The sequence below is a fragment of the Streptomyces sp. NPDC002076 genome (assembly GCF_053593835.1).
Genome location: NZ_JBSFDI010000003.1, coordinates 348,496 through 403,499, shown reverse-complemented (window position 1 = coordinate 403,499; position 55,004 = coordinate 348,496). Strand labels below are relative to the sequence as shown.

Annotated in this window: 33 protein-coding genes, 1 tRNA gene and 5 pseudogenes; 13 read left to right on the top strand and 26 right to left on the bottom strand. The window is 69.2% G+C overall.

What is annotated here, in order from left to right; all coding sequences use genetic code 11:
* From ACWCQS_RS09010 to ACWCQS_RS09000, 3 genes are all read left to right on the top strand, one after another.
* Positions 1 to 2,262, top strand: a 2,262-nt coding sequence (locus tag ACWCQS_RS09010; RefSeq protein WP_451003817.1) for an ABC transporter permease, incomplete at its 5' end; no start/stop codon positions are given.
* Entirely contained in the window at positions 2,255 to 4,996 is a 2,742-nt protein-coding gene (locus ACWCQS_RS09005; protein WP_451003816.1) for an FtsX-like permease family protein, read from the top strand. The genes ACWCQS_RS09010 and ACWCQS_RS09005, both read left to right, overlap by 8 nt.
* Positions 4,997 to 5,192: 196 nt before the next feature.
* The gene (locus ACWCQS_RS09000; protein ID WP_451003815.1) at positions 5,193 to 6,155 is read left to right on the top strand and encodes an ABC transporter ATP-binding protein; all 963 of its coding nucleotides are present in this window, start codon (positions 5,193 to 5,195) and stop codon (positions 6,153 to 6,155) included.
* 21 nt (positions 6,156 to 6,176) lie between these two features.
* Here the strand turns inward: ACWCQS_RS09000 and ACWCQS_RS08995 are convergent, their stop codons facing one another.
* The 7 genes and pseudogenes from ACWCQS_RS08995 to ACWCQS_RS08965 form a co-directional block, all read right to left on the bottom strand.
* On the bottom strand, positions 6,177 to 6,854 hold the full coding sequence (locus tag ACWCQS_RS08995) for a hypothetical protein (protein WP_451003814.1): 678 nt from the start codon (positions 6,852 to 6,854) through the stop codon (positions 6,177 to 6,179).
* On the bottom strand, positions 6,851 to 7,273 hold the full coding sequence (locus ACWCQS_RS08990; protein WP_451003813.1) for an acyl-CoA thioesterase: 423 nt from the start codon (positions 7,271 to 7,273) through the stop codon (positions 6,851 to 6,853). The genes ACWCQS_RS08995 and ACWCQS_RS08990 overlap by 4 nt, the downstream gene beginning before the upstream one ends.
* Before the next feature lie 6 nt (positions 7,274 to 7,279).
* Positions 7,280 to 8,944: an energy-dependent translational throttle protein EttA gene (gene ettA / locus ACWCQS_RS08985; RefSeq protein WP_388634742.1), complete on the bottom strand. Its 1,665-nt coding sequence runs from the start codon at positions 8,942 to 8,944 to the stop codon at positions 7,280 to 7,282.
* 299 nt (positions 8,945 to 9,243) lie between these two features.
* Positions 9,244 to 9,892: pseudogene (locus tag ACWCQS_RS08980) on the bottom strand (transposase family protein); the annotation flags it as partial.
* 40 nt (positions 9,893 to 9,932) lie between these two features.
* Complete coding sequence (locus ACWCQS_RS08975) at positions 9,933 to 10,592, bottom strand: SUKH-4 family immunity protein (RefSeq protein ID WP_451003812.1); 660 nt, start codon at positions 10,590 to 10,592, stop codon at positions 9,933 to 9,935.
* A 405-nt stretch (positions 10,593 to 10,997) separates the two neighbouring features.
* Positions 10,998 to 11,378, bottom strand: coding sequence for a hypothetical protein (locus ACWCQS_RS08970; protein WP_451003811.1), 381 nt, complete (start codon positions 11,376 to 11,378; stop codon positions 10,998 to 11,000).
* A 1-nt stretch (position 11,379) separates the two neighbouring features.
* On the bottom strand, positions 11,380 to 11,703 hold the full coding sequence (locus ACWCQS_RS08965; RefSeq protein WP_451003810.1) for a hypothetical protein: 324 nt from the start codon (positions 11,701 to 11,703) through the stop codon (positions 11,380 to 11,382).
* 566 nt (positions 11,704 to 12,269) lie between these two features.
* Here ACWCQS_RS08965 and ACWCQS_RS08960 point away from each other — a divergent pair.
* Both ACWCQS_RS08960 and ACWCQS_RS08955 read left to right on the top strand, forming a co-directional pair.
* Positions 12,270 to 12,419, top strand: coding sequence for a hypothetical protein (locus ACWCQS_RS08960; protein WP_451003809.1), 150 nt, complete (start codon positions 12,270 to 12,272; stop codon positions 12,417 to 12,419).
* Positions 12,420 to 13,282: 863 nt separating this feature from the next.
* Positions 13,283 to 14,151, top strand: a pseudogene (locus tag ACWCQS_RS08955) (IS5 family transposase).
* On the opposite strand, the gene ACWCQS_RS08950 reads toward ACWCQS_RS08955, so the two are convergent.
* Together ACWCQS_RS08950 and ACWCQS_RS08945 are read right to left on the bottom strand one after the other, a co-directional pair.
* Positions 14,130 to 14,300 (bottom strand): hypothetical protein, encoded by a 171-nt coding sequence (locus ACWCQS_RS08950; RefSeq protein ID WP_451003808.1) that lies wholly within the window; start codon positions 14,298 to 14,300, stop codon positions 14,130 to 14,132. The pseudogene ACWCQS_RS08955 and the gene ACWCQS_RS08950 sit on opposite strands and share 22 nt — an antisense overlap.
* Before the next feature lie 702 nt (positions 14,301 to 15,002).
* Positions 15,003 to 15,854, bottom strand: a complete 852-nt coding sequence (locus tag ACWCQS_RS08945) for a hypothetical protein (RefSeq protein ID WP_451003807.1) — start codon at positions 15,852 to 15,854, stop codon at positions 15,003 to 15,005.
* A 20-nt stretch (positions 15,855 to 15,874) separates the two neighbouring features.
* On the opposite strand from ACWCQS_RS08945, the pseudogene ACWCQS_RS08940 reads away from it, so the two are divergent.
* A pseudogene (locus ACWCQS_RS08940) lies at positions 15,875 to 16,350 on the top strand (tyrosine-type recombinase/integrase); the annotation flags it as partial.
* Positions 16,351 to 16,454: 104 nt separating this feature from the next.
* On the opposite strand, the gene ACWCQS_RS08935 reads toward ACWCQS_RS08940, so the two are convergent.
* Together ACWCQS_RS08935 and ACWCQS_RS08930 are read right to left on the bottom strand one after the other, a co-directional pair.
* On the bottom strand, positions 16,455 to 16,970 hold the full coding sequence (locus ACWCQS_RS08935) for an SUKH-4 family immunity protein (protein ID WP_451003806.1): 516 nt from the start codon (positions 16,968 to 16,970) through the stop codon (positions 16,455 to 16,457).
* An 11-nt stretch (positions 16,971 to 16,981) separates the two neighbouring features.
* Positions 16,982 to 25,540: a ricin-type beta-trefoil lectin domain protein gene (locus ACWCQS_RS08930; protein WP_451003805.1), complete on the bottom strand. Its 8,559-nt coding sequence runs from the start codon at positions 25,538 to 25,540 to the stop codon at positions 16,982 to 16,984.
* Between the two features lie 495 nt (positions 25,541 to 26,035).
* On the opposite strand from ACWCQS_RS08930, the gene ACWCQS_RS08925 reads away from it, so the two are divergent.
* Together ACWCQS_RS08925 and ACWCQS_RS08920 are read left to right on the top strand one after the other, a co-directional pair.
* Positions 26,036 to 30,298, top strand: a complete 4,263-nt coding sequence (locus ACWCQS_RS08925; protein ID WP_451003804.1) for a LamG-like jellyroll fold domain-containing protein — start codon at positions 26,036 to 26,038, stop codon at positions 30,296 to 30,298.
* 515 nt (positions 30,299 to 30,813) lie between these two features.
* Positions 30,814 to 31,008 (top strand): hypothetical protein, encoded by a 195-nt coding sequence (locus tag ACWCQS_RS08920; protein ID WP_451003803.1) that lies wholly within the window; start codon positions 30,814 to 30,816, stop codon positions 31,006 to 31,008.
* 263 nt (positions 31,009 to 31,271) lie between these two features.
* Here the strand turns inward: ACWCQS_RS08920 and ACWCQS_RS08915 are convergent, their stop codons facing one another.
* The 4 genes from ACWCQS_RS08915 to ACWCQS_RS08900 form a co-directional block, all read right to left on the bottom strand.
* A complete protein-coding gene (locus ACWCQS_RS08915) occupies positions 31,272 to 32,684 on the bottom strand; it encodes a Cys-Gln thioester bond-forming surface protein (RefSeq protein ID WP_451003802.1) in 1,413 nt (470 codons plus the stop codon).
* Between the two features lie 263 nt (positions 32,685 to 32,947).
* The gene (locus tag ACWCQS_RS08910; protein ID WP_451003801.1) at positions 32,948 to 33,436 is read right to left on the bottom strand and encodes a single-stranded DNA-binding protein; all 489 of its coding nucleotides are present in this window, start codon (positions 33,434 to 33,436) and stop codon (positions 32,948 to 32,950) included.
* 585 nt (positions 33,437 to 34,021) lie between these two features.
* Entirely contained in the window at positions 34,022 to 36,043 is a 2,022-nt protein-coding gene (locus tag ACWCQS_RS08905; RefSeq protein WP_451003924.1) for a GTPase, read from the bottom strand.
* 771 nt (positions 36,044 to 36,814) lie between these two features.
* On the bottom strand, positions 36,815 to 38,422 hold the full coding sequence (locus ACWCQS_RS08900) for a dynamin family protein (RefSeq protein WP_451003800.1): 1,608 nt from the start codon (positions 38,420 to 38,422) through the stop codon (positions 36,815 to 36,817).
* Positions 38,423 to 38,695: 273 nt separating this feature from the next.
* On the opposite strand from ACWCQS_RS08900, the gene ACWCQS_RS08895 reads away from it, so the two are divergent.
* Positions 38,696 to 38,768: transfer RNA gene (locus ACWCQS_RS08895), tRNA-Arg, on the top strand.
* A 181-nt stretch (positions 38,769 to 38,949) separates the two neighbouring features.
* Here ACWCQS_RS08895 and ACWCQS_RS08890 read toward each other — a convergent pair.
* On the bottom strand, positions 38,950 to 39,153 hold the full coding sequence (locus ACWCQS_RS08890) for a hypothetical protein (protein WP_451003799.1): 204 nt from the start codon (positions 39,151 to 39,153) through the stop codon (positions 38,950 to 38,952).
* A gap of 1,405 nt (positions 39,154 to 40,558) precedes the next feature.
* Between ACWCQS_RS08890 and ACWCQS_RS08885 the strand changes: the two genes are divergently transcribed.
* On the top strand, positions 40,559 to 40,879 hold the full coding sequence (locus ACWCQS_RS08885) for a GYD domain-containing protein (protein ID WP_451003798.1): 321 nt from the start codon (positions 40,559 to 40,561) through the stop codon (positions 40,877 to 40,879).
* Positions 40,880 to 41,037: 158 nt separating this feature from the next.
* On the opposite strand, the gene ACWCQS_RS08880 is transcribed toward ACWCQS_RS08885, so the two are convergent.
* Positions 41,038 to 41,586 (bottom strand): carbonic anhydrase, encoded by a 549-nt coding sequence (locus ACWCQS_RS08880; protein ID WP_451003797.1) that lies wholly within the window; start codon positions 41,584 to 41,586, stop codon positions 41,038 to 41,040.
* Positions 41,587 to 42,137: 551 nt separating this feature from the next.
* Positions 42,138 to 42,434 (bottom strand): GYD domain-containing protein, encoded by a 297-nt coding sequence (locus ACWCQS_RS08875; protein WP_451003796.1) that lies wholly within the window; start codon positions 42,432 to 42,434, stop codon positions 42,138 to 42,140.
* Between the two features lie 252 nt (positions 42,435 to 42,686).
* Between ACWCQS_RS08875 and ACWCQS_RS08870 the strand changes: the two genes are divergently transcribed.
* Positions 42,687 to 43,052: a hypothetical protein gene (locus tag ACWCQS_RS08870; protein ID WP_451003795.1), complete on the top strand. Its 366-nt coding sequence runs from the start codon at positions 42,687 to 42,689 to the stop codon at positions 43,050 to 43,052.
* A gap of 192 nt (positions 43,053 to 43,244) precedes the next feature.
* Complete coding sequence (locus ACWCQS_RS08865) at positions 43,245 to 47,609, top strand: HEAT repeat domain-containing protein (protein WP_451003794.1); 4,365 nt, start codon at positions 43,245 to 43,247, stop codon at positions 47,607 to 47,609.
* A 567-nt stretch (positions 47,610 to 48,176) separates the two neighbouring features.
* Here the strand turns inward: ACWCQS_RS08865 and ACWCQS_RS08860 are convergent.
* Positions 48,177 to 48,509, bottom strand: coding sequence for a hypothetical protein (locus ACWCQS_RS08860; protein ID WP_451003793.1), 333 nt, complete (start codon positions 48,507 to 48,509; stop codon positions 48,177 to 48,179).
* A gap of 191 nt (positions 48,510 to 48,700) precedes the next feature.
* Here ACWCQS_RS08860 and ACWCQS_RS08855 point away from each other — a divergent pair, with 191 nt between their 5' ends.
* Positions 48,701 to 49,660 (top strand): D-2-hydroxyacid dehydrogenase family protein, encoded by a 960-nt coding sequence (locus ACWCQS_RS08855; protein WP_451003792.1) that lies wholly within the window; start codon positions 48,701 to 48,703, stop codon positions 49,658 to 49,660.
* 151 nt (positions 49,661 to 49,811) lie between these two features.
* On the opposite strand, the pseudogene ACWCQS_RS08850 reads toward ACWCQS_RS08855, so the two are convergent.
* From ACWCQS_RS08850 to ACWCQS_RS08820, 7 genes and pseudogenes are all read right to left on the bottom strand, one after another.
* Positions 49,812 to 50,251: pseudogene (locus ACWCQS_RS08850) on the bottom strand (hypothetical protein).
* On the bottom strand, positions 50,235 to 50,819 hold the full coding sequence (locus ACWCQS_RS08845) for a vitamin K epoxide reductase family protein (protein ID WP_451003791.1): 585 nt from the start codon (positions 50,817 to 50,819) through the stop codon (positions 50,235 to 50,237). The pseudogene ACWCQS_RS08850 and the gene ACWCQS_RS08845 overlap by 17 nt, the downstream one beginning before the upstream one ends.
* Positions 50,819 to 51,316, bottom strand: a complete 498-nt coding sequence (locus tag ACWCQS_RS08840) for a DUF5949 family protein (RefSeq protein WP_451003790.1) — start codon at positions 51,314 to 51,316, stop codon at positions 50,819 to 50,821. Before ACWCQS_RS08840 ends, ACWCQS_RS08845 begins: the two co-directional genes overlap by 1 nt.
* 368 nt (positions 51,317 to 51,684) lie before the next feature.
* A complete protein-coding gene (locus ACWCQS_RS08835; RefSeq protein WP_451003789.1) occupies positions 51,685 to 52,671 on the bottom strand; it encodes a S53 family peptidase in 987 nt (328 codons plus the stop codon).
* A 962-nt stretch (positions 52,672 to 53,633) separates the two neighbouring features.
* Positions 53,634 to 53,873 (bottom strand): chaplin, encoded by a 240-nt coding sequence (locus tag ACWCQS_RS08830; protein WP_451003788.1) that lies wholly within the window; start codon positions 53,871 to 53,873, stop codon positions 53,634 to 53,636.
* A gap of 306 nt (positions 53,874 to 54,179) precedes the next feature.
* Positions 54,180 to 54,329 carry a hypothetical protein gene (locus tag ACWCQS_RS08825; protein WP_451003933.1) on the bottom strand — a complete coding sequence of 50 codons (150 nt, stop codon included), beginning with the start codon at positions 54,327 to 54,329 and terminating at the stop codon, positions 54,180 to 54,182.
* A gap of 354 nt (positions 54,330 to 54,683) precedes the next feature.
* A pseudogene (locus tag ACWCQS_RS08820) lies at positions 54,684 to 54,911 on the bottom strand (chaplin family protein); the annotation flags it as partial.
* Positions 54,912 to 55,004: the final 93 nt, after the last annotated feature.

Genomic DNA, 55,004 nt, shown 5'->3' with positions numbered 1-55,004 from the left:
CACGCCCGACACCCAACACAACCCGGCCCGACACCAACCGACCAGGACGCCCGACACCCAACACAACCCGGCCCGACACCAACCGACCAGGACGGACGGCACTCGACACCATCCGACGCGGACACCCGACGCACGACACCGCCCGACTCCAGCACGCGGCACTCGGCGCAGTCCCGCTGGGGCGCCCGGCACACGACGTCGCCCGGCTCGGGTGCGCGGCAGCATCCGGCCCGGCCCCTCCCGCTGTCGCGCCGCCGCCCCGGTGTCCCGCGCCCCGCCGCCCGTCCCGCCTCCGCCGGAACCCTCCGCGCCGGTGCCGATCTCGGGCTGCTCGCGGTCGCCGGGGTGGCCTACTGGCAGTTGGGGCGGCAGGGGTCGGGCGGGGTGGCCGCCGACCGGTCCGGGACGCTCGGTGTCGATCCGCTGCTGGTGGCCGCGCCCGCGCTGGCGCTGCTCGCCGGGACCGTGCTCACGCTGCGGCTGCTGCCGCCCGTGGCACGGTTCGCCGAGCGGTGGGCGGCGGGCGGCCGCGGGCTGCCGGTGGCGCTGGCCGGCTGGCAGTTCAGCCGGCGCAGCGCGCGCGCCGCGGGCCCGGTGCTGCTGCTGGTCCTCGCCGTCGCGCTCGGCATGCTCGCGATCGGGCAGGCCGCGTCCTGGGGCCGCTCGCAGGACGACCAGGCCGACTTCCGCGCCGGGGTGCCGGTGCGGGTGGTGTCCGCCGGGGAGGGCGGGCTCGGCCGTACCGACCTGTACGCCCGGCTGCCGCACGTGCGCGAGGCGGCGCCGGCCGTCCGTTTCTCCCAGGCGCTGTCCGGCGACCGTACGGCGACCGTGCTGGCACTGGACACCGGGCACGCGGCGGACGCGGTACTGATGCGCCCGGACCTGGCCGACGTGCCGGTACGGCCGCTGCTCGCCGGGCTGGCGCCGCGCGGCTCCCTGGCCGGGACCCGGGTGCCCGCGGGCACCGCCCGGCTCGGGCTGACGGCGAGCCTGCGCAGCTCGGCCGGGCCGGGGCTGGTCACCGATGTGACGGTGACGCTGGCGGACCGGTACGGGGTGCCGTACCAGCTGCCGTTCGGACAGCTCCCCGCCGACGGACACCCGCACCCGCTGAGCCTCGACGTGAGCACCGCGCCCGGACCGCTGACCCTCACCGGGCTGCACCTGGACCTGCCCCAGCCCGGCAGGAAGGCCGAACATCAGCTCGTACTGGGTGAGTTGACGGCGACCGACGCCGACGGCCGGGCGCACCGGCTCGCGCTGCCCGCCCGTTGGAAGACCGCAGCGGAGGCCACGGGAGACGCCGTGGCGGGCCCGGCCACCAGCCCCACCCGCCCCAGGGTCACCGGTACCCGCACCTTCACCTACAGCACCGGCTACCTCCCGGACGCCGACGCATGGCGGGTCGCCTTCGTCACGATCCGGCTCGACGTGCCGCAGCGCGCGCCGGCCACGGTGCCGGCCGTGGCCGGCGACCGCTATCTGGCGTCGGCCGGCGCCCGGGTGGGGCAGCGCGTCGGCCTGACGATCGGCGACCACACGCTGCCGGTGCGGATCGTCCGTTCGGTGCGCGGGCTGCCCGCCACCGCCGACCCGACGGCCACCGGCGCCCGCGACGGCGGCGCCGTCCTGGTCGACCTGCGCGCCGTGAACCAGGTGCTGCAGGCCCGGTACGGCGCCGGCGTCACGCCCGCCGAGTGGTGGCTGGCCACCGGGCGGCCGGGCGACGCGGCCGGGGTGGCCGCCGCCGTACGGGCCCTGCCGGACGTGGACCCGGGGCAGGTCGTGGTGCGCGACGAGATCGCCGCCGAGCTGCGCGACGACCCGTTCGGGGCGGGCCCGGCGGCCGCGTTCGCGGCGGCGGCCGTGGTGGCGGCGGCGCTCGCCGCGGTCGGGTTCGCGGTCGGCGCGGTGGCCGCGCAGCGGGCCCGGGGCAGGGAGTTCGCCGTGCTGCGCGCGCTCGGTGTACCGCGCCGCCGGCTGGCCCGCACGGTCGCCGCCGAGCAGGCCGTGCTGGTGGGCCTGGCGCTCGCGGTGGGCCTGGGCCTCGGCACCGTACTGGCCCGCGCGGTCCTGCCGCTGATCGTCCTGACCGGCGAGGCCGCCCGCCCGGTACCGGGCCTCCTGGTCCAACTCCCGCCCGGGCGAGTGGCGTTGCTGCTCTGCGCGGTCGCGGTGGTCCCCCTCACGGTGGCGGCCCTGCCGACCCTGCACCGCACGGACCCGGCTCGGGCGCTGCGTGAGCAGGGGGGTGAGTGAGGTGGGTGAGGAGAGTCGTCCGGCGTCGCATGTCGTCGCGCCCTGGGTGCGGACCCGGCTGCGGGTCGCGCCCGGTGCCGCCGGCGCGCTCGCGCTGCTGGTCGCGCTGGCCGCGTGCCTGGCGGGCGCCTTCCCGCGCGCGGTCGACCGGTACGAGGACGCCGGCCTGCGGCACGCGTTCGCACAGGCTGGTCCCGACCACACCACCGTGTTCGTGCAGGCGCCCGCGCCCGACCCCGGACTGTCGGCCGGACAGCGGGCCACGGCCGTACGCCCCGCCGCACTGGAAGTTCAGTACCGGCAGATCCTCCCCACGGTCCGCGGCCCGCTGACCGTCGACCGCGCCCAGTCGGAGTACGGCGTCGCCGGCACCGTGAGCCCGGAGGTGGCGGACGCGTTCCTGCCCCGCCCCAGCGGACTGCCCGCCCGTGTCGCGCTGTTCGCGCCGAGCGGCCTCGCCGGGCACGCGCGCCTGCGCGCCGGGCGGATGCCGCGCGCCGACCGCCCGGTGGACGCGAGCACGCCCGAGGTGGAGGCCGCCGTGACCGTCGCCACCGCCCGGTCACTGTGCATCAAGGTCGGTTCGGTCATCCATGTCCCCGGGGCCGGCCGCCCCCCGCTCGCGGTCCGGGTCACCGGTCTCCTCGCCCCGCGCGACTCGGACGGCGCCTACTGGTCGGCGGTGCCGCGCATGCGCACTCCGTTCCTGGTGGCGATTCCCAGCTCCAGCGGGGACCCGCCGAAGTACTGGCTCGGCTCGCTGCTGCTCCCCCAGGAGGCGGCGCCCGCACTGCTGGGCACGACCGTGAACCCGTACCGCTACTGGTTCCTCGCCCCCGACCCGCACGCCCTGCACGCCCGCGACCTGGACCGGTTGAAGTCGTCCGTGGCCGCCCTGGAGTCCGGCCCGGCGCTGCAGCGCGCCCGCGCCGTCACCGACGACAACACCGGCATCGGCACCGACCTGGACGACGCCCTCGGCTCCTTCGCCAAGCTGCGCTCCGGCATCGCCCCGCTGGTGTCCGTCGCCGCCGCGGGCACCGGCACGGTCGTCGCGGTCGTCCTGCTCATGACGGGCGGCCTGGCCGCCGACCGACGCTGCGCCGAACTCGCCCTGCTGCGCGCCCGCGGCGCCTCCCTGGCCGGGCTCGCCGGCCGGCTGCTGGCCGAGACCGCCGTGGTCGCCGTGCCGGCCGGCGCGCTCGGCCTGGCCACGGCCCTGCTCACGGTCCCGGTCGGCCGCGCCGCGTACGCCGTGGCCGCCTCGGCCGCCCTTACCGTCACCGCCTGCGCCGCCCTGCCGCTGCGCGCCGCCCTGGCGCACCGCGCGGTGCGGACGACGGCCGACCGCGCGGACATGGCGACCGTACGGCCCTCCGGGCGCCGTACGGTCGCCGAGCTGACCCTGCTGGTGCTGGCGGCCGCTGCGGTCGAGGCGCTGCGGCGGAGCGGCACGGCCGGCGGCCAACTGGTCGCACTGGCGCCGGTGCTGGTCGGCGTCATCGCCGCGCTGCTGCTGCTCCGCCTCTACCCGCCGCTGCTGCGCCGCCTCACCGGACCGGCGGCCCGCCTGCGCGGGGCGACCGGCCATCTCTCGCTGGCCCGCGCGGGCCGCGCCCAGACCTCCGCGGTGCTGCCGCTGGTGGCCCTGCTGACCGCGCTGACCACGGCGGCGTTCGGCGGCTCGGTGCTGGCGGGCGTGGCCGACGCCCGGAACCGGGCGGCACTGCTGACCGTCGGCGCCGACGCCCGGCTCGACTCCGATGCCCCGCTCCCGGCCGCCGTCCCGGCCCGGGTGCGCGCCGTGGACGGGGTGCGGGAGGTGGCGCCGGTGAGCATCGACTACCACGCCAAGCCGGCGGCCGGCCAGGGCTCGACAGTGCTGGTGGGCGCGGACCCGTCGTCGTACGGCGCGTTGACGGCCCGTACCGGCCTGGGCGCCTTCCGCCCCGCCGAGTTGGCATCGCGCCATGGCCCCCTGCCGGCCGTGGCCTCCCCGTCCGTCGCCGCCGAGTACGGCACCCGGCGCCCCTTCCCGGTCCTGCTGTCGGACGGCAGCACGGTCACCGTGCGCATCGCACTGGTCCGCGACACCACTGCGGCGGTGTCCGGCGACAGCTTCCTCGTCGTGAACCGGGCCGGCCTGCCCTCCCCCGCCGACCGCCCGACGGCGCTGCTGCTGACCGGCGACCGCCTGGACGCCGGTGCGCTGCGGCACGCGGCCGGCGGCTCCGTCGGCGTCCAGCTCCTGGCCGCCGAGCGCGCCCGGTACGCCGACTCCCCCCTCCAGTCCGGGGCCGAGCACGTCTACGCGGCGGCGGTGGCCGCGGGCGCCGGCTTCGCGGTACTGGCCCTCCTCCTGGCCCTCCTCCGCGCGGCCCCGGAACGCGCCGCCCTGCTGGCCCGCCTGCGCACGATGGGGCTCACCCGCGCGGAGGGCCGCCGCCTGCTGATCCTGGAGTCCCTCCCGCAGGCCCTCCTGGCCGCCCTCGGCTCCGCCCTGACCGGCTGGTCCACCATCCGTCTCCTCTCCCCCGGCGTCGACCTGATGACCATCGCCCTGTCCTCGACCCAATCCCCGCTGTCCGAAGCCGAGTTGAGCCCGGACGCCTGGTCCCTGACGGTGCCGGCGGTCATGGTCGTGGTGGTGACGGTGGGGATCGCGACGGCACAGGCGTGGTGGACGGGACGGAAGGGGTCTGTCACGGAGCTCAGGGCGGGGGATGGCCGGTGAGCGTGCTCATCCGCGGGCCCGTCGTGGCTGGTCGCGCAGTTCCCCGCGCCCCTTCGGGGCGCCGTCCCACCGCAGCCTGCGGGCAGAACAGCACCGGCAACCAGCACAGCCGTACCGACAGCACCGGGCACCCGAACAGCACCGGCCCCCACACCGCCGCACGCGCAGCCCAGGGCACCGTCCCGCAGGAGACCCCATGACCACCAACCCCAGCCTCACCGACCTGGCGGACCGTGTCGCGGAAACCCGGAACCAACCCGCCTACGGCCATGACGCCCTGATCACCTGCGACCGCCTGGTCCGCATCTTCTCCACGGACGGCATCGAGGTCCAAGCCCTCCAGGGCCTGGACCTCCTCGTCCGCGAAGGCGAGCTGATGGCCCTCGTCGGCGCCTCGGGCAGCGGCAAGTCCACGCTCATGAACATCCTCGCCGGCCTGGACACCCCCACCGCCGGCGCCGCCCGCGTCGCCGGCCACGACCTGCTCACCATGACCGCCCGGGACCGCCTGGCCTACCGCCGCGAAACCGTCGGCTTCGTCTGGCAGCAGACCTCCCGCAACCTCCTGCCCTACCTCACCGCCGCCCAGAACGTCGCCCTGCCCCTCCAGCTCTCCGGCCCCCGCCCCCACACCCGCCGCGCCCGCCGAGCCCGCGCCGAACGCGCCCTGGAACTCCTGGAGTTGCTGCAGGTGGCCGACTGCCGTGACCGGCGCCCGTACGAGCTGTCCGGCGGCCAGCAGCAGCGCGTCGCGATCGCCGTGGCCCTGGCGAACGACCCGGCGGTGCTGCTCGCCGACGAACCCACCGGCGAACTCGACTCCCGGACCGCCGCACAGATCTTCGACGCGTTCCGCACGGCCAACGAGACCCTCGGCACCACGATCGTCATCGTGACCCACGACCAGGCCGTGGCGGGCGAGGTCCGTCGCACGGTGGCCATCCGCGACGGCCGTACCTCCACGGAGGTGCTGCGGCGCAGCGAGATCGACGCCACGACCGGCCACGAGACGGTCGTGGCCCGCGAGTACGCCATGCTCGACCGCGCCGGCCGCCTCCAGCTCCCCGCCGACTACCTCCGCGCCCTGGACATGCGCGACCGCGTGGCCCTGGAACTGGAGGCCGACCACATCGGGGTGTGGCCGGACGACACGGAGTGAGCGGCGCGCCGCTACGAAGGCTCAGCGGACGCTGACGCCCAGAGACCCGAGCCCCGTCCGCCGTACGGCGACGGACCCGTACGGAGTGCGCAGCCTGAGCCACGCCCCCGAGGAGAACAGCCCGGTGTCGGCCGGATCGGCGCCCGGTCGCAGGAAGCCCAGGGACTGGGCGGCGTGCACGGCCCGCACCGGGAGCCCGGTCCGCCCGATCTCCCGGGACCAGATGTCCCGCCCGATCCGGTCCAGCTCCGCCCGGGTACGGCCCTCCGGCGCCAGCTCCTCCGTACGGGACCGGAACTCGGTGACCGCCGCGGCGACGGTCGCCCGCAGCGCGTCCGGTGCGGGCAGCCCCGGCTCGGGCTGCCAGCCGCCGCGCGGCGGGAGCACACCGGCCCACGGTGGACCGGTGACGGCGGCCGGCACGGCGGCGGTGGCCCCGCGCTCGTCCACGGACTCCAGGAGCTCACCGGCGGAGACGGTCACGTCGAGGGTGACGTCGAGGCCCTTCTCGTAGGGCTTCGCCAGCCGTACCGCACGGACGGCCAGCACCTCGAAGGACGGCGGCCGGCCGAAGACGGCGAGCGCCGTGCCGGCCGCCTGCAGACGCACCGCGGCTCCACGGTCGTAGCGGAGCAGCCGGGAGAGGAAGGCGGCGAGATCGGCCGCCTCCGTCTCGTCGGCCAGGTGCAGCACCGTCATGCGGCGACGGCCTCCTCGTCGGCGTCGTCGGCGCCGTCCATGTACTGCTGGAGGAACTCGCGCTCCTCCGCGGTGATCCGGCGCGGCCGCTGGGCCTCGAAGTCGAACGGGACGACCGTGGTCGAGGCCCGGACGTAGATCACGTCCGCGTCCTTCACCTCGTAGGTGACGGTGAAGGACGCGGCCCTGACCTGGGTGACCCACAGCTCGATGTCCACGGGCGTGGGCCGGTGGACGAGCTGGCGCTTGTAGTCGATCTCATGGCGCGCCACCACGGACCCTTGCTTGGACTCCTTGCCGCGCAGGGACAGGAAGTCGATGCGAGCCTCCTCCAGATAGCGGAGGAAGATCGCGTTGTTGACATGTCCGTACGCGTCCATGTCCGCCCAGCGCAGCGGGCAGCGGTAGATGTGGCGCAAGACCGATCAGCCCCGGGTCAGCTTCTTGTAGGTGGCACGGTGCGGACGCGCGGCGTCCGGGCCGAGCCGCTCGATCTTGTTCTTCTCGTACGACTCGAAGTTGCCCTCGAACCAGAACCACTTGGAGTCGCCCTCGTAGGCGAGGATGTGGGTGGCGACGCGGTCGAGGAACCAGCGGTCGTGGGAGACGACCACGGCGCACCCGGGGAACTCCAGCAGGGCGTTCTCCAGGCTGCTGAGGGTCTCCACGTCCAGGTCGTTGGTGGGCTCGTCGAGGAGCAGCAGGTTGCCGCCCTGCTTGAGGGTCAGCGCCAGGTTGAGCCGGTTGCGCTCACCACCGGACAGGACGCCCGCCGGCTTCTGCTGGTCCGGGCCCTTGAAGCCGAAGGCCGACACATACGCGCGGCTCGGCATCTCGACCTGACCGACGTTGATGTAGTCGAGCCCGTCGGACACGACCTCCCACAGCGTCTTCTTCGGGTCGATGTTGGCGCGCCCCTGGTCGACGTACGAGATCTTGACGGTCTCGCCGACCTTGATGTCACCGGAGTCCGGCGTCTCGAAGCCCTGGATCATCTTGAACAGGGTGGTCTTGCCGGCGCCGTTCGGACCGATGACGCCGACGATCCCGTTCCGCGGCAGCGTGAAGCTGAGGTTGTCGACGAGGACCTTCTCGCCGAAGGCCTTGTTGAGCTTGTCGACCTCGACGACGACGTTGCCCAGGCGCGGGCCCGGCGGGATCTGGATCTCCTCGAAGTCCAGCTTCCGCATCTTCTCGGCCTCGGCGGCCATCTCCTCGTACCGGGCGAGACGTGCCTTGGACTTGGCCTGCCGCCCCTTGGCGTTCGACCGCACCCACTCCAGCTCTTCCTTGAGCCGCTTCTGCCGCTTGGCGTCCTTCTGGCCCTCGACCTTGAGGCGGGTCGCCTTGGTCTCCAGGTACGTGGAGTAGTTGCCCTCGTACGGGTAGGCGCGCCCGCGGTCGAGCTCGAGGATCCACTGGGCGACATTGTCGAGGAAGTACCGGTCGTGGGTGATGGCCACGACGGTGCCCGCGTACTTGGCGAGGTGCTGCTCCAGCCAGTTCACGGACTCGGCGTCGAGGTGGTTGGTGGGCTCGTCGAGGAGCAGCAGGTCGGGCGCCTCGAGGAGCAGCTTGCACAGCGCGACGCGGCGCTTCTCACCACCGGAGAGGTTGGTGACGGGCCAGTCGCCCGGGGGGCACCCGAGGGCGTCCATGGCCTGCTCGAGCTGCGCGTCCAGGTCCCACGCGTTGGCGTGGTCCAGCTCCTCCTGCAGCTTGCCCATCTCGTCGAGCAGCGCGTCCGAGTAGTCGGTCGCCATCAGCTCGGCGATCTCGTTGAACCGGTCGAGCTTGCCCTTGATCTCGGCGACACCCTCCTGGACGTTCTCCAGGACGGTCTTCTCCTCGTTCAGCGGGGGCTCCTGGAGCAGGATGCCGACGCTGTAGCCGGGCGACAGGAAGGCATCGCCGTTGGACGGCTGCTCCAGTCCCGCCATGATCTTCAGCACGGTCGACTTACCGGCACCGTTCGGGCCGACGACGCCGATCTTGGCACCCGGCAGGAAGTTCAGGGTGACGTCGTCGAGGATCACCTTGTCGCCGTGCGCTTTGCGCGCCTTGCGCATGGTGTAAATGAACTCAGCCAAGAGAAACCGTCCGGCAGCTTGAAATCTGGCAGTGGGCAGATACACCCCATCTTGCCTGAACGCCAGGCTTGGGTGTTAACCCGTTTGGTGCGGGGGCTGTGACCTGGGGTTTCTTGGTCGGCATCTCTGCCTCACCTGTCGCCGTCGGTCGTCAACGATCGGCCTCGGGCACCCTCGCACGGCCCAGAGACGGCCCGGCGTGGGGCACGGATCAAGTATGGAGGGGCGGCCCGGGACCGGACTCATGGACACCGGGCGGCAGGCTCGCCGTCGACTGTCGGCGAGCGGTTGATCGGGACCACGCGGGCACAGACCCTGCGGTGCTCGGCGTCGTCGTCCTCCTCGCCCTTCAGCAGAGGTCGCCCGGGGCGTTTGCGGTGCGGCACGGCCATACCGCAGTTGAGATAGGCGCCGTCACCGAGCACGGTCACGCCCTGACAGAGCTCGCTGAGCCCGGATGCACGCCAGGCATGCGCATCCGCCGTGGTCCCGGGCACCGGACGCGCGGCCGCGATCACCAGCCGGGTGTCCGCGTCCACGATGACCTGCACGTTCGCGGAGAACCGACAGTTGCGGGAAGAGGCGGCCACTCCCCGGTCGCGGACCGGGATGAGGGTGCCGTCCACGATCCACATCCATTCCGGGGCATCGGCCGGCCGAGAGACCGGCTCGAGGGCGAGCAGCGGTCCCAGCCGCTGGATGACACGGCACACCGTGCAGGACGAGACACCGAACAGCGGGCCCAGCTGCCGCATGGTCAGGTTCGTGCGGTAGTAAACCGCGACCATCAGCACCCGCTCGGCCAACGGCAACGACCCATGGCCGGCCTCGCAAGGTGCCGTTGCCGCCCCGCTCCCGCACCACCTTCAGCAAACGCGCGAACTGCGTCACCCGCAGCCCCGTGAACGTCTCCACCCACACCCGGTCAGCCCTTAACACCCCAGCCATACAAGGGAGATACCCAGCTCAGATCCTTGTGCAACACCCTTTACTCAAGGCCACCAATCATCATTGACCACATTGATTCCGGTTCGCTGAACGACAGTTGATCCTTGCCATAGAAGTTGTCACGAGCCTCGGAACATAGCTCCCGATATTGCGCATGGAAATCAACGTACCCAGCCTTATTGCCCGACTTCCTCGCAGCTTCCCAAGCAGCAAATTCCGCCCGGTCGGCCCGATCCCGCTGATCGACCAAAATAGGGGCAAGCCAATACCAGCGCCAGCAGAAATCAACGAAGGCGACAACCCCTGAATTGATCGACTCGTCCTGGATGCCATCCGGGTGCAAATGCGCGAGAGCGGGAATCAAATTGCGCACTTCCGGCACTGCGATTACAAAGCCGGAGGCCTCATTGACTACGATTCTCGCATCTCCGCACTGACCAATCACATAGCCACTCCAGTCATGACTCGTATACTCTGTCTCACTCGAGGACTGAAAGGACGCGCCAATGCGCATGAGTATGTCGTCCGGAGGAACCGAAGGCAACCCATGGACAGATAGGACCTCCTTATCGCGCGCCGAGATCCTCCATTCAGCCATAGCAGCAGGTGGGTCCACCGAGACACCTTTCCTATGCGTCAGGGACCCCAGATCAGCACTCAAGATGCGCTGCACCTCGGAGCTTGCCTCTTGATACTCCACGACGCCTCCCGAAGGCCCCACAAAGTTTCAAGCCAGTCTAGCGCTGGGTGGCGCCACGATTCGCGGCGCCACCCCCAATGGGCCACTTACTTGGTAACCCATTCATAGCGTGGTACGCCCGGATCGGGCGAATAGCCGTCCATCACCTCGCGAATGCGCGCCTTGTTATATCCACTATAACCAGGGCCATCCGGATTTAGAGATTTAGACTCCATTGGATATCATCGCACGCCGAGGATACCTTCAGAGCGGCCTTGACCTGCGCCTTCTTTAGAACTGTGTTACCGGTCTTCTCTTTCGCGGCCCCGGCAACGGCTGCGACTGGAGGCACGGGGTCCGTGAAGTGCGGGCATGCCTCAAAAACCCCGCGGCCCCACACTATGAGGATTCCGCCTGCCCATGGTGTTACTCGGGACCGGTGATGGGGTCACCTTCGGTGGAGGAGCCAAACCCTATGCATCCGACTACTTTGAGCGGTTGTGGATCGAGGTAGAGGGGAAAAAGATATCCGGCTCGTTCGCGATCGTCCACATAGGCCACAAGAAGGCCCTGCTCGCCCTTTTCGGCAAGACTCGCAAGGCATTCCGTAACCCCGACAAGCAGCTTGCCGCGCCGCTGCAGGCTTCTCACCCGCCCGCGAAGGATGCCTCGAAGCCTCGACGCCGGAAGGGGCTCGAGCCAGATCTCGAAAGGAGCTCCAGAAAGCAATGCATTCTTGGCCTGAACGCTGACCTCAGAGTCGGACTCGAATGCGGCGAGCAGTTCAATCGCGGATACTTCGTTCACCTCATCGCCTCCTGACGGGTGACCAGGTTTGCCCGAAGTCGAAGCTAATATCGTCGGCTAGGACTTCACTAACGATGAGATGCTCGTCTTCGAAGAAGCTTTCATACTCAGTGCCGTGGACCTGAATGTTTCTCGACGGCCCTATGGCGGGATCGATGTTTGCCACCCTGATGCGCAGCATCACACCTTCCCCAACCCAGTTGTCTCCCAGATTCTGGGCACCGAACTCGGCAACTTCTGGGTCGTCCGACCACAACGTGAAGTTGGTATCCGTGAGATTTCCGCCCGAGTGACCGTGGATGTCCGTGCTGGTTTCGCGGGGCACCGCACGGCCTTCCGCAGCGGTGTCATAGTTATGGTGCCAGTTGAGACGATCTCTAAGGTCAGCGGGCCCGAGTCACGGTGACGGTAACGTCCGGGCAGCTGCTCAGGACTTCCGCGAGCGCCGCCTGTTCGCCGGCATCGACGCTCAAACCCCAACGGGTCTTGTCCGCCATCCAGTCGGCAGCGACAGTCGGCGGTCGGCGGCAGTCACACCGGATAACAGCTCTCCAGACCGCGGGCCCCAGGAGCACCGCACTGAGACCGGCTGCCGCCTCCCGCCGTGCGTGAGAGCGCGCAGCGCTCGGTCCGGGCGGACGCGGAGCGGCTGCCCGGCACGCGGCGAGGTGGTACGGCGCGCGGAGCGTGCCGTACCACCGACCGGCACGCGTCCGGGCGGGGCCGCCCCCACCCGCGAAAAGGAAAGGCAGGTGCTGCGCCCCTGCCGCGCCGTCCGCCGGTCCAGGCGCGTCAAGGGCTCCATGGCGGCACCCGGCCGGACAGCGCGCCCGGACTCCCAGTTGGCGCCCCAGAGTTGGGGCCTTCGGCTGCCTGGGCACGGTAGACGGCATGGGAAGCGTTGACGAACGGCAAGAGGCCCTGGCGCTGGCCGAGCGGGAGCAGGCCAAGGTCAAGGAGTTGGCCGCGCTGGGCTTCGGACGGGTGTCGCGCACCACGGTGCAGCGCATGCGGCTCGCCTACCGCAAACAAGGCATGTAAGGACTGGTGGACCACCGCACCACCCGCACCTCAATCCAACCGGGCGGGCCGACGAACGGGTCGTCGCCGTCCGCGAAGCACTGCGCCGCCGACGCGGCCGCTCCACAGGCACATCAATGGCCTGTTCCCGCTGATCAACCACGTCCATCGGACGCATGTCTGAGCTGCAGCAGAATCTCAATCAGATTATTCACGCAGCTCGAAGAGTGACGGATCATCGAAATCACACTCGGCTTCACGCCACGCAGGCCTGGCAGATATAACGAAGCTCTGAGCGCCCTCTTCAATCAGATACGCACTTCCGGGCCGGAGTCCAGCTGGAACACGGCCAGCGATATACTCGGCGTCGCGAGACCCAGGTTCCCGGATCAGGATACCATGATATGCAGATCTAATGGACATGAATTCCACATGTCCGAAATAGATCTCAATTCGCGTCAACGTACGAGCGATTCGATCAGGATTGCTACGCAGGATCAATTGCCGATGTGACGCACTAAAGCTCCATATCTCAAATTTTCTACCAGACTCGAAAAGTACGCTCATCCGATACCCGCCGCCTTCCTGATCCCAACGAAATCGGGGAATGGAAAATCAGGCGGATCTGCTCACCCGTGAATCCGCCGGCTCTCAGAGGTCGTTTACACCTGTGATATGCCTTCTGTCCAGGGCTTTCGGCGAGAAGTCGTCGTCTCGGCGAGCCTGGTGAAGTTGAAGTGGTGGATGCGTCGCATGAGGTGACGGCTGGGACGGAGTATGGCTTGCGCCTGTCTCATCCCAAGATGCCGGTCGCGTAGCCCGTGCTCCCGTCACCTGTGGTGCACGCCTGGGCGCACGCTCACTCCTGGCGGTATGTCCAGGTCATGGCCGAACGTCGTGCGTATCCCAGCGACCTGTCCGATGCCCGGTGGGAGTTGATCGAGCCGGTGCTCAGCGCCTGGCGGGCCGAGCGGCGCCGGCATGCGCTGAACATCGGCCGCCCGCCCGAGCACGATCTGCGCGAGATCATGAACGCGATCCTGTACGTGGACCGCACCGGGGTGCAGTGGCGCTTCCTGCCGCACGACTTCCCGCCCTGGGAGACCTGCTACGGCTACTTCGCCAAGTGGCAGAAGGATGGTGTGTTCGCCCAGCTCACCGGCGTACTGCGCAGGCTGTTACGGCAACAGGAGGGCAAGGATGCGGAGCCGTCCGCGTGCGTCATCGACGCCCAGAGCGTGAAGACCTCCACCAGCGTCCCGGCCGCCGGACACGGCACCGACGCTGCGAAAAAGATCGCGGGCCGCAAGCGGAGCATCGTCACCGACACCCTCGGACTGCTCCTCGCGGTGCTGGTCACGGCCGCGAGCGTGCAGGACTCCACCGCCGGAACCCACCTCGTCGACCAGGTCGCCGCGGCCCATCCCACCATCCGAAAGGTCCGGGTCGACGGCGGCTACCGCCAGCACCTCGTCGAGCACGCAGCCACCCTCGGCATCGACATGGAAATCGTCCAACGCACCCCCGGGATCAGGGGATTCACCCCACTGCCCAAGCGCTGGACCGTGGAGCGCACGTACGGCTGGCTGATGTTCCACCGCCGTCTGGCCCGCGACTACGAGACCCTGCCGCCCACTCCGAAGCCATGATCCACCTCGCCATGACCGATCTGATGGCTCGCCGCCTCACGGGCGAGGCCACCATCTCGGGGCGCAACCCGACACCTAACGATCAAACACTCATTCCGGGATGAAACATCGGGTGAAAACGACCTCTCAGCGCACTGACCACCTTGTCTGTCGGCCCAGGCCAATCGTCTCCAGCGACGAGAGCGAGCGCCTCGTCGCCCTCGATGCACTCGCGCAGGTACCGGATCTGATGGCGCACGGTGTCGTCTCTCATGCCCGGCATCATGGCGCCCCTCTGAGGGGCCTGCGGGAGACACCTCCCGAACGGAACACCGGTCGGGCGGCGGCATGCCTCGACCGGACGAGAACCGATGCCGCACCCAGCTCCCGCGCCCAGTTCGTCCAGCCCGGACGCGCGCGGTCGTCGGGATGACGGCTGCGGCCCGCGAACACCCGATTGTGTTCGCGGGCCGCAGCCGTTTGAGAGGCATGAGGGGGCAACCGCGCAGGGCGTCCGAAGCGACGCCCTGCGTATTACCCGCGAGAGCAAACAGACGTTTTCGATCGTGTCCAGTCGCTGGTTGATCGCCAAGCCGCATGCTGATTGCATACCTGATAAGCATCACTCAAGCCGATATTTATCAAGCTGCGGCTCAGCCCATGCCGCATAATTCAGGACTGGACGCCAGGACGGCGGGACGGTTCTGTCATCGAATCCCCGCCCCCGAACCCGGAGCCCATAACGAATAATGTATGCAATTCCTTCAATCTGCACTTCTCCGCAAGCGGTGTCATCGTCACCCAGGACTGAATCGGGATCTTCAATCACATCCCATCCAGCCTTACGAGCAAGGTGAACCCACACTTCGAACGCTCGACGAGGTGAACCAGGCCTCACGTCTCCGACTCGCGCCAGAATCTCAACAGGATCCGGACGCTCTGCATCAGCTGCCACAGTTGCCCTCACTTCGAAAGTTTATTTGCGCCAGGCCAGCGGAAGGTCCGTCCGCCACCATCCTTCAACAACGCCTGGTTCAGATTCCCAGTAGTAGGCAATGACTGCACCGGTATCCTCAGCACCTCGGACAACTCCGCGCGTGTCTCCCGATCGGCCAGTTCCGCCAGCCCCTGTCCTGCCGCGGTTTCCACTGCCTGCTGGTGGTGCGGCTGCCTCGTGCTTGGGCGCGTACTCGCGCCCCATGGCGACGGCTGCGGTTCTGGCGTACCTGAGGGTGTCGTCCGCCTCGCCCTCACGGGCGTCGCGGATCGCCGCCGCCGAGGCGCGCAGCAGCAGCCAGACACAGGCGCTCAGCTCGGCAGGCGTGGCCTTCGACATCCGCGGTTCGGTCACATCCGCCCAGTGCGTTGCGAGTTCGCGGGCCAGGGCCAGTCGTCCCCTGCGCAGCAGCAGCCAGCACATGGTGCTGACCGTCGTAGCCGCCTGCACGCGGTCCGGCGCGTGGTCCAGTGCCCGTTCCAGGGCCTCTTCAGCAGCGTCGAGCTGTCGTGTCTGGGTGAGCAGCCAGCCCGTGAGGTGCAACAGCCGCGCTCGAACGGCCCGACCCTCGGGGCCCAGGTGGGCGACGTCGTCGGCGTCACGGAGCAGGGAGGGCAGCGGTGTCCCCACCTCGGAGAGTCGGTCCCCGGAGAACAGAGGCAGCGCCGCGTCGAGCGTTGCCCACACCCCGGAGATCGTCGGTGCCTCGTCCACGCCGCCGTGTCGCTGCGGCGGGCCGAGCAGGGCATGCCGGACGGGTGCCCATTTGTCGACGGTGGCGGTGCTGGCTGCTTCCTCGTGGGCGTCGACGATCAGGCGCGTGGTCGGCACGCGGAGCGTGACCGCCAGGTCTACCCACCAAGACCATCAGCTCCGAGCGGCGCATCGCCCTGTCGGCCACCTGCGTCGCCTCGCTCCGCAGGCACCGCGAGCGGCAGGCGCGGGAGACTGAGCAAGCGGACTCAGCCTGGCAGGCCAGCGGGTACGTCTTCACACGGCCGGACGGGCACCCGATCGAGCCCGCCACTCTCACTCGGCACTTCAACAGCCTGTTGCGCGAGGCGCACCTGCGGCCGATCCGGTTCCACGACCTGAGGCACCGACCGCGACGCTCCTCCTTGAACAGGGCGTCGAACTCGTCGTCATCAAGGAACTCCGGGGCCACGACCACATCGGAGTGACCGCGACGGTCTACGCACACGTCCGACTCCGCCTCCAGCGCCAGGCCATCGACCTCCTCGGACACGCCCTCGGCAACCTCCCCGCGTCCAGCGCCGAACCCGACGACGGTGGCGATCGACCGCTTCGTGCAGCACCCGTCCGCTGACGTTGCCGTCAACTACTGCCGTCAAGAGCAAGAGAGTCCCGTCGGAGCGCCTCCGGCGGGACTCTTGCCTTCTGCCTTGAGCAGGGACTTTTCAGCCGTCAGTACTAATCTTCGTCGACCACTTCGGCATAGTCTCCATTTGCCACGTCGCTAAGGAAGTCGGACCAATAGGTCCCCGGAACGAGCGCCCCAGGATCGAGTGGGGTCAATTCCTCTCCCAGTTGCTCCGATGCGGCAATGGAGACCTCAAAGTCACCTTCGCCGGCATCTGAGTAGTACGGATACCGCTCCTCGCAGAGGGACATGAAAGCAACGAAGGCGTTCAGGCTAGAGTTGACAACAGAAACGGTGTGCAAGTCGACAGAATCGACCTGAAGTACCTTGCCGTCTTTCGATCCGACCACAATGTAGTCACCGGAGAGACTGAACCCGATCCTCACGAGCCCACGTCCCTCAGAATCCGGCACCCTTTCAATCGCAGGATCCGCCCTGAAGTAATAGAAGAACCTAGTCGGAATCAGTCCGCCCCGGCAGGCTTCAGCCAACTCCTCGGGGAGTCCGACCAGGGACTCCTCCGAGTATGTGCAGGATCCGTTGATCCACTGATGTTCGATGTGCACCGGTCGTTTCCTTATGTTCGAGGAGGCCACAGGTCTCTAACGGCAGCCGCGAGACCGCGGCGCGCAGAATTCTGAACCGCAGGGTCAGAGTTCCACGGGAAGCTATAAGTCAATTCAAATTCTGGATTCGTGAACTGTGGGAGGATCTTCCCTTCGCAATTAACAGTACCGCTGCAGGGTTGATACTCCACGTACAAATCCGTCACGTCCGATGGAGCCGCACCACGTTCGGCAAGGCGCGGGACCATGAGCTGTTCAGCGTGCCCCTCACTGGAAGCGTGAACGGCAAGGGTTTGAATGCCTCCCTGACTGTCTTTCCAACGAGCTACGGCATAAAGGTTTGAGCGGTTTCCATCCAATGCACGAGCCACCAAAGCCTCTTGACTAAGGTCCGTGCTGCCATACGCAACTTGGCGCCCAGGGGGTATCTCGCAGGCCGCATTGGTGTTGTGGACCAAGATCGGGACGCCGCCCGCCACAACATAGTACGTGTGGAGTTGGTGAACGGTGAGGTTCCAGCGGTTGGCGGCACCGGGGGTGATGTGGGTGGTGACGACGTATACGTGGCCGTTGGTGGCGGTGTTGAGGGCGTCGCCATGGTGGAGTTTCCCTGCGGGGATCCAGGCGTATGCGGTGTCGTCCCAGAAGGGGTGATTGGCGGTGGTGTGAAGGGTGGCGGTGTGGCCGTCCTTGGTGCGGATGGTGAGGTCGAGCAGGTCGTGGTCGTGGTTGATCCACACGTGCTCGACGGTGCGGTTGCCTTGGCGCTTGCCCGTCTTGGGGTTGGCGGCGTCGACCTTGTCGCCGGTCTTGATCTTGCCGATCGGCTTGGCCTTGCCGTCCGCCATCAGGACGGGGGTGTCCGGGGAGAAGCTGCAGCGGCTTGGTCTTGCTGCGGATGCGGGCTTACTGCCCGCATTGCCCGCTTCTGGATCGCTGGGCTTGGTCGCTGAGGCGTCCGCTTCCTCGGCTTGTGCTTGCGCGTTGGCTTTCTTCGCCGCGACGATGTCAGCCTCATCGGAGGCCGAATTGTCCACTGCCTTGGCATTCGCGCCAGCCTTGGTGGCCGCAGCGGCCGCGTCGCCATCGGCTGAATCGGTTGCCCCCTGGACCGCCCCTTCGACGTCGGTCGACGCACCTCCCTCGACGGCACTGGCACCGCTGTCGAGGCCGCCCGAGTACACTCCGCCGGCGACGTCGCATGCGTCCTGATGGTAATTTCCTCCCTTCAAACCATTCGCAAAAAACTCCACAGTGCCGGCTTCGCAGAGGGCGAAATCCCACAAAGGTTCGATGACGATCTTGACGAAGATCTTCGCGGGGTCGTGCTTGTAGTTGACCGTCGGTCCGCACTGTCCGAATCGACCGCAGGCGTAGGGATTGCCGGGAGGGGTGTCACTGCCGCCTCCACCGCCGCCGCTGGAGGTGTCGGTGTCACCGCTGGACGGCGGGATCGGCGGCTTGCTGCCGTAGGTGCCGTGATCCCCGGCGCAGTACACCGGATAACAGCTCTCCAGACCGCTCGGATCGCTGCCGGTCGCCGGATTGTCACCGGCGTAGGTGTACCCCCCCATCTGGTTGGGGTCGCCCGCTTCGAAGATCGGGTCGGGGGTGAGGAAGCGGCCGAGGGCGGGGTCGTAGTTACGGGCGCCCAAGAGGTCGAGGCCGGTGGTGGCGTCCGTGGGTTGGCCGAGGTAGCCGTGGTTCTCGTCGGCGGAGACCCAGGTGGCGGGCTTGGTGCCGCGAGGGTTGCCGTAGGGGTCGTAGTAGCGGCGGGTGACTGCGAGGCTGCCGGCGTCGATTGCCGTCTCCGCCGTGCCCTGGCCGTTGGCGATCTGGTAGCTGACCGTTCCGGTACTGGAGCGCGTGACGGTCGTGCCGTCGGGGCCTGCGTAGTAGCGCAGGCCGGTCCAGGTCTTGGCGGAGACGTTCAGCGTGATCTGTTCGGTGCCGCCGAACAGATACAGGATGCGGGTCTTGTCGGTGCCATCCGTGGCGCTGGTCTGCTCCAGCAGGTTGCCGTCGGCGTCGTAGAGGTACTTGCTGGTGTAGTTGTGCGTGCCCGAGGGGTTGGTGACGGTCGCGGTGCGGCCTTCGGGGTCGTAGGTGAGCGTCTGGGTCTGGCCGGGGGGCAGCGCACCGGTGGTGATGGTGCTCCAGGTCTGGCCTGAGCTCGGGCAGGTGGCGATGGTGAGCTGGGTGCCCTTGGTGGCGCTGGCGCCGGGGTCGGTCAGGCACATGGAGCTGTTGGCCTTGTTGGCCAGCTTGCCTGCGGTCGTGGTCACCCACTTCTGGGTGGCGTCGCTGCTGCAGGTGTCGATCACGACGGTGGTGCCGGATGTCGTGGCGTTGCCTGTGGTGTCCAGGCACATGCCGAGGACCTTGACGGTGCCGTCGGTGCCGATGGTCCACTTCTGGGCGTTGGATCCGTTGCAGGTGTAGACCTGGACCTTGTTGCCGGGGGTGGTGGAGGACGAGGCGTCGTCGACGCAGAGTTTTCCGCCGCCGGTGAGGGTGAATGTCGAGGCGATGGGGCCGGTGGTGCTGACCTTCCGGCTCATCGTGTTGCCGGCGTTCTTGTTCGGGGTGTAGCCGGTGTCCGTGTAGTTGGGCGTCCAGGTCGCCGTGCCCGTGGTCGGGTTGCTGCTGGTGGTGGTGCCTGCTTGGTTGGGCAGGGTGGCCGTGGCGGTGCCGTCGGCCCCGGAGTATGTGGTGCTCTGCGTGGTGTCGTTGAGGGCGTTGCCGGTGGCGTCGTGGTCGACCATGCTGGTGCGGTCGCCGAGCAGGTCGTAGCTGTAGGTCTGCCAGTACGGGGCCGGGCCGCCGACCGTCGTGGTCGTGATCGGTGCGGTGGTCGTGGTCTGTACGGAGGTGGTGTTGCAGCCGCCGACGGCTCCCACGGGTGCGCTGGAGGAGCTGGTGATGCCCGCGGTGTCCGTCCAGGCGGCGGTCAGCCGCTGGAAGGAGTCGTAGGCGAAGCACTGGGTGTCGTGGGTGGTGTTGTCCTGCAGGTCGTCGATCGCGGTGATCTCGCCGGCCTGGTTGTAGCGGTAGTTGGCTACGTCCAGGGCGGTTGCGGACGTCTGCACCATGCTCGACGTCTGGGTGATGCGGCCCGTGGTCGCGTCGTACTGGGCGAAGGTCGCCAGTTCCTTGCCGGTCGGGCCGTAGTTGGCCTGCAGGACGCGGCCGAAGGGGTCGTGGACGGCGGTGTCGAGGTAGTCGGGTGTGTTCGCCGTGGTGATGAAGCCGCCGATGCCGTCCAGGTTGCCCTGTTGGGTGTAGCCGTAGTCGACGTCCTCGGCCGGCAGGTTCCCGTCGGCCTGGTAGCGGAGTGTGGACAGCAGGCCGACGTTCGGGGTGTAGAAGGAGGACTCGGTGTAGGTGACGGTACCGCTGGTGGGGGCTGCGGACTGGCCGGCGGCGGCGAATCCGTCGCCGGCCGGGATGGTCAGGGTGCTGCCGGTCGGCTGGTAGGCGGTGTTGTAGCCGGTGACCGCCTGGGTGTACGCCGATCCGGAGGTGCCGCCGACGTAGCGGGTGGACGAGGTCGGGTAGCCCTTTGCCAGGGTGTCGTACTGCCAGGAGGCGAGTTCCTTGGCGGGGTCGGGAGTCGCGGACCATGGACCGTTGTACTCGGCGGTGCGGCGGTTGTCCCAGTCGTAGCTGTACGACATTACCTGGCCGCGCGGGTCCGTCGTCTGCAGGAGATTGCCGACCACGTCGTACTTGTCGAACGTGGTGGTGCCGGTGTTCGGGTCCGTCTGGGACGTCTTCTGCCCCAGCAGGTTGTAGCTGTAGGACCAGGTGTTGCCGGCGGTGTCCGCGATGGTGTGGATCTGACCGGACGGGTAGTAGGTGTAACTGGTCGTGGAGTTGGCCGCGGCGATGGCGTTGACCGTGCCCTGCTTCCACAGCACGGTGCTGTTGTCGCTGGCGACGACGGCGACGGTGGAGTCGTTGCGGACCTGGAAGGTGGAGCTGGTGGTGGCGGTCAGGCCGGTGGTCCATTTCGACGTACCGGAGGTCGTGTAGATGACCAGGTTTCCGTCGGTGCCGAACTTGGCGTAAGCCCCGGGGTTTCCGCTGGTGCCGCTGGACCAGATCGTCTTGCCAGTGGCCAGTGCGCTCAGCACCAGGTTGCCGTCGGCCTGCATGGTCAGGCGGACGCTGTCGGAGGTGAGCGACGTACCGGACGGGATGACGTCACCGCCGTGGAGGATGACCGAGCTACCCGTGTTCTTGACCACGGTGCTGGTGGCCTGCCCGAGGGCATTGGCGTAGGTGACGGTGGAGCGGCCGCCGGCGGGGGCGGTGGTGTCGGTCTCGTCAGCGCCGGGGTAGCTGGTGGTGGTGTGCCACTGCTGGACCGCCTGGTGCCACAGCGTGCTGGTGATCGGTCGGCCCTGGCCGTCGTATGCGGTCGTGGTCTCCGACGGGATCTGGTTCTCGTTCGCCGCATACAGGGTGGTGGAGGGCAAGTTGTTGGGCTCGGAGTACGGGGCGAACGAGACGCTCTGCCAGCCGTGCGAGTCGTAGAAGGTGTCGGCGATGATCCGACCGGAGTTGGTGTCGCCGTCCGCCGTGGCCTGCGTCTGCCGCGGCTGCAGCATCCCGTCGTAGATGGTGATCGAGGAGCTGTAGGTGCCGTCCTCGCGCAGCGTCTTGGTGGTGACGGATGACGGGTCACCGGGAGCGGTGATGGTGCCGCCGGGCGCGGCGACCGCGCCGGGGTTGATCGAGTAGTCGAACGCCTTGTCCGCGCTCTGGCCGGCAGCCTTGTCCCGTCCGGGCAGCCAGACGGCGGTGCGGCGGCCGAGGGCGTCGTAAGTGATGTCGGTCTTGCGGTTGTTGGCGTCGATGTTCTCGGTGGGCAGTCCGCGCAGGGCGTCGAGCGTGGAGGTGACCTTCCAGTTCTGGGAGTTGGTGGTGGTGATGCTGGTCGGGTTGGTGTTGCCGCCTGCCGAGGTCCAGGAGGGGGTGAAGGCGGTGTGGGTGTTCTGCCCGGTGGCATCCCACGTGTCGGTGACCCGGCCGGCGCCGTCGTACTTCATCACCGAGTTGGTCTGCCAGTTCTCGGTGGTACCGCTGTAGCCGGTGGCGGTGCGGACGGCGGTGACCTGGCCGATCGCCGTGCTGCCGCTCTGGTCGAGCTGCCCGAAGGTTCCCAGGTCGGTGAGGCTGCCGTTGCCGTCGTAGTCGTAGTAGAGCTTCTTGTCCGCGAGCAGCGTGGTGGCGCTGGGCGCGGTGCCGCACGGCCCGCTGACGGCAGTGACCTGGTCCGGGTAGCTGAGCGCCATCGGGTTTGCGGCCGGCGGCGTCGCATAGGTCGTGGTGGCGCACTTCTCTTGTGCGGCCACGCTGGCGTCACCGTGCGCGTCGACGGTGGAGACCCGGCCCTGGCTGTCGTAGGTGGTGTCGGTCTGGGTATGCCGCCATGTCCCGTTGGCGAGCAGGTGGTAGCCGTGCGACTGGGTGGTTTTGACGCGGTAGGCGGACAGGTCCGGCAGGGTGGACAGCGCGGGCTTGGTCTGGCCGGGGTTGTCGGTTTGAGTCCAGTCCGTCCAGGGTGTCTGGGTCGTATGTGCGGTGGTGGTGAAGGTGAACGGGCCGTTAACGGTCTCGGCGTTAATGGTGCCGCCGGCGGCGGTGTAGGTGTCACTCTCCAGTGCGGTGCCGGCGAGCTGGCTGGCGTCAGTGACGCTCTGCACGGTGCTGCCGCCGACCTTGGCGTCCACGCTGACCGAGCGGCGGGTGCCGTCGGCCATGTAGTCGCCGTCCATGCCCTGCAGATATGTGGTGGTCTTCTGGGTCACTGGCTCGGGGGCCTGACCGGTCTGCACTGTGACGGTGCGGAAGCCGCGGAACTGGTCCCAGGTGCGGTACTGGTCGTCGGTCTGCGCCGAGTCGTCGCGGTGCCAGGCGGCTCCGGAGTAGCTGTAGGTGGAGACCTGCGCCTCGGAGCCTGCCGGGATGTTCTGGGAGTCCGGTTTGTACTGGGAGGCGATCGTCAGGTCGGAGGCCGTGACCGTGTGCACCGTGGTCTTGTTGAACCAGTCCGCGATGGGCTTCGAGGCTCCTGGCACGGTCCAGTACACCGGGTAGCAGGAGTTGGTGTTGGAGTCCGCGGACGAGATGTCCAGCGTCTTGCCCGCGCACGGGTTGAGGTTGTAGTCGACCGCGATGGACTCGCCGGTCTCGGTCTGGATCGAGGAGATCCTCGGCCGGTACAGCGGCGGCGCCGACGGGGAGGCGTCGTTGACCCGGTTGTCGATCTCCGTGCCGGTGAAGGCAACTTCATTCAGTTTGATGTCGCTGTTGCCGTTGCCGTACGTGTCCTTGCCGGTGTGCTGGATCGACTGCAGCCACATCACGGCCTGCAGCGAACCGGCGTCCTTGGGGTCGACGGTTGTGCCGGTGACCGGGTCCACCGTACCGCCGGCGTCGGAGTACACCTGCCCGAGCTGATAGCTGTCGACAGCCGTCAGGGCATCGGTGGAGGAGTCCTTGACGTGGACCTTGGTGGTGATGCTGTCCAGGCGGGTGGTGGTCCAGAACGTCGGCGCCGCGGTGACGCAGACGTTCGTGGGCACCGTGGTCGACCCGGGCGGCAGCGTGGTGCTGTCGGTCGAGTCGCAGTGCAGGTCCCAGGGGACGTCGGGCCAGTGCGGGGCGGTGTTGTCGTTGAGGTTGCCGGCGGAGCAGTCGGTGAAGGTGTCGGTCGTCTGGCAGCGCTGCTTGGAGGTGAAGGTGACCTGGGCGGCGGGGGTGTGTCCGGCCTGCTCGTCGTCGAGGGTGTAGCCGTAGGAGATGGAGTCGAGCTTGCCGCCGCGGATGTAGGACGTCAGGGTGCCGGAGTCACCGGAAGCCGCCTGGCCGCCGCCGAGGTCGTAGTAGTTGGTTTCGGTCGTGTAGTTGTAGCGCTGCACGAACCCGTTCGGTGAGACGACGAAGTCCAGGTTCCAGCGCCAGCCCTCGTGCTTGTCACACTGGGACGCCTTGCCCTTCGCCGAGTCGTAGCACGGGTCGCCCGACTCCGGGTGCAGCACGGGCACACCCCAGGCGGCGTCGGTCGAGGAGTCGGAAGGCGTACCGGACTGCATCCCGGCTGAGGTTCCGGGGCCGGTCGGCGAGTGGTCCGCGCCGAAGTAGGCGGCCGTGCCGTCGGTGGTCAGGACACGGAAGTACACGCCGTCATGCAGGCCGTTGGGGGCCCCGGACAGCTCCTGGACCAGGGTGCCGTCGTCGCCCTGCAGCCGCCACTGCTTGATCTCACCGGCAACGGAGGAGTCGACACCGTCCGGCACCAGCTGCCCGGAGTGCGAACCGAAGGAGATGGTGGCGTTGTCCCCGCCCCAGCACTCGTCACCCGACCCCTTGAGGATCCTGTTGTCGCTGCTGTCCAGCAGGGTCCCGCAGGAGCGGTACGTCCGCTCCACGAAGCCCGGCTGGTAGTCCCAGCCGTCGCCGACCCAGGATGCCTGAGAGTTACGGGCCGAGGTCTCGCCGTCCTCGGACTGCGAGTTGTAGGACAGCCCCACCTGCGGGGCGTTGCCGCCCACCGCGGAAGGCACGTCGATCGGGTAGGAGTACGTGAAGGCGCCGGTGCCAGAGGCCTGCCAACTCCCGGACGGGTTCAGGGACGTCGCCGCGTAGTTGCCCTGCGAGCCGGAGCTGCCCGAGGTGACCTCGACCGTGGTGGTGTCGGCAGACATCGTCATCGGCGCGGCCGAGCCGCGGGAGGCGAGCGGTGCGCTACCGGCAGAGGAGCCGACGGTGAGGGTGGTGATCAGCTGGTCCGCGGCGGCCCGGTTGGTGAAGGCGATCGGCGTACGTGTCCGGCAGCGCGACTGCTGAGGGCTAGTCAAGGAGCAGGCGGGGACCTGATACAGCCGAAGGCGGGAGCCGAAGCCGCCGCCGTACGCCTTCGCCAGCGACGAGTAGTCGATGACCACGCGCACCCGGCCCTTGCCGGCCTTCCCGTCGGCGCGGGTGAAGCCGAGCAGCATTCCGTCCGCACCGGCGCGCAGGGCCTGCGTGTGGGAGGCGACTTTGACCTGGACCGATTGTGGCGCGGCCACGGCGGCCGTCTTCGCCTTGCGTCCTGAGGGGGGCGCCGGGGCAATCCATACCGGCAGGCTGCCGGCCTTCACGGGCTTGGTGACGGGCGCCGTCTTTGCCGGCGCGGCAGGCGGCGTGCTGGCGGCGGCGCTGCGTGTCCCAGCCGCCTTGGCCGCTGATGCAGTTACGGCACGGGCCAGGCCGACCGTCTTGGTGCCTGCTTGCGGCCACGTCGGCCTGGCGACGCGGTACCGGGTCAGGGCCTTGTAGCCCTTGGGGTGGACGGCGGTCGGGCGGTGAAGGGCGTGACTGCCGACCGCCGGTGTTTTCGGCAGGTCCTTCGGCCTCCACACGGTGCCCTTGAAGCGATACGGCCCGACGACCAGCCCCTGGGCAACCGCTGCCGGCACCAGAAGTGCCAGCAAGGCGACCGCCGCTGTGGCAAGGGTCAGCGCCCGACCCCAGATCCGGTACTCGACGCTCGCGAACCAACGCCGCTTGCCGCTCACCCGTGAAACCCCCCACGCCCGGCGGCCCGTGACGGACCGTCGCGTCTCCGATCACACGAGCTGCGTGATCGCCGGGAGGCTATTGATGGCTGGTTCACAACTCAATAGCCTGTGCCGACGCTGTGGCCAGGGCGTATGCCATCGGTGTGTCTGATGTGTCCGTTCCGTGAATGGGCGAACATCACCACCGTGAGGCAAACAGGACACCGCAGGCACCACACGCCACACCCATGACACCCGTAGATGTGGCGCAGATCACGAGCGCGAAGCGTTCAACACCCGGAGGGGAACTGTTCCGTGCTGTCCAGATACACCCGAAAGCGCCGCCGAAGGCGGAAGTTGACGCGCCGTCTGACGATGGTCCCGGCTGTCGCAGCCTTCCTGATCGGAATACCCACCCTTCCCGCCAGCGCCGATACATCGACGCCGAGCGATCCGATGCTGGCTGCTCAGGCGCAAGCGGTGGCAAGCGGCAAGGACGTCCCCGTCGATGCCTTGACGACACAGACCTCCACCGTGACCGCGAATCCCGACGGCACGTTCTCCTCCACCATCGACGTCATGCCGGTGCGGGTGCTCAAGGACGGCGTGTGGACGCCCGTGGACGCCACGCTCGCCACCAACTCGGACGGCACCCTCTCGCCCAAAGCCACTCCCAACGCGGTCACCCTGTCCGGGGGAGGCAGCGGTCCCCTGGTCACCCTGACCAGCGAGGACGGCCACAGCATGGCCCTGACCATGCCCTTCACCCTCCCCGCACCCACCGTGAGCGACGACACCGCGCTGTACAAGTCGGTGCTCCCCGGCGTGGACCTGTCCGTGTCCGTCACCGACCAGGGCGGCTTCAGCGACGTATTGATCGTCCACGACGCCACCGCCGCCGCCGACCCGGACATCAAGAAACTGACAGAGGCTGCCTCCACCCACGGCCTTACCCTCTCCGCCACCGATTCGGGCGGCATGGACGCCACCGCCTCCGACGGCACGGTCGCCTACACCAGCCCCCGACCGCTGATGTGGGACTCCACCACTGTCCCGGACGCACTGACGGAGATCGCGCCCACGGCAGACACCACCACGGCCGGTGACGCCCCCGCAACGTCCTCCGCCGACGGACCCGGCCAGGGAGCCAAAGTGGACACGGTGCCGATGAGCACCACCTCCAGCGGCCTCACGCTGACGCCGGACACGTCCGTGCTCAACGACCCGGGCACCACCTACCCGGTGTACATCGACCCGTTCAGCAACCCGGTCACCAAGACCTCCGGCCACTACGACGAGGTCTACTCCAGTTCCACCTGCTCCGACAGCCCGCAATACGACAAACCGCAGACCAACGGCCAAGGTGTCGGCTATCAGCGCTGGGGCGGTGCCTGCGACACCGGCCTGGAGCGCTCCTACTACGCCATCCCCACCAGCAGCCTCGATCCCTCCATGCAGGTCTACGACGCCAAGATCACGGTGGGCTCCACGTACGCGGCCAGCTGGGACTGTTCCGCCAACCAGCCGATCACCCTGCACACCACCGGGTCGATCGACTCGACCACCGACTGGAACAACAAACCCGGCGTCTGGGACGACAACGGCGCCTACAAGCCCGTCACGGTCACGATCCCCAGCGCGGCCAACCCCAACAGCAGTTGCAGCAATCACACCGCGACCTTCCCGGTCACCGAAGCGGCCCAGCGGATGGCGCAGTACCACAGTTCCAGCGGCGACTACTGGACTGTCGCCCTCTACGGTGACGAGAGCATTTCCTCCAGCAACGACGACTACCTGCGGATGTCCAGCGTTCTCACCCTCACAGTCAAGTTCGACATCCCCCCGGCCACCCCGACCAACCTCCACACCACTCCGCCCGCGACGGGAGCCGGCGGCGACTGCGTCACGAGCGGCGACGGATGGATCGGCGCCACCACCTACTCCGACGCCGGCAGCAACATCCATCTCCACTCCACCGTCACAGCGAACGTCTCCGGCGAACTCGTCAAAGCCCACTACAACGTCTGGGACCGCACCGTCCTCGACTCCAGTGGCAACGCCTACACCGACTCCACACCCACCAGCAGCTACCTCGCCTCCGGCACCGACGCCGACATGCCGATCGGCTTCACCCTCAAAGACGGCCACGAATACGGCTGGGACGCCTACGCCCAGGACAACAGCTCACCGCTGTACCTGGCCTCCGACACCAGCGGCCACTGCTGGTTCAAGACCGACTTCACCCCGCCGAACACTCCCGATGTCGCCACGAACCCCTCCTTCCCGCCCGTCGGCACCGGCCCTGCCAGTCCGGTGGTCTACGCCGGAGCCGGCAAGACCACCAGCTTCACCGTGACCGCAGCCGACAGCGCCTCCTCCGACACCAGCTGCACCCCGAACCCCTGCCTGTCCAGCGGCGTCGACCACTTCCTGTGGCAGCTGGACAGCCAGCCCACCGCCACCACCGGCACCAAGGCGTCCGTCACCAGCACCGACAGCGCCGGCACCGCCACCGGTACGGTGACCGTCCCGGTCACCGACTGGGGAGTGCACACCCTCTACGTCGCCGCAGTCGACGCGGCCGGCAACATCTCCCAGGCCCCTGCCAGTTACACCTTCACTGTCCCCTGGAACCCCGACACCAAGATCACACCAGGCGACATCAGCGCCGACGGCATCCCCGACCTTCTCGCCACTACCAAGACCGGCGACCTCGAACTGGTCCCCGGCAACACCGACGCCGCCCAGAGCGCAGCCCCGGCACAGACCGGCCAGGTCACAGGCACAGCACCTACGATCAACGGGCCCGTGATCGTCTCCACCCCGGCCGACTCCCCCGACGGCACGAGCTGGAGCAACTATCTGATCGCCCACCGCGGCAATCTGCACGGAACCGATGCGGACGACCTGTTCGCATACAACCAAAAGACCGCCCAGTTGTACGTCGTCCCGAACGACCTCGATCCCAAGGACGACAGCGCCTTTCCCCTCGTTCCCTGGTCCAATTTCCCCGGCTACATCGGAAAACGTTCCAGTGATCCCGTGACCAAGGACCCTTGTCAGCCGACCGTTCCCGACAGCCGCTGCGCCGGCGCAGGGTATGACCCGGCAACGCCCTGGAACATCAGCCAGCTCATCGCGCCCGGCAACGTCTACGGCAACGAGCAGGGCCACCCCGCCGTCATCACCATGGAGAACGGCAAGCTCTGGATCTACCAGTCAAACAACGGCAAACACCTCACCGACCCGGTGCTGCTCGGCGACGGCGACTGGTCCGGCCTCACCCTGATCGCCCCCGGCACAGTGGGTGCCACAATCACCAAGGACTCGAACGGCAACAGCACCGTCTCAGGCGGCACATACACCCTGTGGGCCCGCGACGACGCCTCCGGCACCATCTACACCTTCCCCCTCAACGTCGACCAGACCAGCGGCCTGCCCCCGCTTCTGCACGCCCCTGTCCGCGCCGCCCTCACCTCCACGCTCACCACGTCCACCGGCGGCGCCCTGTGCCTTGACGACGCCGGTGCGGGCACCGACAACCACAACAAGATCCAGATCTACGGCTGCAACGGCACCACCGCGCAAAAGTGGGCGCTGCTCAGCGACGGCTCCCTGCGCGTGCTCGGCAAGTGCCTCGACGTTCCCGGAGGCGCCACGACCGACGGCACGCTCCTGCAGCTGTACACCTGCAACGGCACCGGCTCCCAGAAGTGGAGCCCCGGCCCGAACGGCAGTCTGAAGAACCCTCAGTCCGGCAAATGCCTGGACGACCCCCACAGCAGCACCACCAACGGCACTCAGGTGCAGATCTACACCTGCAACGGCACCAGCGCCCAGAACTGGACCAGCAGCACGCCGGCAAACTGGAGCACCAACCCCGGCACCGCCCTCTCCGCCGTCCTCGCGGCAAAGGGGTATCCGACGGTGGCCTCTCCAGGCGACGTCAACGCAAGCAGCGGCGGTTCCGACGGCAACCCCGACCTCTACGCCGTCGACACCAACGGAGAGCTGACCGAATACCCGGGCAGCACCCCCACAGGCACCACCGCCACCTTCGGCACCCCCGTCTCGCTCGGCACCACCACCAACACCGCCACCCACTCGTGGGCCCTCGGCGAAGGCACCGGCACAACAGCGGCCGACTGCGCCAACGCCACGAGTCCCGACTGCAGCGCCGGACTCACCGCCTCACTGACCGGCGCCTACAGCTGGACCAACGACACAAAGCGAGGCACCGTCCTCAACCTCACCGGCACCACCGGCTACGCCGCCACCACCGGTCCGGCCGTCGACACCTCAGCCAGCTTCACGGTTTCCGCCTGGGTCAACCTCACCTCCCTGACCAGCAACTCCACCTTCGTCTCCCAGTCCGACAGCGCGGGCAACGCCAACGGCTTCCAGCTCTACTACTCCTCCGGCAAACACGCCTGGGCCTTCGGCCGCCACGACGACGACACCACCAGCCCCTCCTTCACCGCGACATACGGCGGCACGCCGACGGTCGGTACATGGACACACCTGGTCGGCGTCTACGACTCCACCACCAACCAGCTCACTCTCTACGTCAACGGCCGCCAGGCCGGCAGCAAGGCCTTCGGCGCTACCTCCTGGTCCGCCACTGGCCCCCTCCAAATCGGCCGCCGCCTCTACGAAGGCACCTACGGCGAATACGCCAACGGCAAGATCAGCGACATCCACACCTACAACACCGCCCTGCCGCCCGCCGACGCCGCCGCAACCGGCGACAACCCTGCAGTCAGCCAACTCGACTGATCAATAACGGCAGGACCTACAGGCGCTCGGCTGGGCCCCCAGCCGAGCGCCTACTCTCTTCATCCTTCAGGTCACACCTACAGGCACCCACGCCCCCGGGAGCTGCGTTTCAGCAGGCCGGCGAATTCCGTCAGTTGGCCTGCCCTGTGCTGAAGGGGCGGCTCGGGGCCAGCCCGCAGAAGCCGCGCCCCGACCGCCACAGGAAGCCGTTGAAGCGGGGCGGCCGAGCACGATGTCCCGTGGCCGTCGGGCACCGTTTCGGCGTGTCCATGGCTTCCGCATCGCAGTGGCCGCGCCAGGCGCCTGTCTCCCTCTGGGGCACCTGGTGGAGCCGATCAGGTGACCGTCCCGCCCAGGAGGGCAGCGGCAGCTCACCAGGCAAGGCCACACTCCTTCGCGGCATCGCCCACTCCGCAGAGGCCTCGTTTCATCAGGCTGTCGATGGAGGGCGGGGTCAGTTGGGTGTGCCGACTGGCGAGTCGTAACCGGCGCGGCTGATGTGCGTTGCGCCCTGCATGGACGAGCTTCTCGATCCCACATTCGGTATGCCGGAGCTGTACGAGTCGCGCCTGCCGCTGTTCACGCTCACGGAGGCGCTCCAGCTGCTGGACGTGCAGCAGCGCTTCGGCACGGTGGACCACGACTGGGGCGCCCAGGCCCACCAGTTCGCCGCTGAACTCGCAGCCCGCGTCCCCTGGCGCGATGCCTGACGACTGATCCGCCCTGCTCCGAGGGAACCGCGGCGCGACAGCCCCGGTCGGCGTCCCACGGGCTTCGCGGCCCGCCCCGCGTCCGGTATCGCAAAACATGGTGCCAAGGTCCTCGGGCGGCTGGCGCTCGGCGGCCTGGGGGTTGTCGGAATGGTCGGGGGTTCGGCAGGGCTGATCTTTCCCGACACTCCCCAGGACGGCCCCAGCACCCCTCAGGACGGGCCCGGCGCCCAGAACGACGAGGCGTGACAGCGGACCCTGGGTCAGTCGCCGGGCTGCTCCCGCTTGCGCAGTACCACCAGCACCGCGCCGCCTATCACCACGAAGCCGATGGCCACGCCCGCGATCAGCGGGGTGATCGCGGAGCCGCCCGTCGCGGCGAGGTTGGTGTCGGGGGCCGTGGTGCCGCCGACCGAGGCGGGGCTGGGTTCGTTGTGGACCTGGGTCGTCTGTGTGGTGATCGCGCCCTGCGTCTTGCAGTCGAGGACCCCGGTGAAGCGGTGGCTGAAGCCATCGGGTCCGCTGATCGTGAAGTCGTAGGCCTGGTCTTCCTGGAGCGGGACGGTCACCGTGCGGGAGGCGCCCGGGGGGATGGTGTGTTCGGCGCCCATCAGCTCGAAGGTGAAGGGCTTGTCGCCCTTGTTGGCCGCGAAGATGTCCAGGCCGCCCTTGGCACAGTTCTTCCGGGCCGACACCGCCGGTATGGCGCCCTCGTCCGCCCAGGTGGCGGTCGCGGTCGCGGAGACCGTGGACTCGCTGGAGCCGGCCAGGATCTGGGTCTGGCTGCGGCTGTCGGAGGCGAAGGCACGGCCCACCGGCACCGTGGTCGACGCCTGCACGGTCAGCTGCGCCGAGCCGTTCGTGGCGTCCTCGGGAATGTCGAAGTACAGCTGGGTGCCGTCCTGCGCGGACGTCATCACCTTGCCGGTCTTGTCGATGATCCGCACCCCGCTGGTTGCCGCGTCGGGCGGCGGACTCACCGTGACGGTGCCCGCGTTGGTGTGCACGGTCACCGGTCCCAGCACATCCCCCGGCCGCCCGGAGACCGCCGGCGGGTCCAGGGTCAGCGAGGCCTGCGGTTCGCCGAGGTCGCGGGCGCTCTTCTGCAGATAGGCGGCGAGCTTCTCGGCCTGCGGGTCGACGGCGTCGACCTTCGCGTGGTCGGAGTAACGCCAGATGGCAACCTGGGTGCCGGCCGCCGCGTCCTGCTCGGTCAGGGTGCCGGAGCCGGCCTGCCGGGCGAGCGCGGCGAGATCGTTGACCTGGGGATAGGAGTTCTGCAGGATCCAGCGGATCCGGTCGGCGTCCTTGTTGCCGCCCAGCGAGGTGCCGCTCCAGGGCATCTCCTGGTAGAGAGCGTCACGCTGGGTGGGGTTGTTGAGGTCGACGCAGTACGTCTGGAGGGTGCCGCCGCCGTCGACGGACATCTCGAACAGGCCCGCCTCGACGTGCTGGTCGCCGCCGTCCTCGTGGATCACCGCCTCGCCGTAGGTCTTCAGGCCGTTGATCGTGGCCGTCGCTCCGCCCTGGGTCTGCGGTGTTCCGTCGGTCCCGTCGGCCACGGCCGTACCGGCGCCGGACAGCACACCGGCTGCCACGAGGCCGGTCACCGTCGTGGTGGCGGCCAGGCGGGCCGCTCCGGCGGAACGGCTGAACCCACAGAACGCAGCAAGCACAGAATTCCCCTTCGAGCAGGACCCGTTGGACGTGGGGACGGTCCCACCAGCAGAATCGGCAGCCCCTAGGGGCACGCCCGGCATCCTATGAATCAGCCGGCGCCTCTCCTGCCGGTCGGATGATCTGATGGGCGATCCGATCCGTAATCGTTATCGCCGGGACCGTCCATGAGCTGGGCATATCGACAAATCAACCGGTTCGTACGGGGCGTGGGGCAACCGGGCCCCCGGTCCGCCTCCGCTCTGCCGAAGCCGGGCTGATGTCACGTCACCGCCGCTGGCTCGGCCGCCTGTTGGGGCACAGCGTCTCCCTCGTCCACGACGCCGGCACCGGCGGGATGCAGTGTCTCCCAGTTCGGCTCCGGCCGGGTCGCCGTCACAGGTGCCTCCGGTTTGGCCGAGCGCTGGAAGGCGGCCGTACCGCGTGACAGGTCGTGGCCGATCGCCACGGCGTCGATGTCCGCGGAGGCCCATTGCTGCTGCCCGTCGCGCACCTCGGTGCGCACCCTCAGCCGGCCCTGAACGACGACCGGTTGGCCCACCTCCACGCACGCGGCCACGTTCATTCCGAGCTGCCGGTTGGCCCACACCGTGAAGAAGTTGGTGTGCCCGTCCGTCCAAGCGTTCCTCTCCCGGTCCCAGTAGCGCGCGGTCACCGCCAACCGGAACCGGGCCGACGGCCCCGCGGCCGACTCCCGGTACACCGGCCGGGTCGCCACGTTGCCCACCACGCACACGGTGGTCTCGTTCATGTCCTCACTCCCCTCCCCCGCCCGGCCCTTCCGACCGGGCGGGCACGCGCACGGGGCCGTCCCGTACGGCGCCGTGTCTGTCGTGTGTGTCTGTCGTGTGTGTCTGTCGCGTTGGTCTGTCGCGTTGGTCTTTCATGCGTGTCTGCCGTGCGGGCGCGTACGACCGCCGTACGTGCCCGCACGTCCCGCCGATCGCGCGCACCGTCCGCCACCGTCCCTCCGGCCGGAACCGCCGTGCGATCGCCGCGACCCCAGAGTGCCTCCGCCGGACCGAGCCCGCTGAGAGCTGTGGACGACCACCCCACCTGTGGAAAACCCCGCCATCCGCACGAGTGACCCCATCGCCGGCCGCCGTCTGCACCCCCGCGCCCGCCCACGACGTCATCCCGCCCCGGGCACCCGCCGATCACCCACGGATCACGACTCACCCGGATCAACGCCGAAGCCCCTGAGCCTCTGAGCCTCTGAGCCCCTGAGCCTCTGAGCCCCTGAAGACACCCGAGCCTCTCCCCTCCCCCAAAAACCGCCGAGGGGCCCCGGAAACACCCGAGGCCCCTCGCGCTCACACCTCACCCCCGCCCCGACTCACCCCACGTCCGCCTCACCCCGCGCAACGCGCCCGTACTGCTCCCGGACCTCCCGGTACCGCAAGAGTTCCGCCGCCACCGGATCGAGCACCCGTGCCCGGCCGCAACCGGCGGCAGCCTCCCGGAGCCGGCGTTCCGCCTCCTGGCCGTAGCGCCGGGCCGGGCCTTTCGCCGCCATCCGGCACCCCCACTCCACCAGCGGTCCGCCGACGATCCCGCACACCATCAGCAGCACCGGAACCCCGAGGTTGGGCGCCATGACACCGACGATCTGGCCGAGCAACCACAGGCCGCCCACGACCTGCAGCAGGGTCATCGCCGCCTGGGCCAGCACCGCCGCCGGCCACCAGCCCGGCCGCGGCGGCCGGCCCGGCGGCAGTCCCGCCCGCGCCGCCAGCTCGTCCAGCGCCTCCGACAGCCCCTGCGACCCACGTACGGCCGCCTCGCGCACCGCCTGCGCCCAAGGCGCGGGCAGCCCGGCCGAGGCCCGGTCGGACACCGTACGGACCGCCTGTTCGACGCGCTGGCGGGCCGTGGCCTCCTCCTCGGGCTGGGCCGCCCGCACCGGGATGCGGCCCGTCGTGGACTCGCCCCGGGAGTGGTACCAGCGCCACAGCCGCAGCCAGGGCGTGCCGCAGGCGCGGTTGGCGTTGCGCAGCCAGGCCCGCTCGGCGGCCTCGCCCGCCGCGGTTGCGCCCACCGCATCCGCGAGCCGGTCGGCGAACTCCTCGCGCGCCTCCTCGCTGAGGCCGACCCGTTGCCCGGCGGCGTACACGGGCCGCAGCCCGGCCGCGGCGGCGTCCACGTCGGCCGACACCCGGCGGGCAGCCGCGCCGCGCTCCGCCACGAACTGGCCGAGGGTTTCGCGCAGTTCGCCGACGCCGTCGCCGGTGAGCGCGGACAGCGCGAGCACGGTGGCGCCCGGTTCGCCGTACTCGCCGAGCGCGATGCCGTCCTCGTCCAGCAGCCGGCGCAGATCGTCCAGGACCTGGTCGGCGGCCTCCCCGGGCAGCCGGTCGATCTGGTTCAGTACGACGAACATCACCTCCGCGTGCCCGGCCATGGGCCGCAGATAGCGCTCGTGCAGCACGGCGTCGGCGTACTTCTCCGGGTCGACCACCCAGATCACCGCGTCGACCAGCTTCAGGATCCGGTCGACCTGCTTACGGTGCTCCACGGCCGCGGAGTCGTGGTCGGGCAGGTCGACCAGGACCAGCCCGCGCAACTGCGCCTCGGCCTCCGGACTCTGCAGCGGACGGCGACGCAGCCGGCCCGGGATGCCGAGCCGGTCGATGAGACCCGCCGCGCCGTCGCTCCAACTGCACGCGATGGGCGCGGCCGTGGTCGGGCGTCGTACGCCGGTCTCCGAAATGGCGACTCCGGCAAGGGCGTTGAACAACTGCGACTTACCGCTGCCGGTCGCGCCCGCGATGGCCACGACGGTGTGCCCGCCGGAGAGCTTGCGGCGTGCGGCCGCCTCGTCCAGCACCCGGCCCGCCTCGGCGAGGGTACGGCTGTCCAGGCGGGTCCGGGAGAGCCCGACCAACTCACGCAGGGCGTCCAGCCGGGAGCGCAGCCGGCCGTCGTACGCGAGCGGGGCCGATGTCTGGCTGCCGGGCAGGCGGCCGCCGCTGTCCAGGGCGGAGGCGCGTTCGGCGGCGAGGGTGGCGGCCGTCGCCTCCGTGACGCGCCGGGCGATGAGACCGTCGTCCCAGGGCTCGGAGGAGTCGGGGGACTCGGGGGAACTGGGGGACTCGGTGGGCTTGGGGGACTTCGTGGGGTTGGGGGACTTCGGGGGCCCAGGGGATTTTTGGGGTTCTGAGGACTGGAGGGACCTGCGGGGCTCAGAGGGTCCTGGGGACTTTTGAGACTCAGGGGACTCACGGGACGCGGGGGATTTCGGCCGCAGCGAGGAGTCCGACGAGCGCGAGGGATCCGAGGGATCCGAGGGCTTGGGCGCCCCGGCGGCGTCCGCGTCCGTGGTCGCGCGGGACGCGGGGGTCGGTGTGAATACGACCACTGGAGGGAGGGCTGGGAGCGTCGTGAGAGGCGGGACTGGAGGCGCCGGTTTGGCCGGCTGAGCGGGTTCGACGGGGGGAGTCGGCTTGGCTGTGGGTTGGAGCGGCTGCGGCAGATGGAGCTGCGTGCCGCCTCCGGTGTCGGCGTGCTTCGCTCCCCGCGCGTCCGGGTTCTCCCGGTCCACGGCCCCGCCGTCGCCCTCACCCGCACCCACGTCCCCGCCCCGCACGCGCGCGTGCCGCCCGCTGGACGCGCTCTCGGGGCCCGGGACGTCCCCGTCGCCTGCCTGCTCACCGGCGATGTCCGCGGAGGCGTTGGAGGCGTCGGACGTGTCGCAGACGTCCGCGCCCCGTTCCCGACCACGATCCCCGACGTGGCCCTCCCCGGCCGCCGGCCCTTCGTCATCCACTCCGCTCCGACCGCCCCCACGCCGCCCTGCACGCTCGGCCACACCTGCGTTGTACTCGAAGCGATCCACGTACTCGATGCGATCCACGCGGTTCATGTGCGCCACGCGATCGACGGGCTCCACACGATCGACGTGGGCCACACGATCGACGTGCTCCACACGATCCACGGGCTCCACACGATCCACGGGCTCCGCGGGATCCACGCGATCCACAAGCCCGGACCCCAAGTGACCGCCATGTTCCACGGGCCCACTCCCCCTTTCGTTGCCGTGGCTGCCGGGCTCCATGTCCCTCATGCGTCCCAGGCGCCTCATGTGGTCGGTGTGATCCGTGTGGTCCTGGTCAGTGACGGCGGTCACCGGTCACCTCTCCTTCTGCAGTACGGACAGCGCGGCGATGAGTGCGGCCTGGGGCTCGGGATGGACGTCCAGGGCATCGAGCGGGGCGAGGCGCCGCTCGCGTTCGGCGTGCAGGACGCGGTCGACGTGTTCGCCCAGCAGCCGCCCGGCCCGGTCGCGCAGCCGCACCGCGCCGTGCGCCCCGATTCGCTCCGCGAGCCCCTCGCCCGCGCTGCGCGCCCGGCGTCCGCCGAGCAGCGCTGTGGTGACCAGGGCGGCGACGGATTCCGGGTCGGGTGCGGAGGCGGCGCGTTCCAGCTCGCGTACCTCGTCCTCGGCGTACTCCTCCAGCTCGCGCCGCCAGCGCCGTACGGCGACACCGATGCGGTGTTCGGTGCTCTCCGCGGTGGACTCGCCGGCGGCGAGGGCGAGGGCGGCGCCGGCCGGGTCGCGCCGCCAGGCCTCGTCGATGCGCTCGTCGGCGGCGGTGACGGAGCACAGCAGCAGCGCGGCCAGGCTCGCCACGAGTGCGTCGATGAGTTCGCCGGGGGTGCAGTCCAGGGGGAAGGCGCGCCAGCGTTTGAGGGCGTCCCCGGCGAGTACGGCGCCGGACTGGAGCCGGCCACGCACGCGCGCGTGCTCGCTGTCGTAGGCGGCGTCCACGACGGCGATGAGCCGGACGGCGGCGGCGTACTGGGCGGCGGCGGCACTGGCCAGCTCGGGCATGCGGGACTTGAGGGAGTCGAGGAGACCGTACGTCGTACGGGCCATGACATGCTCCCGGGCGGCAGGGTCCTGGGCGTGGTGCACGAGCCAGTTCCTCAGCGGCGCGACGGCGGTGGCGGGCAGCAGGCCGGCGCCCCAGGCCGACTCGGGCAGCTCGGGCACGGTGAAGCGGGGTACGTCGCCGAGGCCGGCCTTGGTGAGCAGGGCGCCGTACTGCCGGGAGACCTCGGAGACGACCTGGTGGGGCACGCGGTCCAGGACGGTGACGAGGGCGGCGTCGTACTCCTTGGCGGTGCGCAGCAGGTGCCAGGGGACGGCGTCGGCGTAGCGGGCGGCCGTGGTGACCATGATCCAGACGTCGGCGGCGCAGATCAGCTCGGCTGCGAGGACGCGGTTGTCGGCGACCAGGGAGTCGATGTCGGGGGCGTCGAGGAGGGCGAGTCCGCGCGGGAGGGTGTCCGCGCTCTCGACGCGCAGTACGCGCGCGGGGCCGTCGCCGGGGACCGGGAAGTCGTCAGGGTCCTCCTGGGGTGCCCACACGCGCGTGAGATCTGGCAGCACGCGCATGCCGCTGAACCAGTGATGATCCTCCGGATGGCAGACGAGCACCGGCGTCCGGGTGGTCGGCCGCAGCACACCCGCCTCGCTCACCCGGCGGCCGACGAGCGAGTTGACGAGCGTCGACTTGCCGGCGCCGGTGGAGCCGCCGACGACGACCAGCAGCGGCGCCTCGGGCTCCCGTAGGCGCGGCACCAAGTAGTCGTCGAGCTGCGCGAGGAGCTCGTCGCGGTTGGCACGCGCGCGTGGGGCCCCGGGCAGGGGCAGCGGAAAGCGTGCGGCGGCGACACGGTCGCGCAGTGCGGAGAGTGTGTCGAGCAGCTGAGGCCGAACGTCCAAGGTCACCACATGCGAAGAATGCCCAATTTTAGGGGAATTCTGAAGCATATGGATATGTCTGCGCGCCGACGGGACAGAAAGGGCGCAACGGGCGACCGGGACACAGGTGCAGCCCAGGCATAACGAGTGCACAACACCCGGTGCGCCGGACGCCAAAAGTGGTGCACGATTCGTACCTGCCTGCGATTATCGGGATCGCTTCACCAAACCTCCACATCGAGCCACGGAGGCGAAGCGACAGGGTCTAGGAACAGGGAGCTTTATCCTTGGACCCGCCACCAGGCCCCCGTAGCTCAGTGGATAGAGCAGGCGCCTTCTAAGCGCTTGGCCGCAGGTTCGAGTCCTGCCGGGGGCGCAAGTCTCCGCCCTCCCGCTTGGGAGGGCTTTTTGCTGGTCAGGGTAGGTGTCACTGATCACGACGAAGCCCCGGACGTCCTCTTGATGATCAAGGGCAGACTCCGGGGCTGTCCGGCTGTCACCGGGTTTTCGCGGGTGGCCGTGTCGAATACGTGTCGAAGTTCTCGACCGGGGGAAGATCAGCCATGGCCCGGCCCCTCCGCCTCTGGGAGGTCGCCCGCGGCTTCCAGTCGCCGTTTGAGATCCGGCAGCTGTCCGTCGATGCACCGGGCGTAGGTCGCCAAGAGCACGGCAACGCTGTTCCCGGCCCACTCGGCCACTTGGGCGGGCGGGATGCCGTCGTTGAGCCACTTCGTCAGGCGCGTGTTCCGGTCGTCGTACACCCGCCACGGGGTAGGCGAGTTGAACACATGCGGGGGCAGTACGGCCTTACGCGCGCTGCGGGACGCCCGGCGGATGACGGAACCAGTGAGGATGCCGCCGGGGTCCCCCTGGAGGAGCAGATCACCCGGCTGGAGCCGTTCATCCTCGATGTGCTGCCTCAGGAGAGAACTGGGTGGACCTTGCCCGCAGCAGCGCACTGGTGGTCGCGGTCATGGCCTTGGCGATGTTCTTGCTGCTGCCGCCGCCGAGTAGAGGCCGACGGGCATCCAGGGACACCGGGACGGCGACGACAAAGGCCTCGTCCTGGCCTGTGGCTCGGATGAGTTCGCAGGCTGCACGATCCCGCGACTGGCTCGCCGGATCCTCGCAGCCATCGATGCCCGCGCCGAGAGTGCCCCGGTGTACCTGAAGTACGGCCAGGCGCAGGGCGGCCCTGTCTCCGCCCCGGTCCAGCCCGGCCGCGCCCGTGCCGCGCGCACAGCAATCAGCCGCCTGGTGCCAGTGAAGGGGCAGGCACGTCGTGGCTGGGGCGCTCGGCTCCAGCTTCGAAGACCGCCCTCAGTGTGACTTGCACAGGAACCTGAGGTGGAGCTTGACGTGGATGGGGGAGTTGTTGCCACCCCCCTCTGCCGACCCGGAGCCCGTGGCGCAGTCGAATACTCCGCTGCCCCCTGTGACGATGAGGGAGGTGGTTTGCTGGGAGTTGCCCGGCTGAGCAAACTGAACGCCCACCTGTCCTTGCCCATCGGACAGTCGCAAGGTGTAGACACCTTCGCTCGGCCCTGAGTTCAAGAACGCCATCATGCCGGTCACGGTTCCGATCGCGGCCCCGTTCCGGGAGGCGTCCAGAGTCTGGATCCCCAGCGAGCTGGTCGTCCCCGGGATGGAATCCTGCTGTGCGACCCGAAGATCGAATTGCAGGAGACAGTCCTTCTCATTCGGTCGACCTGAAACGGCACAAGGGCGATCGTGATCCGGAGAACGCTGAGCGGCCGCTGCGGGCGTGGCGAGCGAGGCGGCGGCAGCTGCCAACGCGGCAGCCCGGACGACTGTCTTTCGCACCTTTGAAATCCCTTCTTGACCTGCGTGATCATGCAGAGATCGCGTGGTGCGACGTACCCGATCTCGACCTGCCTCACCGGTCCCAGACAGAGGTTCACCCGCACGCTTCACGAGAGGCCCACCACCCCAAGGCAGGGCCCGAGCCCAAGTTGCTCAGGGACGAAGGAGTCTTGTTCCACCTCGTGAAGGCGCGCCGGGACTCCAGCGCATCCAGGTGCTGTCCCGCTCATGCGCATGCCGATGTGCCCAACGAGTGAATACAGCCGTCCGTTGATCGGCGGACGACCTCACAGCGGGAAGGCCATTCTGCGTATCGGACAAGTCACGGGCAGGGAGCGCCGTATGCCGAAGTTCCTCATCCAGGCCACCTACACGCCCGAGGGGACGAAGGGCTTGCTCAAGGAAGGCGCAAGTGGCCGCCGCGCCGCCGTCGACCAGGTCGTCTCCGGCCTCGGCGGGAGGATCGAGGCCATGTACTTCGCCTTCGGAGAGGACGACTTCGTGTGCATCCTCGACTTCCCGGACCCAGTCTCCATGGCCGCCGTCAGCCTCAGCGTCAAGGCCAGCGGCGCGCTCCGCACCCGGGCCACTCCCCTCCTCACTCTCGACGAGATCGACGAGGCCGCCCGCCGACAGGTCACCTTCCGCCCTCCCGGCGCATGAGCCAAGCCGGCCTGTCCGGGGGGTGCAAGACTCGTGCCAGATCGTGCGGGTCTGAACCGCCAACTCGTCGTGCCGCGTTCCGGGCCGTCTCCGGTCCGGCCTGGGCCGCTCGACAGCGGCCCACGGCGACCAGCGACGGCCACCGTGCGGTCGACCGGTCAGGATGGCGCGCCCGCCAGGACCTCTACCTTCCCGGTGTCGAGGGAGTAGTAGGCGCCGACCACGGCAAGACTGCCCTTCCTCACCAGCGGGGCCAGGGCCCGGTTGGAGCGCAGGTCGGCCGCGGTCAGCTTGGCCTGCGCGCGGGCCATGGTCTCGACCGGGTCGGCACCGCCCTCCTTGACCGCCTGTTCGTACGCCGGACGCAGAGCCTTGGCGATCGATTCGAGATTCCCCGGCAGCGGCTTGTCGCCCTGGAGAGACTTGTACGCCGCCTCGATGGCTCCGCACCGCTGATGCCCGAGGACCACGACGAGCGGAGTGCCACTCGTCATGGGCCCGTACTCCACAGAGCCCGTGACCACCGGCTCGACCGCCTCTCCTCCTGTGCGCATCACGTAGAGGTCGCCCAGCCCGGTGTCGAAGAGAAGTTCCGGCGGCACGCGGGAGTCGATGCAGGCAAGGATCGCCCCGAACGGCTTCTGCCCCTGGGCCACGAACTGGCGCCGGTTCGGATCCCGGTCGGGGTGTTGAAGGTCTCCGCTCACCCACCGCTTGTTGCCGTCCATCAGCCTCGCGAATGCTGCGGCGGGCGTTGTCGGGCTCGCTTCCGGCGAAGCACTGGTCGTGAACGAGGTGGCACTCGTCGATGAGCACCCCGCAAGTGCGGCCGCGGAGACCGCGAGTCCACCAGCGAGCAGAGCCCTGCGATTCGGGTGTTCCGCTGCGAGCATCGGTCGTTCCCCTCGATTCGCCGAGACGCTTACATAGGCCATGACCAGGCGATTGTTCAGCGCGGTGAGGAAGCCCGACCGCAGGCACAAGCAGGCGAGGGCCACTTTCCCGCAGACGGCCCACAGCCTCCGTTCCGGCGGTCGCATGAAAGGCCTGTGCCGGCGCTCGGCAGCACACACAAAGGGCGGTACAGCAGCGATGTGGGCACGGTGCCGAGTGGGCCCGGCACACACGAAGGCCCTGGCCGATGCGCCTGGTAGGGGCTCAAGACCCACAGCATCGGGACGTTCACGCCGGATGCAGGCGTCAGGCCGGCTACCGAGCCGACTCGCCGGACACCACCGCTCGCACCGCGTGGTGGTCGTCAGCCGGCCGCCTTGGCGACGATGCGCTCCATCTCCTCTCGGCCGAAGGCCCGCAGCGTCGTGGAACGGACATTGCCCACCCCACCGAGCTGCAGGAGCGCTGCGGCGGCCGTTTCGTCGTCGGGTGCCTCGAGCACGGCCACGAGGTCGTACAGACCGACGGTCCAGTAGATGCTCAAGAGCTTTGCGCCGAGCTTCTGCACCGCTGAACCGAAGGTCTCGGCGCGCTTCGCGGTGTCCTTGTAGTTTCGGACCCCTTGATCGGTCCAGCTCAGCAAGGCAACGTACGTCGGCATGTCCTTCCACCTTCACGAGGAGACAGATCGCGAGGTCAATCCTGGGCGTCTGAGGCGGATCCCGCACCAGCTACGCACCCGAACGAGCGCAACCAGCGACGGCCGATCGCGGTGGCTGGTCATGCGCTGATGGAACAACGCGGCCCGCGAGCGCTCCTGTGGCCCGTCGCAACGTGGCCTGCGGCGGCGGGGCGACCGCAGTTCGGAAGAGCGCCCAGCGCCGCTGTCAGACCCACCCGGCAGAATCCGTCCATGCTGATTGCGACCAACGGCCGTGGCCACACGGTGAAGCGCCCCACGAAGCCGGCAGTGGGCACCATGCTCGCCAACCTGCGACGCGGCAACGAGTACTTGATCCTTGAGCGCCACGACGAGGAACGTGAGGGCGACTGGTACATCCAGGTCTGGTTCCGCGACAACAACAGCTACTGGCTGGAGTACCGCGACGGCGTCCCGACCGAGCACTACCAGACCCGGACGGTGTCGCAGGAGAAGGTCCTGCAAGCGCTCCTCGGCTGGATGCTCGACAAGCCCGACTGGCAAAAGGACTTCATGTGGAACAACATCGGCCACATGTTCGCGCCCGGCCCCGACAACGAGGGCGAACCGACGGCGTAGAGCTGTCGCCTTGGCTCGTCCGTCGGACTGATGCCGAGTGGTCGTTGCGGCCCCTACGCCGTCATCCGCACTTCGCCTGTCTTCTGTCAACCCGGCTTGCACTGACGGACGTCAACGGGCAGCGTGCTCAGGTCCGGTGGGGTAGATTAGATCATATTCGTCGGGGTGGGGCGTAGAGTGGATACGGGACGGATGAGCAGTTCGCCGTACAGCGCGATGCGCGCCAGGCTGGTGGCCAGAACCGTCGAGCACTACCTCCGCCCCACTTTTCGGGTCCGCGATTCCGCGGACGATTCCGGCGACCGGCTTCGGTTCGACGCACTCCTCGACCAACTGCCGGAGCACCGGTCCAAACCCGAGCCAAGACCCAAGACGTGGCTGGTGATCGGCGGTGCGGGCAGCGGCAAGAGCACCGCCGTCCTGCAGTACGCGATTGCGCTCCTGGACCGCGAGACCCCCTGCGTCCTCGTCGACAACCGCACGATCCGGAAATTGGACGTGCAGGGTTTGACCGTCAAGGACTTCGCCAAGCAAGAGCACCCGTCAGGCGTCGACGAGAAGTTATGGAAAGCCCACGTCAAGAAGAACCGCGTGGTCTTCCTGGTCGACGCGTTGAACGAATTGGAGCGCGAATTCAGGCAGGACAGCCCTGAGTGGAAGTTCGTCTGGAAACTGGTCGCGGGGTCGCACGACTTCACGGTGCTGGCGACGTCCCGCAGCGAGTACGACGACCTGGACCGGACCATCCTGCGCGATGTCGAGACGATATCCATCGAGCCGCTGGGCGAGCAGGACATCGAGACCTACCTGGAAATGCGCGACGGGTCGGCGACCGAGGCGCTGGCCGAGATCAGGTCGGGCGACATGCTGGGCGTGGCGTCCAACCCGTTCATGCTGTCGCTGCTGACCGACTGGCTGCTCGGCACGCGATCCGTCAAGGACCGGGAGATCCCGCGCAGCCGCGCGGACCTGCTTCGGCAGACCGTAATCCGGCCCAACAGCGAGGGCAGGTTGGCCCAGTCGGAGAAGGACGCGGCTGAGCGCGGGCTCGGCATGGAGGCGGCGCTGTGCGCGGCGGCACTGGCCGCGATCACCACGGGCAAGGGCAACGCGGACTTCCTCGCCCGGGACGTGAAGGCGCTGCTCGGCCGGGTGTGGGACGACAGGGACGACAGGGACGACATCGCCAAGACGGTGAAGGCGTTCCTGGACACGCAGATGGTGCAGCCGGTCGGTGGCGCGGCGGACGACCAGTACAGTCTCATCCACCCGGCCTTCGTGGACTTCGGCCTGGCCCTGGCGTGGCAGAGCACCAGCCCGCCCCCCGTCCTGCTGGACCCCGGCTACCTCGACCAGTGCCTGGGCGACTGGGTGGGCCTGCAACCCGACCCGGACAGCGCCGTGCTCGACCTGCTCGACCCGGACGCCAAGCCGCTGCCGCCCGAACTGATGGTGGACGTCCTCCTGGCCAACCGGGGCGTGTTGAGCGACGAGGTGCGCGGAGTGCTGTGGCGACAACTCGGCCATTGCTTCAACCAGGGGCGCCAGACGCGCGACCGCCTGGCCGCGGCGCTGGCCAGCCTGCCTTCGACCGTGCTGCGTGACGGGCTCCAGCGCGGTCTGCTGCGGAAGCTCAACGCCACGGACCCGGAGCTCGCGGACGACGTCTTCGCCGCGCTGTGGAACGGTTCGCTGGACGCCCAGGCGCTCCAGCGCCTGCGCCGGACGCACAAGCGGAACAAGACGCCGGCACCGAAGGAACAGGATCGCGACGAGGCCCTCGCCGCGAAGCGGCGGGAGTGGCTGCGTGGGAAAGCCGATCCGCTCGCACGCCGCCGCAGCGCGAACTGGCTGGGCACCAACGGCGGTGAGCAGGACGTGGACGACCTGCTGGCAGCGATGCTGGACGACCTCGACGCCTCGGTCCGCGGCGCTTCCGCCACCGCGCTCGGGCGAATAGGCGCGCTTAGGGCCGTCCCCGCCCTGCTGAAGGCCGCCTCGGCCGACGGCGACGGCACTGCCCGCGGGTCTGCCGCCAACGCCCTCGGCCGCATCGGCCACCACAGCGCCCTCGACACGCTCGCCACCACCCTCACCGACGACACCGAGGCCAGCGTCCGGGGATCGGCAGCCAACGCCCTCGGCCGCATCGGCCACCAAGGCGCCGTCGACGCCCTCACCACCGCGCTCACCGACCCCGACTCCATCGTCCGGGGATCGGCCGCCAACGCCCTCGGCCGCATCGGCGACTTCCGAGCCGTACCCGCCCTCTCCGCCGCGCTGACCGACACGGAGACCAAGGTCCGGGGATCGGCCGCCGACGCCCTCGGCCGCATCGGTCACCCCGGCGCCGTCGACGCGCTCACCACCACCCTCGCCGACGACACCGATGCCATCGTCCGGGGGTCTGCCGCCAACGCCCTCGGCCGCATCGGCGACCCCCGCGCCCTCGACGCGCTCACCACCGCGCTCACCGACCCCGACTCCATCGTCCGGGGATCGGCCGCCAACGCCCTCGGACACATCAGCGACCCCGGCGCCCTCGACGCCCTCACCACCGCGCTCACCGACCCCGACTCCATCGTCCGGGGATCGGCCGCCAGCGCCCTCGGCCGAATCGGCGACCCCGGCGCCCTCGACGCGCTCACCACCGCGCTCACCGACCCCGATTCCATCGTCCGGGGATCGGCCGCCAGCGCCCTCGGCCGCATCGGGCACCCCGGCGCCGTACCCGCCCTCTCCACCGCGCTGACCGGCGACGCCGACAGCTTCGCCCGGACGTCGGCGGCCACCGCCCTCGGCCGCATCGGCGACCCCGGCGCCCTCGACGCGCTCACCACCGCCCTCGCCCACGACACCGACACCTACACCAGAGGGGCGGCCGCCAACGCCCTCGGCCGCGTCAACGCCCCCGGTGCCCTGGCCCCGCTCACCGACGCACTCCTCCACGACACCGACGACAAGGTGCGCGGATCGGCCGCCAACGCTTTCGGGCACCTGGGTGACACGGCGGCGGCGGAGGTCCTGCGGGCCACCATCGGCAACCCGGAGGAGACCTATCTGACCCGCCGCGCCGCCGTGGGTTCCCTCACCCATCTGGACACCGGGGACGAGGCGTGGATCACGGAGGTCGCCGACCGGCTCAAGTTCACCGCCCGCAACCAGGACGGACGCGCCCTGCGCGGGGCCATCGTCGACCTGGTGGCCCGCCGGGAGATCAAGCCGAGGACGAAGGAATGGCTGATCGGCGTGATCCGCGAGGACAAGGACCCGTTGAGCCGCACGACGGCTCTCGAAGGGCTGGCACGGGCCGGTGAGGCGGACGCGGACCTGATCAAGTTCATCATCGCGCCCGAGCGCCCGCGGCCGGACAAGCGGCCCCGGGACACCAACGCGGGCGTGCTGGGCGTCGCGGCGACGGCCGTCGTGCGCGCCGCGGCCGACGATCCGGCCTACACCGAATCCCTGCTCCCCAGCCTCGTCCGCCTGCTCGTGCAGAAGAACACCCACTGGGCGACGGTCATCCCGCCGCTCACCCAACTGCGCCTGCTGCCCCTGCCTGTTGCGAACCGGGTGTTCTCCCGCATTGTGGAGCTCATCGACGACCAGCCGCCGGAGAACCCGCACTTGGCGCCGGCGCTGGCCGCCGAACGAGAGGCCTTGGCCGAGCGCGGGCGCGTGCAGGCCGACGTCGAGTCGTTCACCCGCAACCCCGAGGCGGTGCTCGCCGGGTTCCGCGAACAACGGAAATCGAGGTTCGAAGTGTCCGCGTCCAGGACCGGTGACGAGTACCACGTCGCCCTGCTCACGGCCGTACCCGTGGAGACGAAGGCGCTCTTCCACGCGCTCGACGAGCGCGGCATCACCGCGAACGAGGTGCAGCGCGACGGCCGGTACTACGACGTCTTCGAGCTGGTCTCGGCAGGTCGACCCGCTGTCCGAGTGGTCACCACGCAGGCCACCGACCAGGGTGGCCAGTCGGCGGCGGCGGTGACGCGCGACCTGCTGTCCACGTTCCGGCCGGACCTGGTGTTCCTGGTCGGGGTGTGCGGCGGCTTCGGTGAGCGCGGGGTGTCGCTGGGCGACGTGCTGTTGGCGCGGGAGGTGTTCGACTACGGCCCGGAGAAGGTGAGACCGGAGGGTGGCGGCCTCCGGCCGCAGGTGTACCGGACGGACGAACAGGTGCTGCGGCTCGTGACCAGGCTCGACATCCAGGGCAGGCTGGACGCGTCACTGGGTGACAGCGAGCTGCTGGTCAAGGACTTCGCGAGCGGTGAGAAGGTGATCGCCTGGCGGGATTCGGAACTGCGCGCCCGGCTGCTCGGCCTGTCTGCCGACCTCGGCGGGGTGGAGACCGAGGCGCACGGGGTGCTGCACGCGATCTGGGAGGCGTTCAAGGCGAAGGACTTCGTGGGCGGGGCGATGCTCAAGTGCGTCAGCGACGCCGGCGACGAGGAGATGACCGTGGACAAGAAGGCCAAGCAGACCGAAGCGGCGCGGCGGGCGGCGCGGGTCGCGCTGGACGTGGCGGGGGCGTTCCGCCGCGCGGACGTGTGACCCGGCCGCCGGGAACCCGCACCCACTCGCCGATGTGCCGCCCCGTCCGGTCGGGCGACGGGGCGAATGCCTTCTACGGCGATGGGCCGAAGATCTTCTACTCGGTCTCGTGCGGCGACGGCTCCAAGCGAATGACCCGCCCGTTCATGCCGTCCCTCCCTCTCCTTCCGTTGTGCCCCCTCCTGCCGCGATGACCGTCTTTCCCATGCCGACCCGTCACACCCCTCGGGCCGGTGGGACCCGGCCGACCAGAGGGACCGGAGGGGCCGGGCGACCCCGAGGGGCCGTACAGAACGCCGTTCCCCTGGAGGTCGATGCGATTTCCCTGGATTTCGTCGAGCTGCTGTTGGTGGACGACGAGCAGAGCTGACTGCGCGACGAACACGACAGTCAGCACCGCGCCGAGCACAAGGCGGCGCCGCGGGTTACGCAACGCCTCGACCACGCTACTCACATTGCTCCTCATGCTGCCTGACGGCGATGGTGCGAGGGACGGGACTCGACCCCAAGCGAGCGGGCCCGGGGCGGCCGACACCCCTCCGTTCCCGATCGAGTGGAGAAGTCGGACTAGCTCGACGCCGGCGCCGGCGGGGCGACGGCGTCCTTCCCGTCCTTGCCGTCCTTCCCCTCATGGCCGTCCCTCCCGTCCTGGCCGTCCTTTCCGTCCGTCCCGTCCTTGCCCGGTGGGCCGATGGGTCCTGGCGGACCGGGGGGACCGGAAGGGCCGGAGGGACCGGGGGGACCGGGCTGGAGACGCTCTTGGAGGTCGATGGGCTGTGTCTGGAGATTGTCGATCTGCATCTGCTGGGCGATGAGCGCAGCCGACTGCGCGACGAGCGCGACGGTCAGCACTGCGCCGAGCACTAGGGGGCGCCGCGGGCTACGCAGCGCTTCAATCACGCTTCTCACATTAGTCCTCACGCTGTGTGACAGTGAAAGTGTAGGGGACGGCGACTAGGTTGACGGGGATCTGCGCGTCGAAGGGCGTGCCGGTTCGGGCATATGCGTTCGGGTTCGCTCATCCGGAATGGCAGGCCCCGGCACCCTTGTTGACCAGTCGTAACCGTCATCGCGGGAAAGGGAGGGACGACGTGCGACTGCGCTGTGCGGTGCTGGACGACTTCCAGGGTGTGGCCGTCGAGTCGGCCGACTGGTCGGTGATCGAGGACGGGGTCGAGGTCGTCGCCCTGCGTGAGCACCTCGGCGGCGAGGACGCCCTCGCCGCCGCCCTCGCCGACTACGACATCGTGGTCACGCTGCGCGAACGCGTCCCGTTTCCAGGCTCGTTGCTCGCTCGCCTGCCCCGGCTGCGGCTGATCGTCGCCACCGGGATGCGCAACACCGTCATCGACTACGCCGCCGCCGAGAAGCACGGCGTCACCGTGTGCGGCACCGACAGTTCGGGCATCCCGCCCGCCGAGCTGACCTGGGCTCTGCTGCTCGGGCTGGCCCGCGGGATCGTCGAGGAGAACACCGCGCTGCGCATGGGCGGCCCCTGGCAGTCCACCGTCGGCACCGATCTGCACGGCGCCCGGCTCGGCGTACTCGGCCTCGGCAGGATCGGCGGGCGGGTGGCCCGGGTCGGGCTCGCCTTCGGCATGCACGTCAGCGCGTGGAGCCCGCGCCTCACCGAGGAGCGCGCCGCCGAGCATGGTGTCGAACTGGCCGCTTCCAAGGAGGAGTTGCTCGCCGACAGCGACTTCGTCTCGGTCCAGGTGCCCGGCGGTGACAGCACCCGCGGCCTCATCGGCGCCGCCGAACTCGCCCTGATGAAGCGGACGGCCTATCTGATCAACACCTCCCGGGCGTCGGTCGTCGACCAGGACGCCCTGCTGGCCGCGCTGCACGAGGGCCGGATCGCGGGCGCCGGCGTCGACGTCTTCGACATCGAGCCGCTGCCCGCCGACCACCCGATGCGCACCGCGCCCCGCCTCCTCGCCACGCCCCACCTCGGCTATGTCTCGCGGGCCAACTACGCGACGTACTACGGCCAGGCGGTGGAGAACATCCGCGCCTATCTGTCCGGTTCCCCCGTACGGCGACTGCCCTGAGCCCACCCGGACGGGGGAGGAACCTGCCGTTGCCGCTGAGCAACTCCTTCGTCCAGGGCCCGTGGATCACCGCCTGAGGGCCATCCGGTGCGTACGACGGTCCGGGCGCAGGAGACGGAGGGTCACGGTCGGGGCCGGGCGGGCGCTGGGGCTACCGGCCCGGACCGCTGCTCAGGTTCGCGCCCGCGACCGTCTGGACGGCCGGGGCGAGGGCGCCGGCCTCGGGGAGCTCGAGGTCCGGCAGGCCGAAGTTGTCCGGGTTGGGGGCCAAGGGGGCGTCCATGTTCAGGCCGGGGCCGAAGGCGCGCGGGTCGCAGGCAGGGGCGTCGACGCCGGACGGGCAGCTGGGGCATGGTCCGGTCGGGCAGGAGGCGCCCGGTGACACAGCGCGGGCCGTCGGGCGTGCCCGGGTCAGCAGCGGCAGCTCCAGGCCGGCCTTGGGCACCTCCATGCCGAGGGACTGGGAGAGGCCCTCCAGCGGCACCGGGACGGGGACCGCGCCGACCGCGGCGGCGGGGTGGCTGCGGCTCCCACGGCGGCCGCGGCGCCCGCGACGATGGCGGCCGGCCACTCATCAGCTCGTCCAGAAATCCCACCAGCGGGTCAGGATCAGCATGCCGACCACTCCGATGTGCAGGACCGGAAGCACCCAGGTGAATTCGGCGAAGAAGCTCTTCAGCCAACCCGGTGCGGGCAGGAAACCGTTTCGGACGATCAGCGAGGCGGCGTACCAGAACATCAGGATCGTGGCGACCCAGGCCAGGCAGCACCACAGGCACAGCGCGTTGATCCGGTACAGCGACTCGAACTGCAGCCAGGAGACGAACCCGACGCCGAACAGGCAGCCTGCCTCGAACAGCAGCCAGTACCAGCCGGGGAAGCGGGCACCCGCGATGAGACTCATGCCGACGCAGATGACGATGCCGTAGGCCACCAGGCCGAGCATCGGGTTGGGGAATCCGAACACCGAGGCCTGGGGGCTCTTCATCACGCTGCCGCAGGACACCACCGGGTTCAGGCTGCAGCCGGGCACGAAGTTCGGGTTCTGCAGCAGCTTGAACTTGTCGAGAGTGATGACCCAGGAGGCCAGCAGTCCGGCCGCCCCGGTGATCACCAGCAGCAGTCCGAAGCCTCTGCCGCCCGCCAGGGTCCTGGGCATCAGCCGCGCAGGCTGGTCGCCGGCAGGACGACGTGCGCTGCGGCGGTCAGGGTCTGCTCGGCGCCGGCGAACTGGGCCAGCGCGGCCGGCTCTACGGGCTTGCCGGGCTCTCCCTCGGGCCAGGCCCGGGTCGTGAAGACGAGGTAGGCGTAGCCGCGCCGGCCGACGGCGGCGAGCCACTCCGGGGGCGCGGCGGCCTGGGCGACCAGCTGCTTCATCCGCAGGACGGCCTGGCCGGCCTCGACCAGCAGGCTGACGGGAAGACCGGGCCGGCCGTTGCCGTCGACCAGGTCACCGCCCACGGACAGCCCGTTGCTCTCCAGCAGCCTCCGCACGGCGGAGGAGGAGGCCTCCGGTCCGCCCTCGGCGTCGCCGAGAGAGTAGGCGAGCAGGTAGGGCATGTCACCGTCGGGAGCCTCTCCGCTCCAGGCCAGCACGACGATCGTGCCCAGGTCGGCGAGGCCGGAGGGCAGGGTTGCGCTTGAGGTTGAGGTCACCGCGCGATCGTATCGACGGTCCCGGAAGCAGTCCGACGACGCTTCACTCGACCGGACCAGCGGCTCGTACTGTCCATACGAACGAGGGACGCCTCTCGGCGCCCCTCGAACACCGCCCAGGTGCGTCAGCTCTGCAACGGCAGGCCGTCCAGCAGCCGGGTGTGCTGTGCGCTCCCGACGCGAAACAGGAAGACGCCGCTGCGCCGATGAGGAAAGACCGGCACAGCGGCGGTCGCCGGAGCGAGGCGGTCCGGATTCCTGCACCACTTGGCGGGACACCATCACAGCGGCTGTTCGGGTGCCGAGGGCGTGCCTGTTGAGCCGGCACGGACCACGGTGCTACTCACCCCGTGTCTGCCCAGCAACCCTCAGAAGGCCCCGACTCCACTCGGCGTGCCAAGCCCGGTCGGGCCGTCGTAGCCCGGACGTGCCGTGCACAGGTAACTTCCACCGCAAGCGCCGTTGCTGCCCGAGACCACATCATTGAGTGCCGAGGTATGGCTGTACGGGTAGGAGCCGTAGACGGTCGATGCGGCATTGCCCGCAAGCGCATAGACGCTGGCAATGATCGGAGAGGACACGCTGGTGCCGCCCACCTGGATCCAGCCGTCGGCACCCTGTACCAGGCCGGCGGAGATCAAGATGTCGCACAAGCTGCTCTGACCGCAACTGTTGTAGGTGTCGTAGGTGGCCACCCCGGTATACGGGTCGGCGACAGCAGACACATCCGCAACCGTCCGCCGGCTGCAGTCGGGATCGTGCTGCCAAGCAGGCTTTGGCTGATAGGCCGAGCAGCCCGAACCGGCACCGCGCCATGCCGTCTCGCTCCAACCGCGGGAGTTGGACGCTTTGACCAGCGACGTCCCGCCGACCGCGGTGACATACGGGGAAGACGCGGGCCAGGACACACCGTAGCCGGAGTCACCGGAACTCACGGTGATGGCGACACCGGGATGGTTGAAGTGCACGTCATCGGACGGCACCGCGTTGGTCTCCGACTCGCCCCAACTGTTGGAGATGGATGTCACACCGGGTGTGGCGGCCGCTTGATCTTCGGCTTTCATCAGGTCGGAGGTGTAAGCCGAATTTGCCTCGACCAGCAGGATGCGGCAGTCGGGGCAGGCGGCGGAGACCATGTCGAGATCAAGGCTGATCTCTTCCGCCCAGCCGTAGTCGCCCGGCGGAAGCGGTGACGTCTGCCCGTTCTGGTTCACCTTTCTGAAGCATCCGTTGGCCGTGGTGCACGGGGGAAGGCCATAGGACTTTCGGTACACCGCCAGGTCGGACTCGGCCTTCGGATCGTCGTAGGCATCGACGATGGCCACCGTGCGGCCCGAGCCGGACGTGCTGCCCAAGTGGTATGCCGATCGCAGGGCGGACGGTGTGTAGCCGGCGCTGGTCGGAGACCCACTGACAGTTGGCGAAATCTGCCCTCCGGCGGTTCGGTGTCCCACCATAAGACCGAAACAGCGAGCCATGTCGGGAGAGTTCGGGTGGGCACACCCGAACTCGACTACGTCCTTGGGGTCCTGCGACCCGGTCGATGTCCGGTTCCCGGAACTCTCGGCACGGTGAGTACCGACCGACAGTGGGCGAGCGTGGGCAAGACCGCCGCTCATGCACATCGCGAGCAGAGTGAGCAGCGTTGAGAGGACTGTTGCCCGGCGCCATGCCGGAGGCCTTGGTGAACGATGCCTCAGCGTGTGCCGAGCCGATGACGGTCTGGTGGGTTCTTGGTGCATCACGCCTCTTGTCGCATCCGAGACCGCTAAATCCATCTGAAGCCGAGAAGGCATAGGATTAGAAAGGGACCGCTTCACCGGTGGAGAAGAACCTCGGCGGCCGACGCGGCCCATGTTTCGTCTTTCCGGCGTACCGGAAGTGTGCGGTCGACCAGCAGCTTTTGCTGAACCCATGCTGTAGCAGGAGACGGCGTTTGCACTGCTGCAACACCTTTCTCCCACCCGTACGGCGCATGGACCCGCCCAATGATTTCCGCCTGCGTCGAGCAGTGCCGCAGTCCCACCGCCCGCCCGTGATACGACGCAGTCGGACGCGGTGTCGGGGTCTTCGAACAGATCCCGTGACAGGGCGTCGCACGGCGGTGCCTTCTTGAGCCGGGCTTTCCAGGACCAGGCGGTGGAGTTTCGCCCGCACCCCTGGCCTTCGAGCAAGCCGAACAAGATGACCTCTCGGGCCGACCCGGCGAAAGCTGGTGCCGTCCGCCTGTTCAGGGCAGCCGCGAGTGCGCCGAGGAACACGCGAACGGCCGCCCTCCCCTGTGGGGTGGCGGCCGGTCGACGGAGGGCCTGAGACGTCAGGAGTTGGTGCAGCCGCTGCCGAACGCCGGGTTCAGCAGACCGATGATGTCGGCGGTGTTGCCACAGACGCTGGTCGGCACGTGAACCGGCAGCTGGGCGGTGTTGCCCGACAGGACGCCCGCGGAGTTGTTGGCAGCGCCGTTCGCGCCACTGTCGGCGGCGGCGAGGCCGGCGGCGCCGCCGATGGCCGCGGCGGCGACGGAGGTGAGGACGAGGCCCTTCGCGATACGCGACATGAGGAAATGCTCCTTGGATTGAAAAAACAGCATCCGGGCGAATGCCCGATGTCATGTCAACGCGCGGTATCCAGGAGGGTTGTGCCGCCGAAAGAGTGATCTGAGGAGGACCGGTTTCGAGAGGACCGACCAGCAATGCCACGCCTGTCGGCACAGCGAGGGCCCTCCTGGTCGGCACGACCGCCAGGAGGGCCCTTCTGGACACCGACCGCCCCGGGTCGGTGCGCTCCAGCCGACGGCCTGCTGCGGTCGCGTCGACTGGTCGGCTGCGGGGGCCGGACGTCGCCACGTCCGGCCCCCGGCAGATCATCGTTGGTGTGCGGCTCGGCTTCGCCGGTACAGGGTCACGCCGGCCGCGATCAGCACAGAGCTGATGCCCGAGGCCGTCAGCATGGCCCCGCTGCCGGTGGCCGCCAGGGTGGCGCGGGTGGGGCCACTGATGTGCATGGGGGTCATGTCCGACGACCGCACCTGGTCGGTGGAGCTGTCGGACCTTTGCTGTTCGGCAGCGGCGGGGTGCCGGGGGGCCGGAAGGTGGGCAGTGGACGGAGTATCCCCGCCACTCTTCGAGGGAGGTGTCTGCGCTCGTCCCGGGGGAGGTGTCTGGGTTTGTCCCGGGGGAGGTGTCTGGGCTTGTCCCGGGGGAGGAGTCTGGGCTTGTCCCGGGGGAGTCGCCACGGAGCTTGAGTCGGAGTCGCCCTGGCCCGGGACGTTCGGCGAGCTCGGACTGCTCGCACCCGACGCACCGCCACAGGAACCCCCGGACACCGGGTTCAGCAGGGCAATGGCATCGACGGTGTTGCCACACACGTTGACCGGCACATCGACCGGCGCCTGCACGGTATTGCCGGACACCAGCCCGGGCGAGCCCACGGAGGTGCCCTGACTCGAGGCACCCGACGAACTCGGCCTGCTCGCACCCGACGCACCGCCACAGGAACCCCCGGACACCGGGTTCAGCAGGGCAATGGCATCGACGGTGTTGCCACACACGTTGACCGGCACATCGACCGGCGCCTGCACGGTATTGCCGGACACCAGCCCGGGCGAGCCCACGGAGGTGCCCTGACTCGAGGCACCCGACGAACTCGGCCTGCTCGCACCCGACGCACCGCCACAGGAACCCCCGAA

Bases quoted from the DNA above. Each gene is read 5' to 3' on its own strand.
- ACWCQS_RS08865 (WP_451003794.1), top strand. From the start codon at position 43,245: ATGAGCAGTTCGCCGTACAGCGCGATGCGCGCCAGGCTGGTGGCCAGA.
- ACWCQS_RS08870 (WP_451003795.1), top strand. From the start codon at position 42,687: ATGCTGATTGCGACCAACGGCCGTGGCCACACGGTGAAGCGCCCCACG.
- ACWCQS_RS09000 (WP_451003815.1), top strand. From the start codon at position 5,193: ATGACCACCAACCCCAGCCTCACCGACCTGGCGGACCGTGTCGCGGAA.
- ACWCQS_RS08920 (WP_451003803.1), top strand. From the start codon at position 30,814: ATGGACGAGCTTCTCGATCCCACATTCGGTATGCCGGAGCTGTACGAG.
- ACWCQS_RS08885 (WP_451003798.1), top strand. From the start codon at position 40,559: ATGCCGAAGTTCCTCATCCAGGCCACCTACACGCCCGAGGGGACGAAG.
- ACWCQS_RS08830 (WP_451003788.1), bottom strand. From the start codon at position 53,873: ATGTCGCGTATCGCGAAGGGCCTCGTCCTCACCTCCGTCGCCGCCGCG.
- ACWCQS_RS08825 (WP_451003933.1), bottom strand. From the start codon at position 54,329: ATGACCCCCATGCACATCAGTGGCCCCACCCGCGCCACCCTGGCGGCC.
- ACWCQS_RS08875 (WP_451003796.1), bottom strand. From the start codon at position 42,434: ATGCCGACGTACGTTGCCTTGCTGAGCTGGACCGATCAAGGGGTCCGA.
- ACWCQS_RS08950 (WP_451003808.1), bottom strand. From the start codon at position 14,300: ATGAGAGACGACACCGTGCGCCATCAGATCCGGTACCTGCGCGAGTGC.
- ACWCQS_RS08960 (WP_451003809.1), top strand. From the start codon at position 12,270: ATGGGAAGCGTTGACGAACGGCAAGAGGCCCTGGCGCTGGCCGAGCGG.
- ACWCQS_RS08995 (WP_451003814.1), bottom strand. From the start codon at position 6,854: ATGACGGTGCTGCACCTGGCCGACGAGACGGAGGCGGCCGATCTCGCC.
- ACWCQS_RS08845 (WP_451003791.1), bottom strand. From the start codon at position 50,819: ATGCCCAGGACCCTGGCGGGCGGCAGAGGCTTCGGACTGCTGCTGGTG.
- ACWCQS_RS08910 (WP_451003801.1), bottom strand. From the start codon at position 33,436: ATGAACGAGACCACCGTGTGCGTGGTGGGCAACGTGGCGACCCGGCCG.